The 57,671-nt window shown below is 70.4% G+C and carries 47 protein-coding genes (1 of these 47 running past the window's edge); 22 read left to right on the forward strand and 25 right to left on the reverse strand.

Annotated elements, in window-relative coordinates; translation table 11 throughout:
- Nucleotides 1–1,081, reverse strand: a 1,081-nt coding sequence (locus ACWEPL_RS08515) for an AAA family ATPase (protein ID WP_452435596.1), incomplete at its 3' end; no start/stop codon positions are given.
- A 194-nt stretch (nt 1,082–1,275) separates the two neighbouring features.
- Between ACWEPL_RS08515 and ACWEPL_RS08520 the strand changes: the two genes are divergently transcribed.
- On the forward strand, nt 1,276–1,839 hold the full coding sequence (locus tag ACWEPL_RS08520; protein WP_363968092.1) for a permease: 564 nt from the start codon (nt 1,276–1,278) through the stop codon (nt 1,837–1,839).
- Between the two features lie 12 nt (nt 1,840–1,851).
- Nucleotides 1,852–2,634, forward strand: coding sequence for an alpha/beta fold hydrolase (locus tag ACWEPL_RS08525; protein ID WP_452435597.1), 783 nt, complete (start codon nt 1,852–1,854; stop codon nt 2,632–2,634).
- 6 nt (nt 2,635–2,640) lie between these two features.
- Here ACWEPL_RS08525 and ACWEPL_RS08530 read toward each other — a convergent pair whose 3' ends face one another.
- From ACWEPL_RS08530 to ACWEPL_RS08555, 6 genes are all read right to left on the reverse strand, one after another.
- Nucleotides 2,641–2,988, reverse strand: coding sequence for a ribosomal maturation YjgA family protein (locus tag ACWEPL_RS08530; RefSeq protein ID WP_452435598.1), 348 nt, complete (start codon nt 2,986–2,988; stop codon nt 2,641–2,643).
- A gap of 9 nt (nt 2,989–2,997) precedes the next feature.
- Entirely contained in the window at nt 2,998–4,398 is a 1,401-nt protein-coding gene (locus ACWEPL_RS08535; protein WP_452435599.1) for a GH1 family beta-glucosidase, read from the reverse strand.
- 57 nt (nt 4,399–4,455) lie between these two features.
- Nucleotides 4,456–7,890 carry a CBM96 family carbohydrate-binding protein gene (locus ACWEPL_RS08540; RefSeq protein ID WP_452435600.1) on the reverse strand — a complete coding sequence of 1,145 codons (3,435 nt, stop codon included), beginning with the start codon at nt 7,888–7,890 and terminating at the stop codon, nt 4,456–4,458.
- Nucleotides 7,891–7,949: 59 nt separating this feature from the next.
- Entirely contained in the window at nt 7,950–9,590 is a 1,641-nt protein-coding gene (locus ACWEPL_RS08545) for an extracellular solute-binding protein (RefSeq protein ID WP_452435601.1), read from the reverse strand.
- An 83-nt stretch (nt 9,591–9,673) separates the two neighbouring features.
- On the reverse strand, nt 9,674–10,558 hold the full coding sequence (locus ACWEPL_RS08550; protein ID WP_449911081.1) for a carbohydrate ABC transporter permease: 885 nt from the start codon (nt 10,556–10,558) through the stop codon (nt 9,674–9,676).
- A complete protein-coding gene (locus ACWEPL_RS08555; RefSeq protein WP_350741167.1) occupies nt 10,555–11,529 on the reverse strand; it encodes an ABC transporter permease in 975 nt (324 codons plus the stop codon). The genes ACWEPL_RS08550 and ACWEPL_RS08555 overlap by 4 nt, the downstream gene beginning before the upstream one ends.
- Before the next feature lie 195 nt (nt 11,530–11,724).
- Between ACWEPL_RS08555 and ACWEPL_RS08560 the strand changes: the two genes are divergently transcribed.
- Together ACWEPL_RS08560 and ACWEPL_RS08565 are read left to right on the forward strand one after the other, a co-directional pair.
- Complete coding sequence (locus tag ACWEPL_RS08560; RefSeq protein WP_363968077.1) at nt 11,725–12,762, forward strand: LacI family DNA-binding transcriptional regulator; 1,038 nt, start codon at nt 11,725–11,727, stop codon at nt 12,760–12,762.
- A 37-nt stretch (nt 12,763–12,799) separates the two neighbouring features.
- On the forward strand, nt 12,800–13,783 hold the full coding sequence (locus ACWEPL_RS08565) for a hydroxyacid dehydrogenase (RefSeq protein ID WP_452435602.1): 984 nt from the start codon (nt 12,800–12,802) through the stop codon (nt 13,781–13,783).
- Between the two features lie 93 nt (nt 13,784–13,876).
- Here the strand turns inward: ACWEPL_RS08565 and ACWEPL_RS08570 are convergent, their stop codons facing one another.
- The 7 genes from ACWEPL_RS08570 to ACWEPL_RS08600 are packed head-to-tail and all read right to left on the reverse strand — an operon-like array spanning nt 13,877 to nt 21,495.
- Entirely contained in the window at nt 13,877–14,869 is a 993-nt protein-coding gene (locus ACWEPL_RS08570; protein ID WP_355197038.1) for an Lrp/AsnC family transcriptional regulator, read from the reverse strand.
- Nucleotides 14,870–14,888: 19 nt separating this feature from the next.
- A complete protein-coding gene (locus ACWEPL_RS08575) occupies nt 14,889–15,728 on the reverse strand; it encodes an alpha/beta fold hydrolase (protein ID WP_452435603.1) in 840 nt (279 codons plus the stop codon).
- Between the two features lie 11 nt (nt 15,729–15,739).
- Nucleotides 15,740–16,909 carry a M24 family metallopeptidase gene (locus ACWEPL_RS08580; RefSeq protein WP_452435604.1) on the reverse strand — a complete coding sequence of 390 codons (1,170 nt, stop codon included), beginning with the start codon at nt 16,907–16,909 and terminating at the stop codon, nt 15,740–15,742.
- Complete coding sequence (locus ACWEPL_RS08585) at nt 16,906–17,760, reverse strand: ABC transporter permease (RefSeq protein WP_363968068.1); 855 nt, start codon at nt 17,758–17,760, stop codon at nt 16,906–16,908. The genes ACWEPL_RS08580 and ACWEPL_RS08585 overlap by 4 nt, the downstream gene beginning before the upstream one ends.
- Nucleotides 17,757–18,710, reverse strand: a complete 954-nt coding sequence (locus ACWEPL_RS08590; protein ID WP_355197032.1) for an ABC transporter permease — start codon at nt 18,708–18,710, stop codon at nt 17,757–17,759. The genes ACWEPL_RS08585 and ACWEPL_RS08590 overlap by 4 nt, the downstream gene beginning before the upstream one ends.
- A 5-nt stretch (nt 18,711–18,715) precedes the next feature.
- Nucleotides 18,716–20,287 (reverse strand): ABC transporter substrate-binding protein, encoded by a 1,572-nt coding sequence (locus tag ACWEPL_RS08595; protein WP_452435605.1) that lies wholly within the window; start codon nt 20,285–20,287, stop codon nt 18,716–18,718.
- Entirely contained in the window at nt 20,287–21,495 is a 1,209-nt protein-coding gene (locus ACWEPL_RS08600; RefSeq protein WP_350741185.1) for a dipeptidase, read from the reverse strand. Before ACWEPL_RS08600 ends, ACWEPL_RS08595 begins: the two co-directional genes overlap by 1 nt.
- 129 nt (nt 21,496–21,624) lie before the next feature.
- Here ACWEPL_RS08600 and ACWEPL_RS08605 point away from each other — a divergent pair, with 129 nt between their 5' ends.
- Nucleotides 21,625–22,626: an ABC transporter ATP-binding protein gene (locus tag ACWEPL_RS08605; protein ID WP_355197027.1), complete on the forward strand. Its 1,002-nt coding sequence runs from the start codon at nt 21,625–21,627 to the stop codon at nt 22,624–22,626.
- The gene (locus ACWEPL_RS08610; protein WP_452435606.1) at nt 22,610–23,608 is read left to right on the forward strand and encodes an ABC transporter ATP-binding protein; all 999 of its coding nucleotides are present in this window, start codon (nt 22,610–22,612) and stop codon (nt 23,606–23,608) included. Before ACWEPL_RS08605 ends, ACWEPL_RS08610 begins: the two co-directional genes overlap by 17 nt.
- A gap of 42 nt (nt 23,609–23,650) precedes the next feature.
- On the opposite strand, the gene ACWEPL_RS08615 is transcribed toward ACWEPL_RS08610, so the two are convergent.
- The 4 genes from ACWEPL_RS08615 to ACWEPL_RS08630 all read right to left on the reverse strand — a co-directional run bounded on the left by ACWEPL_RS08615 (nt 23,651) and on the right by ACWEPL_RS08630 (nt 26,419).
- The gene (locus tag ACWEPL_RS08615; protein ID WP_449911064.1) at nt 23,651–24,616 is read right to left on the reverse strand and encodes a metallophosphoesterase; all 966 of its coding nucleotides are present in this window, start codon (nt 24,614–24,616) and stop codon (nt 23,651–23,653) included.
- A gap of 88 nt (nt 24,617–24,704) precedes the next feature.
- On the reverse strand, nt 24,705–24,932 hold the full coding sequence (locus ACWEPL_RS08620) for an aldehyde dehydrogenase family protein (protein WP_350741191.1): 228 nt from the start codon (nt 24,930–24,932) through the stop codon (nt 24,705–24,707).
- 57 nt (nt 24,933–24,989) lie between these two features.
- Nucleotides 24,990–25,184 carry a ferredoxin gene (locus tag ACWEPL_RS08625; protein WP_452435607.1) on the reverse strand — a complete coding sequence of 65 codons (195 nt, stop codon included), beginning with the start codon at nt 25,182–25,184 and terminating at the stop codon, nt 24,990–24,992.
- Nucleotides 25,185–25,198: 14 nt separating this feature from the next.
- On the reverse strand, nt 25,199–26,419 hold the full coding sequence (locus tag ACWEPL_RS08630; protein WP_452435608.1) for a cytochrome P450: 1,221 nt from the start codon (nt 26,417–26,419) through the stop codon (nt 25,199–25,201).
- A gap of 300 nt (nt 26,420–26,719) precedes the next feature.
- On the opposite strand from ACWEPL_RS08630, the gene ACWEPL_RS08635 reads away from it, so the two are divergent.
- From ACWEPL_RS08635 to ACWEPL_RS08650, 4 genes are all read left to right on the forward strand, one after another.
- Nucleotides 26,720–27,361: a TetR/AcrR family transcriptional regulator gene (locus ACWEPL_RS08635; RefSeq protein ID WP_363968049.1), complete on the forward strand. Its 642-nt coding sequence runs from the start codon at nt 26,720–26,722 to the stop codon at nt 27,359–27,361.
- Nucleotides 27,362–27,474: 113 nt separating this feature from the next.
- Complete coding sequence (locus tag ACWEPL_RS08640) at nt 27,475–28,230, forward strand: SDR family oxidoreductase (protein ID WP_452435609.1); 756 nt, start codon at nt 27,475–27,477, stop codon at nt 28,228–28,230.
- Between the two features lie 13 nt (nt 28,231–28,243).
- Complete coding sequence (locus tag ACWEPL_RS08645; protein ID WP_452435610.1) at nt 28,244–28,381, forward strand: hypothetical protein; 138 nt, start codon at nt 28,244–28,246, stop codon at nt 28,379–28,381.
- 85 nt (nt 28,382–28,466) lie between these two features.
- Nucleotides 28,467–28,889, forward strand: a complete 423-nt coding sequence (locus ACWEPL_RS08650; protein WP_452435611.1) for a nuclear transport factor 2 family protein — start codon at nt 28,467–28,469, stop codon at nt 28,887–28,889.
- 4 nt (nt 28,890–28,893) lie between these two features.
- On the opposite strand, the gene ACWEPL_RS08655 is transcribed toward ACWEPL_RS08650, so the two are convergent.
- From ACWEPL_RS08655 to ACWEPL_RS08675, 5 genes are all read right to left on the reverse strand, one after another.
- A complete protein-coding gene (locus ACWEPL_RS08655) occupies nt 28,894–29,895 on the reverse strand; it encodes a LacI family DNA-binding transcriptional regulator (RefSeq protein WP_355197013.1) in 1,002 nt (333 codons plus the stop codon).
- A 38-nt stretch (nt 29,896–29,933) separates the two neighbouring features.
- Nucleotides 29,934–31,013: a glycoside hydrolase family 172 protein gene (locus ACWEPL_RS08660; protein ID WP_452435612.1), complete on the reverse strand. Its 1,080-nt coding sequence runs from the start codon at nt 31,011–31,013 to the stop codon at nt 29,934–29,936.
- A gap of 11 nt (nt 31,014–31,024) precedes the next feature.
- Nucleotides 31,025–31,822 (reverse strand): carbohydrate ABC transporter permease, encoded by a 798-nt coding sequence (locus ACWEPL_RS08665; protein ID WP_192783722.1) that lies wholly within the window; start codon nt 31,820–31,822, stop codon nt 31,025–31,027.
- On the reverse strand, nt 31,812–32,759 hold the full coding sequence (locus ACWEPL_RS08670) for a carbohydrate ABC transporter permease (RefSeq protein WP_355197007.1): 948 nt from the start codon (nt 32,757–32,759) through the stop codon (nt 31,812–31,814). The genes ACWEPL_RS08665 and ACWEPL_RS08670 overlap by 11 nt, the downstream gene beginning before the upstream one ends.
- Before the next feature lie 198 nt (nt 32,760–32,957).
- Entirely contained in the window at nt 32,958–34,307 is a 1,350-nt protein-coding gene (locus tag ACWEPL_RS08675) for an ABC transporter substrate-binding protein (RefSeq protein ID WP_363968036.1), read from the reverse strand.
- A 928-nt stretch (nt 34,308–35,235) separates the two neighbouring features.
- Between ACWEPL_RS08675 and ACWEPL_RS08680 the strand changes: the two genes are divergently transcribed.
- The 6 genes from ACWEPL_RS08680 to ACWEPL_RS08705 are packed head-to-tail and all read left to right on the forward strand — an operon-like array spanning nt 35,236 to nt 44,055.
- Nucleotides 35,236–36,651: an L-fucose/L-arabinose isomerase family protein gene (locus tag ACWEPL_RS08680; RefSeq protein ID WP_350741214.1), complete on the forward strand. Its 1,416-nt coding sequence runs from the start codon at nt 35,236–35,238 to the stop codon at nt 36,649–36,651.
- Complete coding sequence (locus ACWEPL_RS08685; RefSeq protein ID WP_452435613.1) at nt 36,641–39,079, forward strand: glycoside hydrolase family 172 protein; 2,439 nt, start codon at nt 36,641–36,643, stop codon at nt 39,077–39,079. The genes ACWEPL_RS08680 and ACWEPL_RS08685 overlap by 11 nt, the downstream gene beginning before the upstream one ends.
- Nucleotides 39,076–40,581: a sugar ABC transporter ATP-binding protein gene (locus ACWEPL_RS08690; protein ID WP_452435614.1), complete on the forward strand. Its 1,506-nt coding sequence runs from the start codon at nt 39,076–39,078 to the stop codon at nt 40,579–40,581. The genes ACWEPL_RS08685 and ACWEPL_RS08690 overlap by 4 nt, the downstream gene beginning before the upstream one ends.
- Nucleotides 40,578–41,648, forward strand: coding sequence for an ABC transporter permease (locus tag ACWEPL_RS08695; RefSeq protein ID WP_452435615.1), 1,071 nt, complete (start codon nt 40,578–40,580; stop codon nt 41,646–41,648). The genes ACWEPL_RS08690 and ACWEPL_RS08695 overlap by 4 nt, the downstream gene beginning before the upstream one ends.
- Nucleotides 41,645–42,616 carry a substrate-binding domain-containing protein gene (locus tag ACWEPL_RS08700; RefSeq protein ID WP_350741222.1) on the forward strand — a complete coding sequence of 324 codons (972 nt, stop codon included), beginning with the start codon at nt 41,645–41,647 and terminating at the stop codon, nt 42,614–42,616. Before ACWEPL_RS08695 ends, ACWEPL_RS08700 begins: the two co-directional genes overlap by 4 nt.
- Nucleotides 42,616–44,055: an FGGY-family carbohydrate kinase gene (locus tag ACWEPL_RS08705; RefSeq protein WP_452435616.1), complete on the forward strand. Its 1,440-nt coding sequence runs from the start codon at nt 42,616–42,618 to the stop codon at nt 44,053–44,055. Before ACWEPL_RS08700 ends, ACWEPL_RS08705 begins: the two co-directional genes overlap by 1 nt.
- On the opposite strand, the gene ACWEPL_RS08710 is transcribed toward ACWEPL_RS08705, so the two are convergent.
- On the reverse strand, nt 44,052–45,029 hold the full coding sequence (locus tag ACWEPL_RS08710; protein ID WP_452435617.1) for a LacI family DNA-binding transcriptional regulator: 978 nt from the start codon (nt 45,027–45,029) through the stop codon (nt 44,052–44,054). The genes ACWEPL_RS08705 and ACWEPL_RS08710 overlap by 4 nt on opposite strands.
- 306 nt (nt 45,030–45,335) lie before the next feature.
- On the opposite strand from ACWEPL_RS08710, the gene ACWEPL_RS08715 reads away from it, so the two are divergent.
- The 5 genes from ACWEPL_RS08715 (at nt 45,336) to ACWEPL_RS08735 (ending at nt 56,291) form a co-directional block, all read left to right on the forward strand.
- A complete protein-coding gene (locus ACWEPL_RS08715) occupies nt 45,336–47,936 on the forward strand; it encodes an FG-GAP-like repeat-containing protein (protein ID WP_452435618.1) in 2,601 nt (866 codons plus the stop codon).
- A 76-nt stretch (nt 47,937–48,012) separates the two neighbouring features.
- The gene (locus ACWEPL_RS08720; protein ID WP_452435619.1) at nt 48,013–49,485 is read left to right on the forward strand and encodes an FG-GAP-like repeat-containing protein; all 1,473 of its coding nucleotides are present in this window, start codon (nt 48,013–48,015) and stop codon (nt 49,483–49,485) included.
- 13 nt (nt 49,486–49,498) lie between these two features.
- Nucleotides 49,499–50,971 carry an FG-GAP repeat domain-containing protein gene (locus tag ACWEPL_RS08725; RefSeq protein WP_452435620.1) on the forward strand — a complete coding sequence of 491 codons (1,473 nt, stop codon included), beginning with the start codon at nt 49,499–49,501 and terminating at the stop codon, nt 50,969–50,971.
- A 14-nt stretch (nt 50,972–50,985) separates the two neighbouring features.
- Nucleotides 50,986–53,019, forward strand: coding sequence for an N-acetylmuramoyl-L-alanine amidase (locus ACWEPL_RS08730; RefSeq protein ID WP_452435621.1), 2,034 nt, complete (start codon nt 50,986–50,988; stop codon nt 53,017–53,019).
- 11 nt (nt 53,020–53,030) lie between these two features.
- Nucleotides 53,031–56,291 carry a DUF2961 domain-containing protein gene (locus tag ACWEPL_RS08735; RefSeq protein WP_452435622.1) on the forward strand — a complete coding sequence of 1,087 codons (3,261 nt, stop codon included), beginning with the start codon at nt 53,031–53,033 and terminating at the stop codon, nt 56,289–56,291.
- A 6-nt stretch (nt 56,292–56,297) separates the two neighbouring features.
- On the opposite strand, the gene ACWEPL_RS08740 is transcribed toward ACWEPL_RS08735, so the two are convergent.
- Nucleotides 56,298–57,155, reverse strand: a complete 858-nt coding sequence (locus ACWEPL_RS08740) for a helix-turn-helix transcriptional regulator (RefSeq protein WP_452435623.1) — start codon at nt 57,153–57,155, stop codon at nt 56,298–56,300.
- An 84-nt stretch (nt 57,156–57,239) separates the two neighbouring features.
- Between ACWEPL_RS08740 and ACWEPL_RS08745 the strand changes: the two genes are divergently transcribed.
- Nucleotides 57,240–57,671: the 5' portion of an NAD(P)H-binding protein gene (locus tag ACWEPL_RS08745; RefSeq protein ID WP_452435624.1), read on the forward strand. 411 nt of this gene lie beyond the right edge of the window; only the first 432 of its 843 coding nucleotides appear in the window; it begins with the start codon at nt 57,240–57,242; its stop codon lies off the right edge, out of view.

Genomic DNA, 57,671 nt, shown 5'->3' on the forward strand with positions numbered 1-57,671 from the left:
GTTCGAGCGCGGCGGCGATCGGCTCGTCGCGGCCGGTCACGGCGGCGGCCAGGTGCCAGGCGCGGCGGTCGGCGTCCTGCTCGTCGTCGAGCACGCCGGCGAGGGCGCGGTGCGCGGCCAGGCGCTCGTCGTAGGCCGCCCGCCGAGCCGCCGCCGTACGCATCAGCGGGTGGCCGAAGGACAGCCGCTCGCCGGTGATGGACAGGAAACCGGCGCGCTCGGCCGGGCCCAGGGCGGCGGCGTCGACCCCCAGCCTCCCGGCCGCGCGCACGACCACGTCGAGATCCCCGGCGTCGTCAAGGGCGGCGACCATCAGCATCGTCTGGCTGTCCGGCGGCAGGACGGCGATCCGCGCCTCGTACGCCTCCTGGATCCGGCGCGGCAGCGGCAGCGACTCCGGCGCGTGGTGCGGCGAATCGGGCATCCGGGGCAACTCGATCAGGGCGAGCGGGTTGCCGCCGCTCTCGGCGAGGATCCTCTCCCGTACGTGGGGGCCCAGACCGGGCGTGTGCTCGCGCAGCAGATCGCCGGCGGCCTGCCGGTCGAGGCCTTCGAGCCGTAACTCGGGCACTCCGGGCGCGTGGAAGGCGTCCCTGGCCGCGAACAGCAGGGCGATCCCCTCCGAGTGCAGCCGCCGGGCCGCGAACAGCAGCGCCTCGGCCGACGACCGGTCCATCCACTGCGCGTCGTCGACCAGGCAGAGCAGCGGGCCGTCCTCGGCCAGTTCGGTGAGCAGCGACAGGGCGGCCAGGCCGATGAGGAAGCGGTCCTCCGGCGCGGTGGCGAGGCCGAACGCGCCTTCCAGCGCCCTGGCCTGCGGCGCCGGAAGCCTGCCGATCCGGTCGAGCGCCGGGCGGAGCAGCAGGTGGAGCGCCGCGAAGGGCAGCTCGGCCTCGGTCTCGATGCCGGTGCCGCGCAGCGGACGCATGCCCTCCGCCGACCGGGCGGCGTGGTCGAGGAGCGCGGACTTGCCGATCCCGGGCTCGCCCCGCAGGATCAGGCTCCCGCTCCGGCCGCCCCTGGCCTGCGCGATCAGAACGTCGATCTGCGCCTGCTCCCTCTCCCGTCCCCACAGCACCATCAGAATGTAGCGCCCCCCGACACCAGACAATCGTCCGATACCGGGCAGACGCTCTCCCTCCCTAACGTCGTACACGCCACGTAAGGAGAGACATGGATTTCTTACTTTTCTTGCTGCTGTTCGTCGCGCTGTGCGGGTGGCTCGACCACTGGGCCACCCGAACTCCCGAGCCGGTCTCCAAGGAGGGACGCTGAATGTTCGTCGGACACTTCGGTCTGGCCGCCGCCGTCAAAGCCGGCCAGCCCCGCGTCCCGCTGTGGTCGCTCATGCTCGCCACGCAGTTCCTCGACGTCATCTTCGTGATCCTGTTCCTGGCGGGCGGGATCGAGTCCTTCCAGGCCGTCGCCCCGGGCACCTACGGCGAGGCGCTGATCGACGCGCAGTACACCCACTCACTGCTGGGCGCGTTGCTGCTGTCGGCGCTGTACGGCGGCTTCGGAGCCTGGCGGTGGGGCCGCACGGCCGGGTGGGTGCTGGGCGCGGTGACGTTCAGCCACTGGCTGCTCGACCTGCTCGTCCACCGGGCCGACCTGCCGTTGCTGCCCGGCAACGCCGGCGACCTGCCGCTGCTCGGCTTCGGACTGTGGCAGATCCCCTGGCTCACGGGCGTCGCCGAGGGGGTTCTCGTGGTGGTCGGCGCGGTCCTGTACTTCCGCTCGGTACGGGAGCGCGCCACGGTCACCTGGCGGGCGATGGTCTCCGGCGGTGCGATGGCCCTGCTGCTCGCGCTGGGGCTGATCGTGGACATCGTCAGTTAGGAAGGTGGCGACATGTTCGTTGACGTTCCGGGCGGTCGCCTGGCCTACGACAGTGTCGGCGAAGGGCCGCTCGTCGTGTGCGTACCCGGTCTGGGGGACACCCGCGAGGCCTACCGGTTCCTGCGCCCGCAGCTGGTGGAGGCGGGGTACCGGGTGGTGACGGCGGACCTGCGCGGCCACGGGGAGTCCTCGGCGGGCTGGGACGACTACTCCCAGTCCGCGGTGGGCGGCGACATCGTGGCCCTGCTGGAGGAGCTGGACGCGCCCGGCGCCGTCCTGCTCGGCAACTCCTACGCGGCGGGCGGCGTCGTCCGCGCCGCCGCGGAGGCGCCCGAGCGGGTGGCCGGGATCGTCGCGATCGACGGCTTCATCAGAGCCGTCCCCCTCAACGTCGCCGTCCGCGCGCTGGTCCGGCTGATCGCCGCCTCCCCGCGGCTGTGGAGCCTCTACTACGCCATGGCGCACCGTACGGCCAGGCCCGCCGACCTGGCCGGACACCGCGCCGAACTGGTGGCCATGCTGCGCGACCCGAAACGGCGCGAGGCGATGCGCGCCATGCTCCTCGACCGCGAACCGGACGCCGAGCGGGCCATCGCCCAGGTCCGCTGCCCGGCCCTGGTCCTCATGGGCGCCAAGGACCCCGACTTCCCCGACCCGGCGGCCGAGGCGCGGACCCAGGCGTCGCTGCTGCGCGGGCAGGCTGTCGTGATCGATGGCGCGGGCCACTACCCGATGTCGGAGTATCCCGAGCGTACGGCCGAGGCGCTGCTGCCCTTCCTGAAGAACGCGTTCTGACGGTGCTCATCCCGGCCTCCGCAGCCAGAGCGTGTGCGCGGCCCAGGCCGCCGCCGCGCCCACCGCGTACCAGAAGAGGTCAGGCGGGTTGAACGTGCTGCCCAGCAGCGGCCGCAGCACGGCCGGGATCTCCCCGAGCTGGGCGAACTCGATCGCCCAGCTCGCCCCGGCCGCCATCACCGCCGGCACCCAGGGGCGCACCCGGGGGAGGACCAGCACCACGAGCGTGTAGATCAACACGGTGTAGAGGGCGTCGCCCGCGTACTTCGACACCGGGCCGTCGAAGAACGCGCGCACCCCCAATCCGGCCGCGACGGTCAGGACGGCTGCGCAGAGAGCGACTAGGCGGGGCACCGGATCACGTTATCGATACTGCGACATCGGTGCGGTCGCTCGCGGCAGCGCGTTGCGGCGGATCACTTCGGCGTACCAGTGGCCGCTGTTCTTGATCGTGCGGTGCTGGGTGGTGTAGTCGACGTGGACGAGGCCGAAGCGACGGGAGTATCCCCACCCCCATTCGAAGTTGTCCATGAGGGACCACGCGAAGTAGCCCTGGAGCGGCACGCCGGCGCGGATCGCCTCCAGGCAGGCGTGCAGGTGCTGCGCGTAGTAGTCGATACGGTCCTGGTCGCGCACTCCGCCGTCGGCGTCGACCGTGTCGGAGTAGGCGGCGCCGTTCTCGGTGACGTAGAGCGGAATCGGTCCGTAGTCCTCGGTGACGCGGCGCAGCAGCGCGGTGAGTCCGGCCGGGTCGACCTCCCAGTCCATGTGGGTGACCGGGAAGCCGCGGCGGATGAAGCTGACGTCCTCACAACCCGGCCAGGCCGCGCCGGCGCTGGGCCGACCGTCGGCGGACGCCGCGACCACGAGAGGGTTGTAGTAGTTGAGGCCGAGGAAGTCGATCGGCGCGGCGATGGTCGCCAGGTCGCCCGGGTGGATGAAGGACAAGTCGGTCAGGTGGGCGACGTCGCCGGAGACGTCGGCCGGGTATTCGGCACGCAGCAGCGGATCGAGGAAGATCCGGTTGCCGATGCCGTCGACGCGGCGCAGCGCCTCACGGTCGGCCGGGCTGTCCGAGTACGCGATGAGCGACTGCACGTTGAGCGTGGTGCCGATGACGGCGGCCGAGTCGGCGGTCCGGATCGCCCGGGTGGCCAGACCGTGACCGAGCAGCAGGTGATGAGATGCGGCCAGCGCGGCGGCGCCGTCGCTGCGGCCGGGCGCGTGCCGGCCGTCGGCATAGCCGAGGAAAGCGGCGCACCACGGTTCGTTGAGCGTGATCCAGTGGCGGACGCGGTCGCCCAGCGCTCCGTGGACGAGTGCGGCGTATTCGGCGAAGCGAGCGGCGGTGTCCCGGGCGGGCCACCCTCCGGCGTCCTCGAGTTCCTGCGGCAGGTCCCAGTGGTAGAGCGTGACCCACGGCTCGATCCCCCGGTCCAGCAGCTCGTCGGCGAGCCGCCGGTAGAAGTCGAGCCCGCGCTGGTTGGCCCGGCCCCGGCCGCCGGGCTGCACCCGGGGCCAGGAGACGGAGAACCGGTACGCGTTCAGGCCCAGCCGGGCCATGAGGGCGACGTCGCCGGCGTACCGGTGGTAGTGGTCGCAAGCGACGTCGCCGGTGTCCCCGTCGAGCACGCGTCCCGGGGTGTGGCTGAAGGTGTCCCAGATCGAGGCGGTGCGGCCGTCCTCGGCGACGGCGCCTTCGACCTGGTACGCCGCCGTCGCGGCACCCCAGAGAAAGCCCTGGGGGAAGGGAAGTGCGGACACGGAGGGCCTCTCGGGTGAGGACGGCGCCGGCCGGGTGACCGGCGCCGTCGCGCGGGGTCAGGACAGCGTCAGTTCCAGGTAGGGGTGGTTGTCGGTCGCTTCCTTGCTGGAGAAGGAGGTGAACGGCCCGTACGCCGTGGCGGTGGACGTGATCGCGAGGCTGGCCTCCTGCCCGGCGGCGAGCTGGGCCTGGACGAACGCGGTGACGTCGACGGCGTGCCAGGACGCGGTGGTGTCGAGCGTGAACGTGCCGAGACCGGCGCCCAGCGGCGGCCGGGTGTCCCAGGTCAGCGTGGCTTCGCTCCAGCTCGCGTCGGTGACCGCGTGGACGGCGTCGGTCGCGCCCGCGGCGTCGCTGGTCGAGCCGTAGACGTGCAGGGTGGCCGAGACGACCGTGCCGTGCGCCGCGGTCAGCGGGAAGGTCAGGTACGCGATCCGGTCGAACCCGCTGCCGAGGCTGGGATTGTTGCGTACTTCGAGGACGGAGCCCGTGCCGAAGGCGGTGGCCGCGTAGGTGCCGTCGCGGACGAACCCGTCGGCCACGGGTTCGATGTGCGACGGGTCGACCACCGACACCGGCACACGGACGACCTTCAGTATCGGTGCGTGAATGATCAGCGCGCCGACTTTCGCGCTGCCACCGCCGGCGGCGGTGACCAGGCCGGAGCCGTCCACCGTGGCCACGGCCGGATGGCTGCTGGTCCAGGTGATGGTCGCCGTGGACAGATCGGCCGGGCTGCCGTCGGTCTGCTTGCCGGTCAGGCTCAGCCGCAGGGTGTCGCCGATCGACAGGGCCGGCGGGCCGGCCGGGGACGCGGTCACGGTCCCGAGAACGACCGGCCGGGGCGCCGCGTCCGCCTGGGCGTCGGACTTTCCGGCGTAGACCCGGACCTCCGTGACGCTGTTGTAGCTGCTGACGGAGTTTCCGTGGCCGACCAGCCGGACGTGGCGGGCCGGCCGCGCCGCGAAGGAGAAAACTTCGGCGTCGTCGGACGTGCCGGCGGAGACGGCTCGCGTGAGCGCCGCGTTCCAGGTGGTGCCGTCGGTGGAGGTGAGGACGTCGAAGGTGGACGTTCGCGCGTGCCCGTTGAAGAACGCGACGGCGACGGCGCCGACGGTGCGCTTGGCGCCGAGGTCGAGCGTGAGTGTCTGCCCGTCGCCCGCCGCGGCCCAGCGGCTGCCCATGTTGCCGTCGACGGCGTCGGCCGCGGGGCTGCCCTCGTTCGCGCTGGCGATGACCGACGCGACGGGCAGTGCGGTGGCGGTCTTTCCCGCCTGCCGGAAGTGCACCTGGTAGGCAGGGCCGTAGACCTTCTGGCGGTTGGCGTCGAGCTTGAAGGTCGTCACGGTGGCCGTGCCCGGGATCGCGGTCGCCCGGGTGACGGTCGCGTAGGTGCCGCTCGGCGTCAGGGGGACGACCTTGGGCGCGGTGGCGGTGTTCGCGGGCAGGGTGATGTCGTAGCGGTAGCGCCGCGGATCGAATCCGGCCAGGTGGTCGGCGCCGACCATGATGTCGGTCAGGGCCGTCGGGCCGGTCGCGCCCGGCGTCCAGGAGGCCAGGGGGGTTACCGCCGGGGTGTCGGTGGGCGGCTTCTGTCCCGCGGCGAGGGGAACCATCCGCATCGCCACCGTGGTGGTCCCGGCCGCGGTCAGCTGGATCGCGAGGGTTCGTGAGCCGGGCTGTCGGCTCTGGCCGGTGGGGTCGGGGCTGTCCGGCAAGGGCCGGGAGTCCCCGATGAGCAGCTGTCCATCGGTGGTGAGCAGTTGGACCCAGAGCCGCTGTCCGCCTCGGTAGAGGGTGGCCGACCGTCTGTCGGCGGCCACCACGACGTCGGCGCGGGTGTGCAGGAACGACCAGTAGCCGATCGGTTCGCTCGTCTTCACCTCGTCCTGGAGCAGCACCTGCCGCCGGTCGTCGAACAGTTGCAGGCCGCGCTGGGCGCGTTGCACCCGGCCGCCGTAGAGGCCGGTGAGGTCGGTGATCTCGTACCACTTCTGGGGCGTCGAGCTGACGGTGGTGATCGGAGCGCCGACGGTCAGCGCGGTGGAGGGGGTGGGCCCGGTGCCGAGCCGCATCGTGTTCTGGCCCTCGGGACGGGTCACGTAGTAGTCCCATCGGCCGCCGGTGTCCTTGGTCCAGTCGAAGTACCCCGGGAGGCTGTAGCTGTCGAGGCCGAGGTCGTCGAACCAGCGCACCCCCGCGGCGTCGAGGACGAAGTCTCCGGCGTCGAGGTTCTCGTGGGCGGCGATCTGGTCGTACCCGGCGCGCATGCCCTTGGTGGCGACGGAGACCGCGTAGGGGTCGTCCCAGGCGCTGCGGGCGGTGGCGATCTCGACGCCGTCGAAGAAGGCGTCGGTCGCCGCCGGATGGCCGGCGCCGCCGCCGTCGGCCGGGTCGTACCAGAGGATGTCCATCGGGCTGGCCGAGCGGTCGGCGAGCCGCGCCTGCCAGGCCATGTAGTACGGCTTGCCGTAGCGGGTGGCGAGCCACATCATGAACGGCGCCTGCCAGGTCGGGGTGACCGCGCCGAGCACGTCGGTTCCGCCGTCGCCGTAGTTGAAGGTCAGGCCGGTCGCGCCGGTCGCGTGGACGCCGTAGTCGCCGGTGCCGGCGAGGCCGGGCAGGTCGGACAGGCCGAAGTCGGTGCCGGTCGCGGTCTTCATGGCGGCGAGGTAGAGGACGAGGTACTCGGTGGCGTACTGCCAGTACTGCGGGCTCTCGCCGCCGGCGCCGTCCGGGCCGTAGCCGCTGATCCCGTTCTGGATCGACGTGATGCTCGCTTTGAGCACCTGGTCGACGACGCCGCGCTCGTCGGCGGTCAGGCCCGGGTCGTCGCCGATGGCCAGCGCCCCGAGCGCGACCGCGTTGCAGACGAGGTTCCAGTTGTGGTTCTGGGTGTAGAAGCTGGTGGCGTACCCGTAGCGGACGAGGGCCGGCCGCAGGGCCTTGGTGACGATGGCGGATCGGATCGTGGCCTTGTCACTCGCCGACAGATAGTCGTAGAGCCAGTCGTAGCCGATCGCGACGCTGTTGGACAGCTCTCCGACCTCCAGGAACTGGTCCTTGTCCCAGGCCGGGGCGGAGGAGAGGGCGACGAGTTCGCGCGCCGCGCGTTCGGCGTACCGGGTCTCGCCGGTGATCCGGTAGACGAGAGCGAGGGCGTAGACGCGGCGTTTCGCCTCGTCGATGACGGAGGTCGACAGGGCGGTCGGCGGCGAGGTGGCGAGGACGCCGTCCGCGCCGGCCTTGACCTGGGCATACCAGGCCTTGAGCCGGGTGTCGGTGCCGATGCGCCGGGCGGCGGCGGAGAACGTCTGCGCGGTCGCCAGGAGCCGCGGGTGCTCCGGCGCCAGCAGCGCGACGACGCTGGCCGGAGGCTGGACGGGATCGGCGTGCGCGGGCGTGTCCACCGCCGCCAGGGTCGTCAACGTGGCGAGGGTCAGGACGAGGGCGGCGGCGCCCGCGCGGAGCCGGGCGGCGGTTGTGCTCAAGGACGGCATGGCACAGCCTTCTCTCTTCGATGGAGTTGCCCCCATGCGTCTGCGGTGGGTCAGTGGTTGGCCGCGTGCTGCTCGGCGAGTTCCTTGGCGATGGCGTCGCCACCCTGGGACTTCCACTGCGAGACGGCCCCGCTCCAGTCCGACACCGGGCGCTTGCCCGTGATGATCGCGTTGGTCACGTCGGTGATCTGCTGGTTGAGCTTCGTGCCCTGCGCGGCCTGGGTCGGCGAGACCAGGCCGTAGGACGGGTCGCCGACGCCGATGGGGACGATCTCCTGCTGGGCCTGGTAGCTGCGGCGGGTGGCGTCGGCGCTGCCGGGCAGGTAGAGCACATACGGAGCGGCCGCGATGTACTGCAGGGGCAGGTTCGTCTTGTTCTCGCCGCCGGTGGTGGCCAGCGCGGTGGGCAACGGGTCGCCGTCGGCACCGGTGGTGAAGTGCACCCCGGCGACACCGTAGTTGATCAGCTCGTACTCCTTGCTGCCGAACGGCGCGGCCAGGAAGTTCAGCACTCGCAGCAGCATCTTGATGCGCTCCGGCGACGCCTTCTTCAGGGCGGTGAAGCCGCCGCGGCCGCTGTTGGAGAACACCCCGTTGCCCAGCCACGGAGTCGGGTTGTCGCCGTACGGGCGGACGAAGTCGACCGTGAAGGCGTCGCCGACCCCGGAGACCATTCCCGGGTAGCCGCCGATGCCGCCGCCCAGGGTCAGCGTCGTGCCGTTCATGAAGAACGTGTTCGCCTGGGTGGCCTGGGTGCTCAGCAGGTCCGGGTAGAAGTAGCCCTTGGCGTACCAGTCGCGCAGCCGCTGCAGCACCTCCGGGTAGACCGGGTTCTCGTAACGGCTGGTGAACGCGCCGTCGGCGAGCACCCAGTTGCTGGGGACACCGGCCGCGCCGAGGTGGATGTTCTCGCTGAAGTTGTTGCCGCCCAGCGGGAACTGCTTGGCGGTGGCGAGCTTGGCCAAGCCCTCGGCGAACTGGGCCGTGGACACGCCGAGCCCCATCTTGATGCCGGCGGTCTCGAGCTTCTGCCTGTTGCCGAACATCACGCCGGCGAGCTGGGGCCGGGGCACCGGGACGCCGTACAGGCGGCCGCCGATTCGGCCGACGTTCTGCCATGAGATCGTCGGCAGGTTGGCCAGGTTCGGGTAGTCCTTGATCGCGTCACCGGAGATGTACTCGGTCAGATCGGCACACTTGGCCTGGGTGAACTGCAGTGCGTTGGACATCGCCAGGTCGATGGTGGCGATGATGTCGGGCAGGTCGCCGCCGGCCATCATGGTGGCGTACTTGGCGTTGAGATCGGCCGCCGGGACGAGGGTGAGGCGCAGGTCCACCCCGAGCGCCTCGTTGATCGCGGTCCACAGCTTGTTGCTCGCGGCCGGGGACGGCGCGGTGCCGTAGGTGATGACCATGCAGGTGACGACCGAGCCGTCGCCCGGCTTGCCGTCGACGGTCTGGGCCAGCTTCTGCGGATAGGTCAGGAAGGCGTCCTGGACACCTTGGGCGGTGCCGGGCAGGTCTGGCTTCACCAGGTTGATCGGGGTGTAGGTGGGGAGCGGGGCGAGACCCTTGCCCGCGTTGCCCACCGATGTGGCCGAGCCGTCGCCGCAGGCGGCGAGGCCGGGTACGGCGGAGGCGAGCGCGACGCCGCCGGTCAGTCTGAGCAGCGATCTCCGGGTGATGTCCATGGCAAGCGCTTTCCCTTCCGGGTGGGTTGTGCGGTCCGCGCTGGGCGCGGAAGGTGTGCAGGGGGGTGGGCCGTCGGGCGAGGTCAGCCCTTGATCGCGCCGGTGAGCACGCCTTTGGTGAAGAAGCGCTGCACGAGCGGATAGACCGCGAGAATCGGCAGCACCGCGACCACGACGGTGGCCATGGTCGTGGTCTGGGGGGCCACGCTGGCCCCGGCTCCGGCCGCGATCGACGTGTCGGGGTTGGCCCCGAGCATGACGATCTGCCGCAGCATGGGTTGCAGTGGCCAGGTGGACTGGTCGTCGAGGTAGAGCATGGCGTTGAAGAAGCTGTTCCAGTAGCCGACCGCGTAGTAGAAGCCGACCACCGCGATGATCGCCTTGGACAGCGGAAGCACGACGTGCCACAGCACGCGGCCGTCGCCGGCGCCGTCGATGCGGGCGCTCTCCGACAGTTGCGCCGGCAGGCCCTGGAAGTAGCCCCGCATGATGACCAGGTTGAAGGAGCTGATGAGCACCGGGGCGATCAGCGCCGCGTAGTGGTTGCGCAGGTCCAGGTTGCTGACGACCAGGAAGCTGGGGATGATCGCCGGCGGGAACAGGAAGGTGAGCAGGACGCCCAGCATGATCGGCTTGCCGCCGAAGACGTTCGGCCGGGCCAGCGCGTACGCCATCAGCACGGTGGCGGTGAGGCTCACCGCGGTGCCCACGATCGTGACCACGGCGGAGACGAGCACCGCGTGAGAGATCACCCCGGAACCGAACAGCCGCCGGTACGCGTCCAGCGTCACCTGCTCGGGCCAGATCGACCAGCCGCCGTTGCGGATCACCTGCAGGTCGGGCGACAGGCTGGTGGCGACGACCACCCAGAACGGGATGATCACCAGCGCCACCGTGATCATCACCGCGACGGCCTTCGCCGCCTTGGTGCTCGGCCGGGGCGGCTCCATCCAGACCGGACGTGTCATCGGTAGACTCCTTCCTCGCCAAGCCGGTGCGCGACCTTGTTGGCCACGACGATCAGGACCAGGCCGACGAGGCCCTTGAAGATGCCGGCCAGGGCGGCCGGTCCCCAGCTGCCGTTGACCACCCCGTGGTAGTAGGTGTAGGTGTCCAGGACCTCCGCGACCCCGGGGGAGAACCCGTCGCGCTGCAGCAGGACCTGATCGAAGCCGACGCTCAGGATGTCGCCCAGCCGCAGGATCAGCAGCAGGACGAGGACGGGTCGCAGGGACGGCAGGGTCACGTGCCACAGCCGCCTGCCCCACCCCGCGCCGTCGATCGCGGATGCCTCGTAGAGTTGGTCGTCGACGTTGTGCAGGGCGGCCAGCACGATGATCGTGCCCCAGCCGCAGTCCTTCCAGATCAGCTCGGCGATCATCAGCGGCTTGAACAACGACGGCTCGCTGAAGACGTTGACCAGGTGGTAGCCGTTGTCGGCGAACAGCCCGTTGAGCACGCCCGCCGCACCGAGCAGTTGCTGGAACAGCGCGACGACGATCACCCATGAGATGAAATGGGGCAGGTAGACGATGCTCTGGACCGCCTTGCGCACCCACCCTCGGGTCAGGCTGTGCAGCAGCAGCGCCAGGGCCACCGGCACCGGGAAATAGAAGATCAGCTGCAGCGTGGCGAGGCTGATGGTGTTGACCGCCGCCTGCCAGAAGTCGGGGTCGGCGAACAGCGCCCGGAAGTTGTCCAGGCCTACCCAGGGGCTGTTCGCGATGCCCGCGAACGGCAGGTAGTCCTGGAAGACGATGACGTTGCCCAGCAGGGCGACGTAGTGGAACACCAGGAAGTACAGCACTCCCGGTGCCATCATGAGCAGCAATAAGCGGCTGCGGCGCAGCCGCTGCCGCCGGCCGCCGCGCCGGCGCGCGGACTCGGCCGCGCTGGTGGGCGGATCGTCCGTCCGCCGGTCAGCGAGGGTGACGGCCACGTTGCCTCCTGGAAACAGCTACGTAATGGCGCTTGGTCCTCGGCACGTTAAAAGGGTTTCACTCGTACGTCAAGACCCACACTTCGCAAACAGGCAGATAGAGTCTCTCTCCTGGACCGGCCGCGAGGGCACGGGCTAGGCTCTGGAGTAAACCCTTTTAACAAAGCGGAACCGCGCACGGAGGTAGAGAACGGCATGGAGAACAGGCGGGCGAGCATCCGCGACGTGGCGGCCCGGGCGGGCGTCTCGGTGTCCACCGTGTCACGCATCCTCAACGGCAGTTATCCGCCGGCGCCGGAAACCCGCGACAAGGTCATGCGCGCGGTCCGCGACCTCGCCTACGTCGCCAATCCGCACGCCCGCGCACTGATCCACCAGGAGACCGGCACGATCGCCATCGTGGTCCGGATGCTCGACGACGGCTTTCTCATGAGCCTGGTCCAGAGCATCGCCAACACCCTCGCCGACGCCGGGCGGTTCTGCCTGATCGGCACCACCGGCGGCGACCCCGATCGCGAGCTGCAGGTGCTGCGGCAGATGAGCGCCCAGCACGCGCAGGCCATCGTCCTCATCGGCGCCGTCAGCGAAAGCCCGGAATACGTGCGCGAGACCAGCGCCTTCGCCGGCTCCCTCGCGCAGACCGGCTCACGTCTGGTGCTGTGCGCCCGCCCCCCGCTCGGCCCGGACGTACCCGCCCTCGTGGTCGAGTACGACAACGAGGGCGGTGCGTACGCCGCGACCAGTCACCTGCTGTCGCGCGGCCACCGCCGCATCCTGCTCCTGAGCGGCCAGCAGGACCACAGCACCACGGTGCGGCGGCGGGACGGATACCGCCGTGCCCTGGCCGACCTCGGCGGCGACCTCGACCCCCGGCTGGAGGCGGGCCCCGCGTGGAGCCGCGAGACCGGCTACGCCCGCATGCGCGACATTCTGCGGGCCGGGCCGCCGGACTTCACCGCCGTGTTCGCCCACACCGACCACGTCGCGAGCGGCGTCCTGCAAGCCCTGCGGGAGGCAGGGCTGCGCACGCCCGAGGACATCTCGGTCGTGGGGTTCGACGACGCCACCTTCGCCGCCGATCTCGGACTGACCACCGTGCACATTCCCGCCCGGGAGCTGGGCCGGCTCGCCGCCACGATGGCGATGGCGCCGGACACCGTCGACCCGCGGGTCGTGCTCGGCACTCACGTCGTCGTACGGGACAGCGTCGCGATCGCGGCCACCACCGAATAGGAGCATGATGACCCGCCGGCCCGTGACAGCACTGGTCATGTCCGAACCCACCATCCGCCAGCTTTTCGACGACGCACGATTCGAGCGACTACACAACCTCGCCCGGCTCGACCGCCCCGAAGCGCTGACCGAGCTCGGCTCACCGTCTAGCCGCGCCCGGCTCCGCGACATCGAAGTCATGATCACAGGTTGGGGGTGTCCGCTCCTGACCGGCGAGGTCCTCGATGCCGCTCCCCGGCTGCGCGCCGTGCTGCACGCGGCCGGCACCGTGAAGACGCATCTGACCGACGCCTCCTGCTGGGAACGCGGGATCCTCGTCACCTCCGCGGCCAACGCCAACGCGGTGCCCGTCGCGGAGTACACCCTCGCCGCGATCCTGCACAGCGGCAAACGCGTGAGCGCCTTCGCCGAGGCGTACCGGCGGCGGGGCGCCGACTCCGCGTGGCGGGAACGGGTGGCCGCCGGGTCGAACTACGGCGGCGTCGTCGGCATCGTCGGCCTGTCGCACACCGGCCGGCGGGTGGCACGCCTGCTGCAGGCCTTCGACCGCACCGTGCTCGTGAGCGACCCCTACGCCACCGAGGCGGACGCCGAGGACCTCGGCACGACCCTCGTGCCCCTGCCCGACCTGCTGCGCCGCAGCGACATCGTGACCCTGCACGCGCCGTCACTGCCCGAGACCCGCAACCTGCTGGACGCCGATCGCCTCGCTCTGCTTCCCGACCACGCCACGGTCATCAACACCGCCCGAGGCAGCCTGATCGACACCGACGCGCTCACCGCCGAATGCGTGAGCGGGCGGCTCAGCGCGATCCTCGACGTCACCGACCCCGAACCGCTGCCGGTCGACTCACCGCTGTTCGGGCTGCCCAACGTGCAGCTCACGCCGCACATCGCCGGAGCCATGGGCACGGAGGTCCATCGCCTCGCCGAGGCTGCCCTCGACGAACTCGAGCGGTACGCGAAGGGGCTGCCTCCGGCGTACCCGATCCACATGCGCGACCTCGCCCGCATCGCCTAGAAACCCCGGTACGGACATGCTCGCGTGAGAGCGCCCTTCCGCGCCGGCCGGCCGGTGTCCGTACCGGAACCGGGCTCTCTTCCCGCGGCCCGGTCAGCCGGCCAGCGCCGCGGCGATCCGGTCCTCCGCCCAGGGCACCATGAGGAAGCCGCGTTTGACCGTCAGCACCTGCACGCCCGCCGTCCACGACTGGATGCCGGGCACGGAGGCCAGCGTGCGCGAGGTGAAGTGGTGGATGTCGGCCGTGGTCGGCACGATCACCTCGCAGATCAGCGACGTCTGGCCCAGCAGGGAGGCGATCATCCGCACGCCGCGCTCGTTCGCGAGCCGCTCGGCGACGGCGTCCTGCATGCTGGGCTCGACCGACAGCCAGAAGAGCAGCTCCGCCTCGTAGCCGAGTGCGGCGGCCGGGATGAACGTGGCCGTGATGGCGCAGCCGCGCTCGACCATGGCCTCGAAGCGCCGCCTGGCCGTGCTCTCGCTGATGCCCAGCCGGTTGCCGACCGACTGGAAGCTGGCCCGCCCGTCCTCGCGCATCGCCGCCAGCACGGCGCGGTCGACGTCGTCGAGGTGCCCGCGCTCGCAGGTGTGCAGGGGCGGCTCCAGCGCGAACGGCGCCGCCTGCTCCCCGACCACGGGGACGCTCCAGTCGTAGCTGCGCTTGTAGGTGTGCAGCACGAGGTCGGCGACGCTCTGCTGGGTGCCGGGAATGGCGTGCACGACGTCGACCAGCATCGAGTACAGGTCGCGGTCCTTGGGCGCGACGAGCTCGAAGACGATGTCGTAGCCGCCGGTGACGATGGAGACGTACCGGATGTCGGGATTCTTGGCCAGCAGCCCGGCGACCCTGAGCTGGCTGCCGGGCGCGCACGACAGCCGGACGATGAACACGTGCACGGGCCCGTCGTGCTCCAGGTGCGGCAGCACCGCCACGCGGGCCAGGCCCGCGGCGAACAGGTGCTGGGCCCGGCGCGCCACCGTGCTGGTGGAGATGCCCAGCAACTGGGCGATGTCGGTCCAGCTCGCCCTGCCGTTCACGTGGAGCGCGGCGAGGATCTTCCGGTCGAGGTCGTCGAGATCTTCCATCGGGGGCATCATCGCGTGTTCAGCGCCGCCCGCGCACCTTGTCGAGGAAGTCGCGGACGGTCGCCTCCCACAGCTCGGCCTCCTCGACCTGCGGCGAGTGGCCGGACTTCTCGAATACCCGCAGCTCAGCCTGGGGGATGAGGCGGGCGATGGTCTCGCTGCACTCGACCGGCGTGATCCAGTCGTGCCTGCCGACGGTCACCAGGACCGGGGCCGTGATGCCGGGCAGCAGGTGCTTGATGTCGTAGTTCGGCTGGTTGACGGCGAAGGCGTGGTTGTGGGTGAGGTAGTGGTACGGAGTCGCGGCCACGCGCTGCTCGACCTTGGCCGGGTCGTAGTCGTGGTCATAGAGCGGCAGGATCTCCCGCCAGCAGTCCTTCAGGTCCGCGTCGTCGCGGACGGTGCCGGACATGATCCGATCCAGCTTGGCCGGGTCGATCCGCACCCGGGACGAGGCGGCGGCGTTGCGGGTGGCGAGCTCCTGGTTGGCGTTGTCGGCCGAGGTGTCGCGCAGCACGACGGCGCTGACGCGGTCGGGGTGGCGGGCGGCGTACTCCATGGCGATGAAGCCGCCGTACGAGCCGCCGGCGATCACGATGCGCTCGGCGCCGAGCCATTCGCGCAGGCCCTCGACGTCGGCGACCCACTGCTCGTGCGTGAACGGCCCGTTCTGTCCGCTCCTGCCTGATCCTCTGGCGTCGAAGACGACCACCCGGTAGGCGTCGGCGAGCCGCCCGAAGCTGGCCTTCGGCTCGGCGAGCGAGCCGAGCCCCGGGGCGCCGTGGTGGGCGATGATCGTCTCCTCGCCGTCGCCGAGGACCTCGACGTTCAGAGGGTTGCCGTTGATGTCGACGAACACGTGTCTGCCTTTCAGATGATGACGTCGGTGAGCTCGCGCGGGTACGCCGTGAGCCGGCGCGGCCCCGACTCGGTGACCAGGACGGTGTCGGAGATGCGGTACCCGGCGTGCCCCGGCACGTACACGCCGGGCTCGCTGGACAGGATCATGCCGGGGGCCAGCTCGGTGGTGTCGCCGTCGGACAGCCACGGCGGCTCGTGGAAGCCGAGCCCGATGCCGTGCCCCTGCCGGTGGCGGATGTACTCGCCCAGCCCGGCCTCCTCGATCACCGCCAGGCAGCGGCGGTTGGCCTCCTCGCAGGTCAGGCCCTCGATCAGGGCCTCGGTGCCGGTCTCCTGGGCCTCGCGGACGGTCTCGTAGTAGCGGGCCTGCCGCGTGGTGGGCTCGCCGATCACGAACGTGCGCTCGCTCTCGACGAACCGGCCGCCTACCGCGCAGCCGAGCGAGAGCATGAACGTCTCTCCCGCCCGCAGCCGGTCGCCGCCCGGCAGCCGGTGCGGCTGGGCCGAGTTGGAGCCGCCGTAGACGAGGCCGCCGGTGAGCATGGGGACCACGACGACGTCCTGGTGCCTGGCGTACATGAGGCGGGCGCCGTGGCTGATGACGTGGGAGGCCAGCTCCGTCTCGGCGGGCAGCTCGCCGCCGGCTTCGAGGGCCGCCCTGACCAGCTCGACGCCGGCCTCCAGCATGGCGTCGGCGATGCGCGCGGCCTCCTCGTGCAGGGTGATCTCCTCGGGCGTCTTGCGTAGCCGGACGCGGCCGACGGCCTCGCAGGTGCTCCAGCGGGTGCCGGGGAACGCCTCGGCCAGGGCCTGGCCGCGGGCGACGCTGGTGGAGGGTGCGTACGCGGCGGTCGCGGGCCGGCGTACGTGGCCGGCGAGCACCGCGAACGGCGGGCGGCGGCCGGGGAACTCGGGATAGGCCACGATCTCGGCGCGGGCCCGCTGGTCCTGGGCGTACTCGCGTTCGAGGTCCGGCACGAGCAGGACCGGGTCGCCGTCGAGCGGCAGCCAGCAGGCGACCGGGCGCTCGTTCGGGAAGTGGTGGAAGCCGGTGAGGTAGGCGACGTCGAGCGGGTCGTCGAGCAGCAGCGCCGACACGTCCTCCGCGGCCATCTCCGCGCGGACGCGGGCGAGCGCGCCGGCGTAGAAGGCGTCGGGGAGCCGCTGGCTGAAGGTCATGAGTCGCTCCTGTGGTTGCGGGCGTCGTTGTAGGCCACGGACAGCAGCGTCGTGGACAGGACGAGCAGCAAGATGGCCAGCGACGGGAAGAGCGTGGTCCACCAGGCGGAGGCGAGCGAGCCGGACTGCTGCGCCTTGTGCAGGATCGTCCCCCACGACCAGCTGTTGGGGTCGCCGAGGCCGAGGAAGGAGAGCCCGGCCTCGGCGAGCACGGCGCGGGAGGTGGTCAGCACGACCGACACGCCGACGACGGGGATGACGCCGGGCAGCAGGTGCTTGCGGACGATCCACAGCGACGAGCCGCCGACGACCTTGGCCGCCGACACGAACGGCATGGGCACGATCGCCAGCGCCTGCGAGCGGACCACGCGGGCCACCTCGGGCCAGCTGAACAGCGCGATGACCACGGCCAGCGTGCGCACGCTCGGCCCGGCCAGCGCCGCCACCAGGATCATCAGCGGCAGCACGGGCAGCGACAGCGACAGGTCCACCAGCACGCCGAGCGGTGTGTCGAGGCGGCGGAAGTAGGCGGCGCTGACGCCGATGAGCAGGCCGATCACGATGGCCAGCACGGAGGCGCTGACGCCGACCGCCATGCTGACCCGGGTGCCCCACACGACCTGGGCGAACACGTCCTGCCCGATGTCGTCGGTCCCGAACCAGTGGGCGGCCGACGGCGGCTGGGAGGTGTCGGCGCCGTACCCCTCGGGGAAGGGCGCGATCAGCGGCGCGAGGACCGCGACCAGTGCCAGCAGCACCAGCACGACGCCGCTGGCCAGGCCGAGCGGGTTGCGGCGGAACGCGCTCCAGGTCCGCTGCCTGGGCGTGAGCTCGATGGCAGCCACAGTCATGAGGTGCGCACCCTGGGGTCGAGGATTCCGTAGGCCACGTCGGTGATCAGGTTGGCGGCCACGACGGCCGCCGCGAGCAGCACGAACGCGCCCTGCAGGACGGGGAAGTCGAGCTGGCCGACCGCCTCGTAGATGGCGCGGCCGATGCCCGGGTAGGCGTAGATCGTCTCGGTCAGCACCGCGCCGCCGACCAGGGTGCCGAGCTGGAGCCCGGCGATGGTGGTGGTCGGCAGCAGCGCGTTGCGCAGGGCGTGCTTCCACACGACCTTCCCCGGGCGGACGCCCTTGGCCTTGGCCAGTGCGACGTAGTCCTCGCCGAGCGCGTCGATGAGCGTGGTGCGCATGGTGAGCACGTAGCCGCCCAGCTGGATGAGGACCAGCGACAGGCACGGCAGCACCAGGTGGTGCAGCATGCTGAGCGTGGCGCCGAAGCCGGTGGCATCGAGGTCGACCGCGCCGCCGATGGGGAACCAGCCGAGCCAGACCCCCAGGACGTACATGAGGAAGATCCCGACGCTCGGCACGAACAGGGACTGCGCGGTGACGCCGGTGACCTGGATCAGGCGGTCCAGCCACCCCTTGGCCTTGGTGGCGGCGAGCACGCCGAGCGGGATGCCCAGCGCGATCGTCACCACCATGGCCGAGATTGTCAGGATCAGCGTCCACGGCAGCCGCTCCATCAGCACGGTCGTGACGGGCACCGACTGACGGAACGACATGCCGAGGTTGCCGTGCAGGAGCTGGCCGAGGTAGTCGACGTACTGCGCGCCGAGTGACTTGTCCAGGCCGAAGTCGGCCAGGAGCTTCTGGCGCAGCTCCTCGGTCATGTTCGGGTCGGCCACGGCCAGCACCGGGTCGCCCGGCAGCAGGCGCACCAGGAAGAACGTGACCGTGACCGCGAACCACAGGGTGAGCAGGCCGCGGGCCAGCCGCAGGCCGATGAACCGCATGGCGATCAGCCCGCCGGCTTGGCCGCGGCGAGGGAGAGCGGGTTCAGGATGGACAGCAGCTCGCTGGGCATCGGCTTGAACCCGGTCCACTTCGTGGAGTGCGCGATGTTGAACGTCTCCACGTACAGGACGTTGTCGTAGACCTGGTCGTGGATGATCCGCGCGGCCTCCTGGATCGGCGCCTTGGCGTCGGCGGGGCTGAGCGCCCGCTGCGCCTGGTCGATCAGGTCGTCCAGCTTGGGGTCGCTGACCTGGGCGTAGTTGATGAACCCGCCGGTCTTGAAGGCCAGCCCGAGGTTCGCGGGCGGGTTGTCCATGACGGCCCACGAGCCGGCGTAGATGTCGAAGTCGCGCTTGAGCGTCTTGTCCAGGTACGTGTTGCGCTCCAGGCCCTGCAGCTTGATCGTGATCCCGGCCTTCTTCGCCGAGTCGCGGACCATGGGGGCCCAGCGGGCGATGTTCGGGTCGGCCTGGTCGTAGACCATGCTCAGGCTGAGGTCGGTCACCCCGGCCTCGGCCAGCAGCTTCTTGGACTGCTCCGGGTCGAAGACGTACTCCTTCGAGGACGGGTCCACGTAGTCGGGCAGCGACGGGGTGAGCACGCTGGAATTGGAGGACTTGGCGAAGCCCTTGAGCGCGATGTTCCTGATGGCCTCGTAGTCGACGGCCTGCGCGAGCGCCTGCCGGACGCGGACGTCGTCGAGCGGCTTGCGCTTGGTGTTGTACTGCAGGTGCGCCCAGCCCAGCGACGGGATCTGCTGCAACGTGACCTTCGGGTCGTTCTTCAGCTCGGTCGCGGTGGCGGGCGGCAGCACGTTGCCGATCAGGTCGATCTCGCCGTTGCGCAGCGCGAGGACCTCGGTGTTCACGTCGGGGAAGACCCGGAAGACGATCTCCTTGACGGCAGGCGTGCCGGGGCCGAAGTCGTCCACGCGCTGCATGATGTAGCGCTGGCCGCGCTCGACCTTGGTGAGCTTGAACGGCCCCGCGCTCACCCAGTCGGCGTCGTTGGCGAACTTCTGCACGCTGGGCGCCTTCTCGAAGACGTGCTTGGGCACGACCGGCAGCCAGAAGCCGACGTTGTCGAGGAAGGTGCCGTCAGGGCGTTTGAGGGAGAATCGCACCTCGGTCGGCGAGACGGCCTCGGCCTTGTCCAGCGCGGTGATGAGCCCGGCGACCACGCCGAACTTCTCCTTCTGCACCGTCGTCACCGAGAACACCACGTCGTCGGCGGTGACCGGCTTGCCGTCGGACCACTTCATGTCGTCGCGCAGCTTCACCGTGGCGGTCTTGCCGTCGTCGGAGTAGGACCACTCGGTGGCCAGGTACGGGACGCGCTTGCCCGACTCGTCCATCTGGGTCAGGTGCGGGTACATGAGGTTGGTGACCCACGAGTCGGTACGGCTGTTGCCGACCAGGGGGTTGTAGTTGACCACGTCGGCGGTCGTGCCGATGGTCAGCCGGTCGGCGTTGGCCGGCGGCGCGCTCTGGGACGACGACGACTGTCCCGGCACGCTAGGGGCGCAGGCCGCCGTCGCGATCGCCAGCGCGGCGAAGACGAGGATGGAGCGTCTCATCAGAACCAGACCTCTTCCAGCACACGCATGACGTTGCCGCCGATGACCTTGGTGATCTCGTCGTCGGAGTAGTCGTGGGCGACGAGCCAGGAGATGATGTTCCAGAAGCACTCGGCCGGGTTCTCCAGGCCGTCCACGTAGGCGACCTTCTCGTACGGGGTTCCCGCGTGCGCCTCGTTGAGCGACAGGTGCTCGGCGAAGGTGTCGTGCAGCCCCACGTGGTCGCCGAACAGCGTGTCGGGGCCGAAGGCGACGTGATCGATGCCGACGAGGTCCACGCAGTAGGTGAAGTGGTCCATGACCGACTCCAGGCTGTGGCGGGGGTGGTCGGGCGAGAGCGTGGTGTGCGGGGCCGCCTCCAGGCCGATCACGCCGCCGCGCTCGGCCGCCGCCTTGATGACGGAGTCCGGCTTCATCCGGTTCGTCGGCCAGACCGAACGGGCGCCCGCGTGGGTGATGAGGATCGGCTTGGTGGAGTGGCGGATCGTGTCGAGCGAGGTCTGGTCGCCCGAGTGGGAGACGTCGATGGCGATGCCGAGCTTGTTCATGCGGCGCACGGCCTTCTCGCCGAACAGGGTCAGGCCGCCGTCACCGCGCTCCTTCAGGCCGCTGCCCAGGGTGTTGGCCTCGCTGTAGGCGATGCCCATCTGGCGGACGCCGAAGCCGTACAGCATGTCGATCCTGTCGACCTCGTTCTCGATCATCGTGGCCGCCTCGAGAGCGAGCACGAGGCCCATGCGGCCGCCGGCGTGCGCCTCGCGCACGTCGGCCAGGCGCTCGACCTTGATGAGGAAGTCCTGGTGGGCCAGGTCCGACAGGCGCATGCCGATGTCGGCGATCACGTCGTTCCACTTCCAGCCCGCCTGGCTGGTGATGCAGCAGGTGCCGTCCATGAGGTTGTCGAAGACGACCGTCATGCCGGAGCGGGCCAGGCCGGCGTAGCCGGTGTGGTGGCGGGCGGTGCGGTTGTAGTCGACGGTCTGGCCGATGTCGTCGGGAAAGATCGACGGGTGGTCGTGCAGCGACACGACCAGGCTGTCGACGAGCAGGCGGCGGACGCGCTCGGTCTGCTCGGTGGTGAGCTCGGGCCCCTGGTACGCCGGAACCCTGCCGAACTCGGGCGCCAGGTCGAACTCCCGGTAGTCGACGCCTGCTTCCAGGTACTCGTAGGAACGGTAACCCTTATAGCTCTTCGCGGCTTCCAGCACTGGCAATCCCTTTCATCCGATTTCGAGGAAGCTTGCCAGGATCGGGCGTGAAAGGCAATATGAGAGTTGTTTTTCGGCAACTTCGGCTAAGTCGACGCCAAGTTTCGTCACATCTGAGAAAGGGGTGCAGTGAGCGAGGCACCCGTCCTGGAGATCCGCGACCTCCACGTCACCTTTACCGCCCACGGACGCGAGGTCCCGGCGGTGCGGGGCGTGGACCTGACCATCGAACGCGGCCAGACACTGGCGCTGCTGGGCGAGTCGGGGTCGGGCAAATCCGTCACCGCCAAGGCCGTCATGGGACTGCTCGACGGCCCGAACGTCCGGGTGCGCTCCGCGGCGACCCGGCTCGGCGGCCGGGACCTGACGGCGATGTCCGCCGAGGAGCGCCGTGCGCTGCGCGGCAGCGCGATGACGCTGGTCTTCCAGGACGCCCTGTCGGCGCTCAATCCGGTGCTCAGCGTCGGTGACCAGGTCGGGGAGCTGTTCCGGGTGCACCGTGGCGCCTCGCGCAAGCAGGCCAGGGCCCGCGCGGTCGAACTGCTCGACCTGGTGGGCATCCCGGCCGCCGCCACGCGCGTGGACGACTACCCGCACCAGTTCTCCGGCGGCATGCGCCAGCGCATCCTCGTGGCCATGGCCGTGGCGCTCGAACCCGACCTGATCATCGCCGACGAGCCGACGACCGCGCTGGACGTGACCGTCCAGGCGCAGATCCTGGAGCTCATCGACCGGCTGCGGCGCGAGCTGGGCACCGCCGTGCTGCTCATCACCCACGACCTGGGGGTGGCGGCCGAGGTCAGCGACCGGGTGGCGGTGATGTACGCCGGGCGCATCGTGGAGAGCGGCGAGGTCGGCGAGCTGTACGACCTGCCGGCCCATCCCTACACCGACGCGCTGCTGGCCGCCATCCCCGACCTGGACAGCCCGGCCGCGTCGCTGCGCGCCATCCCCGGGGCGCCGCCGAGCCCGGCGAGCGTACCGCCCGGGTGCTCGTTCGCGCCGCGCTGCGCGCGGGCGAGCGAGGTGTGCTCGACCACGCGCCCGGAACTGACGTTGCTGCCGACCGGAACCGGCCGGTACGCCGCCTGCCACCACTCGGAGGAGATGCTCGATGCCGCCCGCGTCTGACCAGCCCGCGTCTGACCAGCCCGTGTTGCAGGCCGTCGGGCTGCACAAGACCTACCGCGGCGGGATGCTGTCCAGGGGCGGGGCCGTGCGCGCGGTCGCGGGCGTGGACCTGGAGCTGCGTGCCGGCGAGACCCTGGGCATCGTCGGCGAGTCGGGCTGCGGCAAGTCCACGCTGGCCCGCATGCTCGTCGGCCTCGAACGCCCCGACCAGGGCGAGGTCACCTTCCGCGGCCGGCCGTTCTTCGCCCGCGGCGGCGTGCCGCGCGACATCAGGCGGCGCGTCCAGATGGTCTTCCAGGACCCGCTGACCTCCCTGAACCCCCGCATGACGGTGCATGACATCGTCGCCGAGCCGCTGCGGGTGCACCGGCTGTGCCCGGACGCGCGCGCCATGCGGGAGCGGGTCGGCGAGCTGCTGGAGCTGGTGGGCCTGTCCCCCGACCGGATGAACCGGTTCCCGCACGAGTTCTCCGGCGGGCAGCGGCAGCGGATCGGCATCGCCCGCGCGCTGGCCACCGAACCGGATGTGATCGTGTGCGACGAGCCGGTGTCGGCGCTGGACATGTCGGTGCAGGCGCAGGTGGTCAACCTCTTCGCCGAGCTGCAGCGCACGCTCGGCGTGGCGCTGGTGTTCATCGCCCACGACCTGGCCGTGGTGCGGCACGTGTCGCACCGGGTCGGCGTGATGTACCTGGGGCGGCTGGCCGAGGTCGGGCCCGCGGCCGGGGTGTACGGGGAGCCGGCGCATCCGTACACGATGGCGTTGCTCTCCGCGGCACCCGTGCCGAAGCCCCGGCTACGCGGCCGGAAGCGGATCATGCTGGCGGGCGACCCGCCGAGCCCTGTCGCGCCGCCACTCGGATGCCGCTTCCACACGCGCTGCTGGAAGGCGACCGAGCGGTGCGCCGAGGTCGAGCCCGTGCTGGAGGCGGTCGGCGACCACTACGCCGCCTGCCACCACGCCGAACGGGCGGGCGGCTGAGCCGGCGGCCCGGAGCGAGTGCTCCGGACCGGCGGCCTTCCTTCAGGAGGCGGGCACCGTCTGGGGCCGCCATGAGAACACCGCGCGCGAGCGGGGCTCGACCGTGACGCGCAGCCACTGGGTCGCGGTGACGCCGTAGGTCTCCAGCCTCGTCAGGTTGGGGACGCCCGCGTAGCCGGGCTCCACCTCGTACACGTGCTCGTCACCGTGCACGAGCAGGACGGGCTTGCCGTACGCCTTGGCACGGTCGGTGATCCGGGCGCGGATCTCGGAGAACCCGGGAGTGTCGGTCGGCTCGGCCTGCATCAGGAGCAGCACACCCGGCGCGTTCGTCTGCCGTGCGGTGTCGAAGGCGGTGTCGATCCAGTCGAGGGCCGCCGCCTTCCGCGCGGTGAACTCGGCCAGTCGCAGGTCAGGACGGTCGCCGCCGGGCAGTTGGGACCACGGCGCCAGGTCGTTCTCGCTGCCGACCACGTGCACGGTCGCGAACACGACGCCCTGCCGGCGGAACAGCACGTTCTCCCTGTAGGCGCTGTGCCGGCTGTCGGACGCCTGGGTCCGCACGCCGATCGAGTTGCGGCCGAGCGTGTGACCGGCCTTCGGGTAGAAGAACGTGCGGACCGCGTCGAGCCGCTCTGTGGGCACATAGCCCCCGGCGGCGGTGCGGTGGCAGTCGGTCCACTCGTTGTCGCCGGGGGTCAGCACGAACGGGTCGTCGAAGGTGCCGAACAGCTTGGCCAGGTCGGCGAAGCGCGCGTCGTCACAGGTGGACGCGCCATCCTTGACGTCACCGGCGTGCAGGACGAAGCGGACGTCCGGGTCGGCGTTCACCGCGTCGACCAGCGCGGGGAACGCCGCCCGCTGGTCGGCGCCGTACGGAGTGTCGCCGAGCAGGGCGAAGCTGAGAGACGGGCCGCCGGTCTCCTGGACATCGGCCGACGCGGGAGTGACGGTGCCGGCGACCAGGGCTGCCATCAGCGCGGCGACGGCAGCGGAAGATTTACGCATGGGACGATTCTCCGCACAGCCTGACAACCCGGACATTACGCCAAGTCGACGAGTCCCCGACGGCTCGCTGACATGGACGTGGCCGACCTCATCCCGGCCATCCTGAGGTCAGGCCGATCGGACGCCACGGGCCGTGGTCGAAAGCGGCGCGGGCGGCGGCCACGGCGCGGTCCATGTCCTCCACGGTCGCGACCGGTACCTCGCCGACGACCTCCTCGCTCGACGGGGAGACGACCTTCAGCACCTCGCCGCCCGCCGGTTTGACCCACTCACCTCCGACGTAGAACTCACGCCGGTACATCAGCCGATCGTCCATGACGCTTGCCTTCCTGCTGGGGGATGGTGGACCCGCATCGGCCCTGGCCGCCTTCGGTCACTCCTCGACGGTGATGGCCAGGGCGGGGCAGACCAGGGCGGCCTGCCGCACGTCCGCCATCCGCTCGGGCGACGGGTCGTCGTTCAGCAGGACCACGACCCCGTCCTCGTCCCGCTGGTCGAACACGTCGTCGGCGGCCATGACGCACTGACCGGACGCGACGCACCTGTCCTGCTCGATGATGATCTTCACGATGTCCTCCGCGGTCACCAGGTGACGGGCAGCTCGTAGGCCCCGTAGACGAACCCGTCGTGCTTGAACGGGATCTGCTCCAGCTCGGCGGCGAGCGCCAGGGTGGGGATCCGCCGCAGGAGGGCGGGGTAGGCGACCTGCAGCTCCATCCGCGCCAGCGGCTGTCCCAGGCACTGGTGCACCCCGTACCCGAAGGTCACGTGCAGCCGGGGGTTGCGCTGGAGGTCCAGCCGGTCCGGGTCGGGGAAGACGGACGGGTCGCGGTTGGCGGTCTCGTTGACCGTGATGATGCCCTCGCCGGCCCGGATGACCTGGCCGGCGATCTCGATGTCCTCCAGCGCCACCCGCCGCAGCCCGCCGTGGGTGATCGTGAGGTAGCGCAGCAGCTCCTCGACCGCCGAGGCGATCAGCTTCGGGTCGTCGCTCCCGCGGAGGAGGGCGAGCTGGCCGGGGTCCCGCAGCAGGGCCAGGGTGCCCAGCGTGATCATGTTCGCGGTGGTCTCGTGGCCGGCGAACAGCATCAGCACGCCCATGCGGGCGGCCTCCTGCCGGGACAGCTCACCGGCCTTGACCCGCTCGACCAGCCCGGACAGCAGGTCGTCGCCGGGCTTGGCGAGCTTCTCGCCGATCAGCCCGTCCAGGTACTCGGCCAGCCGGTGCTGGGCCTGTCCGCGTTCCTCCGCGGTCGAGTTGCGGTTGATGATGGTCCTGCTGTTGGCCTGGAAGAACTCGTGGTCGTCGTACGGGACGCCGAGCAGGTTGGAGATCACCAACGAGGGCAGCGGCAGCGCGAACGCCTCGACGAGGTCGGCGGGCTTCGGGCCGGCGAGCAGCCGGTCGATCAGCTCGTCCGCGATCTCCTGCGTGGCCGGGCGCATCGCCTCGACCCGCTTGACCGTGAACGCGGAGGTCGCCATCCGCCGCAGGCGGGCATGCTCGGGATCGTCCATCATGATGAAGCCGAGGCTCGCCGAGCCCGCCTTGGCCATGCTGTCCATCGTCGCGGCCTCCGCCGGGGAGAGCCGGGGGATGCCGCGCGCGGGCTCGACGCTGACCTTGGGGTGACCGAGCACAGCGCGGTGCTCGGCGTGGCCGGTCACCAGCCACGCGGTGCTGCCGTCCCACAGGCGGACCCGGGACAGCGGGCCCTCCTCCTGCCGCGCCCGCATCGCAGGTGCCGGGTCCAGCGGGCACTTCGCCGATCTGGCGATGTCGTACTCCGGGATTGTCGTCACTGTTTCCTCCTGGAATGCCTTTCAAGCGAGCTTCACGGGCCGTCTCGCGGGCCTGGCCGATCCCCGCACTCGCGTCGGCCGGATGATTTAAATCAACCGATTGATTTAAACTCTAGCGTGGGGCGGATGCCTGTCAAGCCGGAGCAGCCCTCGACGGGACGACCGTCGGTCCGTCGCTTGAATAGGCTGTCCTTCCGTCACGCCTCGCCGGCACGGCCGAGGACCTGCGGCGGCCTGTGGGACCGGGCCGTCGCGGGCTGCGCGAAAGTCCCGGTGCGGTGAATGACGATGATCAGCAAGATGACACGGGACGAGCAGGTCAGCGCGACCCGGGAGGCGCTCCTGGCCGCGGCCGAGCGGCTGTTCGCCGAACGCGGCGTGCACGCCGTCGGCAACCGCCAGATCAGCGAGGCCGCCGGGCAGGGCAACAACGCCGCGGTCAGCTACCACTTCGGCACCAAGGCCGACCTGATCCGCGCGATCGCGCGCAAGCACGCCGAGCAGATCGAGCGCATCCGCGCACGCATGATGGCCGACATCGACGGCTCCACCGACCTGCGCGACTGGGTCGGTTGCCTGGTCCGCCCGCTCACCGAACACCTGGAGACCCTGGGCAGCCCCACCTGGTACGCCCGCTTCGCCGCCCAGGTCATGGCCGACCCCGCGTTCAACGCGATCATGGTGGACGAGGCCCTGACCGCCGCCCCGGTGCTGCGGCTCTTCAGCGACGGCCTGGCCCGGTGCATGCCCGGCCGCCCCGCCGGCCTCCACCGCGAACGCACCACGATGGCCCGCCACCTCATCGTGCAGATGTGCGTCGAGCGGGAACGGGCCCTGGCCGAACACGCGCCCACCTTCCGGCCCACCTGGGACGACACGGCCGACGGCCTGATCGACGCGATCGTCGCGATGTGGCAGGCCCCCGTCCGGGGCACGCCGTAGCTCCTTCTCCCTGCGAAGCAATTTCGCCCGGGCTGTCACAAGCCCGGAGGCTGTCCGGTCTTAGCTGGCGACCGGGTGGCGACGAGGTGGCCCGGCGGAGCGAAAGGATCGCAATGAAGATCGTGGTAATCGGCGGGACGGGCCTGATCGGGTCGAAGCTGGTGGCGAAGCTGGGCGAGCACGGTCACGAGGCGGTGGCGGCGGCACCGAACACGGGCGTCAACACGCTGACCGGCGAAGGGCTGGCCGAGGTGCTGGCAGGTGCGCAGGTGGTGGTGGACGTGTCGAACTCGCCGTCGTTCGAGCGGGCCGCGGTGCTGGAGTTCTTCGAGACCTCCACGGGCAACCTGCTCGCGGCGGAGGCGGCGGCGGGCGTGGGTCACCACGTCGCGGTGTCGATCGTCGGTACGGAGCGGATGCCGGACAACGGCTACTTCGCGGCGAAGATCGCTCAGGAGCAGCTGATCGAGAAGTCGGGCATCCCGTTCTCCCTCGTGCACTCGACCCAGTTCTTCGAGTTCGCCCGCGGCATCGCCGACGAGGCCACGACGGATGGCAAGGTGCACATCGCACCCGTGCTGTTCCAGCCGATCGCGGGTGACGACGTGGCCCAGGCGGTCGGCCGGACCGCGGTCGGAGCGCCGTTGAACGGCAGGGTCGAGATCGCCGGGCCCGAGGAGTACCGCATGGACGAGTTCTTCCGCCAGGCGCTGACCGCCTGGGGCGACCCGCGCGAGGTGGTCACCGACCCGCACGCGCGCTACTTCGGCAGCGAGCTGAGCGAGCGGTCGCTGGTTCCGGAGGACGGCGCCGTCCTCGGCACGATCAGCTACCGCGACTGGCTCGGCCGGAACGCGACCGGCAAATAGCCGGAGGAGGCATGTGAGCCACCCGTTGCACGCAAAGGTCGCCCAGGTCATCGGAGCCCTGGTCGCCGGAGCGTCGTCGGGCATCGGCGAGGCCACCGCGCCGGCCCTCTCGGCGGAGGGGGCCCGTGCCGCGGTCGGGGCCCGGCGCTGACGGTCGGACGACCTGGCGGGTGACCGCCGTGCCCATTATCTCGGAGGTAATCGACGTCCCGTGCCTTTGCCGAGAGGGTTGCGGCATGAGTACTGACACCCGTGACGTCGTGGAGGAGCTGCTGCGCAGGATGGCCAAGGGCGATCATCCTCGCACCGCGGAGTTGTTCGCCGAGCCGGTCGACTGGCAGCTCGACTGGCCCGCCGAGGGGCATCCCGCGGTGCCGTGGATCCGGCCCCGGTCCAGCCGGGCCGACGTGGCGGACCATTTCCGCTCGCTGGAGGCCCACCACGTGCCCGAGCTGAACGGCACGTCGGTGGCGCGGATCCTGGTCGACGGGACGCACGCCGTCGTGCTCGGTGAGATCGCGCAGACGGTACGTGTCAGCGGGGTCGCGTACACCTCGCCGTTCGCGCTGCACCTCACCGTCGAGGACGGGCTCATCACCCGCTACCACATCTACGAGGACAGCCTCACGGTCGCGCGAGCCCTCGGCGGCCGCCGGTGAGCTCTCAGTCGTGCCGGGGGCGGGAGCTTTCGCGGGGGTGCAGTTCCGTCTGCAGCACCATCCGGGCCGCCGGCCGGGCCGGGTTGTCGATCCGGCTGGCCAGCAGTTGCGCCGCCGCCCGCCCCAGTTCGTACGTCGGCTGCCGGACCGTGCTCAGCCCGGGCCGGAACAGCCGGGCCCACGGGATGTCGTCGAACCCGATCACCCCCACCCGCTCGGGGATCGGCACCCCCCGTTCGGTCAGGCACTCCACCGCCCCCACCGTCATGAGGTTGTTGGCCGCGAACACGGCGTCCATCTCCACCCCCTCGTCCAGCAGCGCGGCCATGGCCGAGTAGCCGCCCTCCTCCCGGAAGTCCGCGTGCCGCACCAGGGCACGATCCACCGGCACGCCGGCCGCGCGCAGCGCCCGGTGGTAGCCGCGCAGCCGCCGCATGGCGGTGGACATCCGCCGCGGGCCCGTGATGCACGCGATCCGCCGGTAGCCGGACGACAGCAGGTGCGCGGTCGCCATCTCCGCGCCCTTCTCGTTGTCCACCATCACCGCGTCGACCTCGGTCTCGGCCAGTTCGCGGTCGATGGTGACGACGGCGGTGCCCGCGGCGACCAGGGCGGAGATGTCCGTCGAGTCGTCAGCCGGAGAGATGATCACGCCGGCCATGTTGTCGGCCAGCGCCACCGCGATGTACTCGGCCTCCCGGGCCCGGTTCTCGTCGGTGTTGCACAGGACCACCGAGTACCCGAACTGCCGGCCCCCGTCCTCCACCCCCCGTACCAGGGAGGTGAAGAACGGGTTGCCGACGTCGGAGACCAGCACCGCCCACAACGTCGTCTGCCTGCGCCTGAGATTGCGCGCCACCCCGTTGGGCCGGTAGCCGAGCTCCCGCACGGCCGCGAGCACCCGCCCCGCCAGTTCCGGGTTGACCGTGGAACGGCCGTTGAGCACGCGGGAGACCGTCGCGGCGGAGACCCCGGCGTGCCGCGCGACATCTTGGATCTTGATCAACCTCGTCCGATCTCGGAGACGCGGGCAGGAGAAATCGATTACGCAGGCGGGAACGGCAACCGCTCCGCCACCGGCGCGAGCCCGAACGGCTTGTGCGGCAGCGTCTGGTACCAGTACGCGACCGAGGAGAAGTCGTCCGAGCGCTTGTTGGCGTGGCCGTGCTCGATCGTCACCCTGATGGACTCGGTGAACGTGATCGGGTCCTCGACGTGGAAGCGGTAGAGGGAGATATCGCCGCTCCAGTTGTCCCCGCCGGGCAGGGTGATGCCGTGGTACGGCGCGTGGTAGGTCTGCGTCGGGCACCAGGCGGTGTTGAAGTAGTCCTCGGTGCCGGTGCCGTGCAGCGAGGGCGGGAACGGCTCCCCGTCGATGAAGATCATGTCATCGCCCTCGCCGTACCAGTTCCAGTCGCTGGTCTCGCGCAGGTTGCGGATGTTGAGCACGCAGCCCACGTAGTGGCCGCGCCCCTCGGCGTCGAGGATGACGTAGTTGCCCTCGCCCGTGTCGTTGATGCCCTCGACCTGGTACTCGCGGTTGCTCTGCGTGCCCTGCGGGACCCCGTCGGTGGGCCGCTCGCGCCGCCACTGCGCGTGGAAGTAACCGAGGTCCTCGGCCGCCGAGTCGAACAGCTCGTAGTCGACGTAGTAGTAGAAGAAGACCGGCTCGGCCGACAGCTCGCTGATCAGCTCCACCTTCGCGCGGCTCGCGAACGGCATGTGGAACCACGAGTTGAAGCTCTTGCCGTCCTGCGGGCTCATCTGCAGCGGCGCGGAGACGAAGTTCGCGGTCTTGGCGTGGCCCATGCCGAAGAAGTCGCCGAGCGGCACCAGCACACTGGGGTGCTCCTGGTCGTCCCAGGTGATCTTCAGCACGAGCCTGCGCAGGTAGTCGACGTCCACCGCGTCCGGCACGTCCTTCAGCGGGAGCGCCACCGTGCACCAGATGTGGTTGATCGAGCCGGGGCCCTCGATGTCGGCCAGGGTCACGGTGGTGCCGGCCTCGACGGTCAGCCGGTCCTCGTTGCCGCCCGTGCGGTCGTAGCTGGAGACCCGCTTGCGCCTGGACGACCGCAGGCGGGGCAGGTCACGCAGGCTGCTGCCGTGGTTTCCGTAGCTCATATGATCCTCATTCACTTCAATCCGGAGGTCTTGATCGCCTCGACCAGGCGGCGCTGGCCGAGCACGAACGCGATCAAGGTGGGCACGGCCGCGATCACCGTCGCGGCCAGGACGTAGTTCCAGGCCGAGCCGTACTGGCCCTGGAGGGTGGCGATGCCGACCTGCACCATGCGCAGCTCGGGGTCGCGGGTGGCGGTCAAGGGCCAGAGGAACGCGTTCCAGTTGGCCAGGAAGAACAGCACGGCGAGCGAGGCGAGCACGGGCCGGCTGAGCGGCACGACCACCTGCCACCAGCGCCGGAAATATCCGCATCCGTCGAGATCTGCCGCCTCTTCGAGCTCGCGCGGGATCGTCAGGTAGTACTGCCGTAGCAGGAAGATCCCGAACGCGTGGAAGATCGCCGGCAGGATCAGCCCCGCGTACGTGTCGAGCAGCCCGAGCTGCCTGGCCACCAGGAACAGCGGGACGAGGATCACCGGCAGCGACACCAGCAGCGTGGAGACGATCATCGAGAAGATCACCTGCCGCCCGGGGAAGCGCAGCCGGGCCAGCGCGTAGGCGGCCATCGAGTGCAGCACGAGCGCGACCACCGTGACGGCCACGGAGACGACGAGGCTGTTGAGCATGTACCTGCCGATGGGCACCTCGGTCAGCACGTAGAGCAGGTTGTCCAGGGTGAAGCGGCTGGGCAGCGCCACCTCGAACAGCTCGTCCGCCGGCTTCAGCACCGTCACCAGCAGCCAGACCAGCGGCGCCACCGTGACGGCCGCCAGCACGTACCCGACGAGGGCGCGCAGCCTAACCGACATCGAACCTGCCTCCCTTCGTGAGCCCGAACATCAGCCCCGTGGCCACGACCAGGAACCCGACCACGACCGTGGTCAGCGCCGCCGCGTAGCCGTAGTTGTTGAAGGTGAAGGCCTGCTGGTAGATGTAGAAGACCACGCTGGACGTGCTGTTGGCCGGACCGCCCTTGGTCAGCACGTAGACGAGGTCGAAGGCCTGCAGGCCGGTCACCGCGCCGACGGTCGAGTTGACCAGCACGAAGAAGCTGGTCGGCCGGAGCAGCGGCCAGATGACGTGGCGGAAGCGCTGCCACGAGGTGGCCCCGTCGACGCGCGCCGCCTCCTCGTACTCCTTGGGGATGTCCTTGAGCCCGCCCAGCAGGATCAGCATCTGATACCCCATGAGGAACCAGATGCTGATCACCACCAGCGACCCGAGCGCCAGCGCGGGGTTGCCCAGGAACGACACGTCGCCCAGGCCCACCGGCCGCAGCAGCGCGGGCACCGCGCCCTGCTTGTCGGCCAGCAGGAACTGCCACACCACGCCGACCACGACGAGGCTGATGACGTGCGGCAGGAAGAACATCGTGCGCACCAGGCCGACGCCGGGGAAGTGGTCGCGGACCAGCAGCGCGAGCCCGAGACTGACGACGAACCCGATGGGGACGAAGGTCACCATGTACGTCAGCGTGACCTTGACGCTCTGCCAGAGCTGCGCGTCCTCGGCCATCTGGCGGAAGTTGTCCAGGCCGACGTACGTGTAGCCGCCGAACCCGTCCACGCTGAACAGCGACACGCCGACGGCCAGCACCATGGGGAGGCCGACGAAGACGAGCAGGCCGAGCAGGTCGGGCGCGACGAACGCGTACGCGGCCAGGGCCTCTCTTCTGCGCCGGGTCCACCACACGCGGGGCACGGCCTCGCCGGCGACCGCCGTACCCGGGTCGACCAATGTGGCCACGACTACCGCCTTTCGCTCAGAGGGCCGGTCGCCGGGTGCCGCCGGCGCGGTTTCACTGGGGACACGCGGGCACCTGCCCCCAACCGGACCGTTGCGACGCGACCCTCCGGCCGCGTCGCCGAGGCCCGGCTGGAACATGACCGCGCGCCCATCGCCCGGCCGGACGGCAGCGGCCGTGGGGTTGCGCCCGCGAGGGCGTCAGAGCATGGCCGCACCCTTGTAGCCCTTCAGGAAGGTGTCGATCTTGGCGGCGGCGTCCGCCGCAGCCTTGGCCGGGTCCACCCCACCGAGCTGGGTGGCCTGGATGGCGTCCGAGACGGCCTTGTACACCTCGGGCGTGTAGCGGGGCTCGCCCCGGCCGCCCGGCACCACCTGCTCCAGGAACACCTTGAGCGCCGGCTTGTCGAATGCCCCCGCCGCCTTGGCCGCCTCCTGGACGGACTTGCGGGCCGGCAGGTTCGTCTTGACGACCGTGTTCCACTGCCGGCCGCGCTCGACGCCGGCCGCGTCGGTGGCGCCCAGCGCCCAGGCGATGAACTTGGCCGCCGCCTCCGGGTTCGCCCCCTTGGCGTTGGCGACGAACGCCCACCCGCCGATGTCGGTGGTGTAAGTCCCGCCTTCAGGAACGGGAAGCCGGAACACTCCGTATTTGAAGTCCTTCTTCTCCTGCTCCAGCTGCGACACCGACCAGATGCCGCTCTGCTGCATGGCGACGGACCCGCTTGCGAGGTTCGCCGGGGCGTTGCCCGCGCCGTCGCCCTGCGGCTTGCGCGGCGCGACCTTGTTGTTGACCGCGTCCTGCCAGAGCTTCAGCGCCTGGTGTACGCCGGGCGCGTTGAACCCGGCCCCGCCGTTCCCCGGCACGGCCGAGCCGCCGGCCATCCACATGAACGGGTACCAGGTGAAGTTCTGGTAGTAGCCGGGGATGGTCTCGAAGAGGATGCCGAACTGGTCCTTGGTGGTCAGCTTGGCGGCCACGTCCAGCAACTGGTCCCAGGTCTGGGGGAGGTCGCCCTCGGCCAGCTTCGCCTTCTCGAAGGCGTCGATGCTGTAGTACATGGCCAGCGGCTCTTGTTCCATCGGCAGGCCGTAGATCTTGCCGTCCACCTTGCGCGTGTCCAGCACGCCGCCGTCGAAGTCGGCGATCTGGTCGGGCTTGAGGTGCGGCGTGAGATCGGCCAGTACGCCGCCGTTGTGGTAGCGGAGGAAGTCGCCGGGGCTGAGCAGGAAGATGTCCGGCCCCTGACCGGCGGAGAACGCGGTCTGCAGCGCCGTGCCGGCGAGGTACTCGGAGACGGGCAGGTAGTGGAGCTTGACCTTGACCTCGTTGTTGGCGTTCCACGCCGCCACCAGGTCGGTGAACCACTTGCTCTGCGCGTCGGCCTGCGGGTTGGGGCCGTAGAAGTTCCAGAACGTCAGCTCTTTGGCGTTGCCGGTCTTCCCGCCGCCCCCGCACGCGGACAGCAGCGGTGCCGCCATCGCCGACCCTAAGACGACGGCGCCGCCACGCAGCAGAGATCGGCGGGTCACCCTCTCGAAAGCCGACATGTCGCATCCTCCTGATCTTGCAGAAAGCTCGGGGGGTGAGCAATCGATTTCCCAGAAAGGTAGGCGTCGGGGCGGCCAGCGTCAAGAAGTTCCTGCTACAGCTTGCCGAATCCGGGAATCGATATCTCCCCGAGACCTGCGCCCCCGCTCCGGGCGGCAACCGCCGCCACTATGACGCGTATCCACGCTGAGCAGCCGACCGCCGCGACCGAGCTCCGCCGTTTCGCCGGCACCGGCTCCCAGCGAACCGACCGAGCCGGCGCCGGTCGCCAGCGGGTTGCCGTGGAGGGCGGCGGTCGCGGTGCTGAGCCGACGGGGGGTCACGCGCATGTCCGGTGAGGCGAGGGGCCGAGCTCCGCCGACTCGCCGCCCCGGCTCCTCGGCGGGGTGCCGGGGCAGCGCGGACGCGGTGAGGCGCGGCAAGCGCGGGAGGCGCAGGCTGCCGTTGGGGATGGCCGGCGTGTGGGAGGTGCCCGACGTGCGGGAGGCCGAGGCCGCCGCTGGGGGGTGGCCGGCGGGAGGCCCGGGGCCGCCGCTGGGGGGTGACCGGCGTGTGGGAGGTGCGGACCGGCGTCGGGAGGTGGCCCGTGTTGGGGGGAGGCGCGGGACGGCGTTGGGGGCGACCGGCGTGCTGATGGCCGAGCTCGGTGGTGGACGGGCGTGGGTGAACCGGCGTGGGTGAACCGGCGTGGGTGGACCGGCGTGGTGGTGGTCGGGCGTGGGTGGACGGGGCCTGGGGTGAGATGTGGCGGCTGCTGGTCGTCCGCGACGGGGTGCCGGTGTGGGCCTCGGCGGCAGGGTTCGAGAAATCGGTTCACCGTTGTGATTCTGTGATGTGAAGCGGGATTGACGGGTCAAAAGGTCGGATCTAGGTTGAGGGAAATCGATTTCTGAGCAATCGATTTCTCGTATGCATGGAGGACAACCCGTGGCACGTATCGGAGTGCTGAGCATCTCGGACGGGCGGGACTTCGTCGCCCGCGATCTCGTTGAGCACATCACCCACGCCACCACCGCCCTCGCGGAGGCGTTGCGCAAGGAGGGCCACGAGGTCATCGTGGCGCCGGAGATCGTGTGGACCAACGAGCTGGCCACGTCGCAGGCGCGATGGCTGGCCGATCGCCGGCCCGATCTGACCATCTTCAACTACGCGGTCTGGGCCTTCCCGCATTTCACCATGCTGGCCGCCGAGTCCACCCCAGGGCCGCTGCTGCTCATGGCGAACATCGACCCCGCGCAGCCCGGCATGGTCGGCATGCTCGCCGGCGGCGGTGGCCTGGACCAGATCGGCCGGGTGCACGCCCGCGCCTGGGGAGACATCGACGACCCCGCCGTCAGGGAGCGCGTGCTGACCGAGGTGCGGGCCGCCCAGGCGGTCCGGGGCCTGCGCGGCTCGACGTTCGGCCGGATCGGCGGCCGGCCGATGGGCATGTACACCGCCGTCGCCAACACCGACCAGTGGATGCGTACGTTCGGCGTCGACGTCGAGGAGATCGACCAGTGGGAGATCGTCCGGCGGAGTGAGAACGCCTCCCAGGCGCGGGTCACCCAGGCCCGCCAGTGGCTCGAGGCCAAGGGGAACGTGCACTACGACGGCAAGCAGCTCACGCCGGACCTGCTCGAACGCCAGATCCGCACGTACTACGCGATGCGCGAGCTCATCGACGAGTGGAACCTGGACTTCTCCGGCATCAAGGGCCAGCCCGAGCTGACCACCCACTTCTGCACGATGGACCTCGCCGAGGCCTTCCTCAACGACCCGTACGACTGGGAGGGCCCGAAGGACACCCACGTCTGCGCCACCGAGGCCGACATGGACGGCGCGCTGACGATGCAGATCCTGAAGCTGCTGAGCGGCGACCCGGTGCTCTTCGCCGACGTCCGCCACTACCACGCGGACAAGGACGTCTGGGACCTGTGCAACTCCGGCCAGCACGCCACCTGGTACGCGGCCAGGTCCGACGACCCCGAGGAGAACCTCGCCAGGACGCACTTCTACCCCGAGGTGTTCTTCTTCCCGGCGGGCGGCGCGAGCGTGCACCACCTCGCCGCGCCCGGCGCCGCCACGTTCGCCCGCCTCACCCGCAGGGACGGCCAGTACCGCATGCACGTGATGCGCGGCGATTTCGAGCTGTACGACGACGCCACCAACGAGGCGATGGCCCGGCAGTCCACGTTCGAGTGGCCGCACGCGTTCACCAGGCTGCACGTGCCGGCCACCGAGTTCCTCGGGCGGTTCGGCTCCAACCACATCCACGCGGTCCCCGGCGACTACATCGCCGAGCTGGAAGCGGTCTGCAAGCAGCTGGGCGTCGAGTTCGAGGGGTTCGGCGATGCGGCTTAGTCCTCTCCTCCTCGCGGCCGCGCTCGTCCTGGGCGGGTTGAGCGCACCGGCGCAGGCGAGCGCCAAGGGCCCCAGCGCACCGGCGCAGGCGCAGGCGAGCGCCAAGGGACCCGTCGGGTGGGACGTCTACCGCAGGCTCGACCGGCTGCCCGAGCTGCCCGTCGGCGTGCAGACCAAGCAGTTCTCCAGCTTCGACCGCACCGGCGACAACAACGACGGGTTCGAGGGCACGTACTCGTGCCTGAGCAGCACCGACGACGGGGGCTGCGTGATCGCCGAGCACACCGGCGCCGGCGAGGTGCAGGCCATCTGGTTCACCAGGGACGGCGGCGACGTCAGCAGGACCGGCAGGATCACGGTCGAGCTCGACGGCAGGAAGGTGGTGGACGCGAGCCTCCAGGACCTGGTGGACGGCAAGCTCGGCGCCCCCTTCGCCTACCCCCTCGTGGGCAACGCCGATCAGAGCTCCGGCGGCGTCTACGTCGAGGTGCCGATGCCGTTCACCCGCTCGATGCGCATCACCACCGAGCACAACCCGCTCTTCCACCACGTCAGCTACCGCACGTTCGCCGACGCCGAGGGCGTGAGCACGTTCGACCCGGCCGACAAGGCGCAGGACGTCATCGACCGGCTCAAGGCGGGCGGCGACCCCAAGCCCGCCGTCCCGGGCGCGCGCTCCCAGGACGCCGCGATCCGCCTCGCTCCCGGCCAGTCGGTACGGGTCGCGCGCACCCAGGGCGCCGGCCTGCTGTCGTCGATCAAGCTGAAGCTGCCCCAGGCCGAGCAGGTGCTGCCTGAGACCGAGGCCGACGAGGGCCGGGCGTTCGGCCGGAACGGCTCCAGCGAGTTCACGGTGAAGATCGACCCCGCCAACGACGGCGTGCGGCTGACCAGGCGCATCGACCCCGCCATCGGCAGGCAGGTCGCCAAGGTCCTGGTGGACGGCCAGCAGGTGGCCCAGTGGCCGCCGAGCAGGCTGGGCGCCGCCGGGATGTGGGCCGAGGAGGTCGTGGACCTGCCGGCCAGTGCCACCAAGGGCAAGTCGCAGATCACGATCAAGAACGTGTTCGCCTCGTCGGACCTCGACTACAACGAGTTCACGTACTGGGTGGACAGCGCCGGCAAGCGTACCGACACCGTGGACGTGGGCGACGCGGCCGACGAGGCCGCGCACCACTACACGATCGTCGCGCAGACCTGGCAGGGCGAGCGGACCTTCGCCTTCCCGATGGACCAGCCCCAGCTGGCGAAGATCAGGACGGCGCAGGAGATCCTGCAGGGGCTGCGGCTGCGGATCACGTTCGACGGCCGCCGCACGGTGGACTCGCCGGCCGGCGAGTTCTTCGGCAGCGGGCACGCGATGCTGCCCGTCAAGTCGCTCATGTACGCGGTCGACGCCGCGACCAGCACGCTCAGCGCGTGGTGGCCGATGCCGTACCGGACGGGCGCGACGGTCGAGCTGTTCAACGACTCCGGCCGCACGATCGAGGGCCAGGCGACGGTCACGTCAACCAACCGCCCCGTATCAGGAAATGTCGGTTATTTCAGGACGCAGTCCCGCACAGGCGGCACCACCCCCGGCACGAGCTGGCCCTTCCTTCGGGTCTCCGGCGCGCAGGGCAAGTTCGTCGGGATCAGCCACACCATGCGCGGCCCGACCAACCGCAACTACCTGGAAGGCGACGAGCGCGTCTACGTGGACGGCTCGCGCACCCCGCAGATCCACGGCACCGGCACCGAGGACTTCTACCAGGCGGGCTGGTACTTCAACCGCGAGACCTTCAGCACCCCGTTCCACGGCAACACCGCCCACCTGGCCCCGGCGGCCGGCTTCCCGGCGGAGAACGACTGCACCGGCGCGTACCGGCTGATGATCGGCGACGCCGTGCCGTTCGCGGGCTCGCTGACGTTCGACATCGAGCACGGCTGGACGAACGACGTCGAAGGCGTCTACTCCTCCACCGCCTACTGGTACGGCTCCGACCGCAGAGCCACGGCGCAGACGGACTCGCTGACGGTCGGCGACCCGGCGAGCGAGCGGCTGCACGGCTACACCGGCCAGGGCGAGGTCACCACGCTGGAGTCCGCGTTCGAGGGCGACTTCAGGAACCCCGTCACGCTCAAGGCCACCCAGCGGGTCACGCAGGCCCCGGTCACGTTCAGGCTCACGATCGACCGGAACAACCAGGGCGTCGAGCTGCGCCGTACGAGTGACCAGAGCGTCGCCGGGCAGCACGCCGAGGTCACCGTCAACGGGCGGCGGCTGGCCGACTGGGTGCAGCCGCTGGGCAACCGGACCCGCAGGTGGCTGGAGGACGTCTACCAGATCCCGGCGGGCGCCACCCGCGGGCAGCGGGAGATCACCGTCCAGCTGGCCCCGAAGACCCCCTGGTCGGCGGCCTCCTACACGGCGTGGAGCCTCCGGTGACCACCGTCCTGGCGATGCGGGCCATCGGCAAGTCCTTCCCCGGCGTGCGGGCCCTCGACGGGGTGTCGCTCACCGTGGCGGAGGGCGAGGTGGTGGCCCTGCTCGGGGAGAACGGCGCCGGCAAGTCCACGCTGATGAACATCCTGGCCGGGGTGTTCAAGGACTACGAGGGCGAGATCGAGATCGGCGGCGAGGTGGCGCACATCCACTCGCCCAAGGACGCGCGGCGGCACGGGATCGCCATGATCCACCAGGAGCTCAACCTGGTGCCCGAGCTGTCCGTCGCGGACAACATCTTCCTCGGCCAGGAACGCGCGCTCCTCGACCGCAGGGCCACCGAGGCGCGCACCGCCGAGCTGCTGCGCGGCCTCGGGCTCGACCTGTCGCCGCGCACGCTCGTCAAACAGTGCAAGATCGCCGAACGCCAGCTCATCGAGGTGGCCAAGGCCCTGTCGCAGAACGTCCGCGTCCTGGTCATGGACGAGCCCACCTCGGCCCTGGCCGACGCGGAGGTGCAGCGGCTGTACGAGGTCATCCGCGACCTGACCGGGCGCGGTGTGGCCGTCATCTACATCTCGCACCGGCTGGAGGAGCTGGAGGAGATCGCCGACCGGGTCGTCGTGCTGCGCGACGGCCAGTACATCGGCGAGCGCACCGGCATCAACCGGGACGAGCTCATCCAGATGATGGTCGGCCGCCCCCTGGGCGAGATGTTCCCGCGCGCCGACGGCGCCACCGAAGGTGACGAGTTGCTGCGGGTCGAGGGGCTCCGCGTGCCGGGGGATCGGGACACCGGGCGTACGGCGCTGCGGGACATCTCGCTGACCGTGCGCACCGGGGAGATCGTCGGCGTGGCCGGGCTCATGGGCGCCGGGCGCAGCGAGCTGCTCGAATCGATCTTCGGCGTGCACCGGCCGTCGGAGGGATCGATCAGCCTGCACGGCGCGACGTACCGTCCCAGGAGCCCCAAGCAGGCGATCGAGCGCGGTGTCGCGCTGGTCGCCGAGGACCGCAAGGCGCAGAGCCTCGTGCTGGGCAACAGCGTGGCCTTCAACGCGAGCCTGTCATCGCTCAGGCGCTACCTGCGGTTCTGGACCGTGGACCGGCGGCGCGAGGGCGCGGCCGTCGAGCAGCAGGTGCGCGCGCTGCGGGTCAAGACGCCCGGACTGCGCTTCACCGTCGGCAACCTCTCCGGCGGCAACCAGCAGAAGGTCGTGCTGGCCAAGTGGCTGCTCACGGCGCCCTCGCTGATCCTCATGGACGAGCCCACGCGCGGCATCGACGTGGGCGCCAAGGCGGAGATCCACGCGCTCATGTCGTCGCTGGCCGCCGAGGGCAAGGGCGTGCTCGTGGCCTCCTCCGAGCTGCCCGAGCTGCTCGCCATGTGCGACCGGATCCTCGTGCTCTGCGAGGGCCGCATCACCGCCGAGTTCCCGAGAGGCCAGGCGACGCAGGAGGCGATCCTCGAGGCCGCCATGGCAAGACAGCAGGTGACCATATGACAACCGTGAAGACCGCGCCACCCGATCCAGTGCCGCCCGTGAAGGCGCCGGGGGAGAGCCGGATGCGGCGCACGCTCTCCGCCCTCGGGGCCGCGCAGGCGTACATCGGCCTGGTGCTGATCCTCGCCGTGGGGATCGCCACCAAGGGCGAGATGTTCCTGAACGAGACCAACCTCACCAACGCCATCGGAGCCTTCGCCTCCCGCGGCATCCTGGCGGTCGGCGTCACGCTGGTGATCCTGACCGGCGGCATCGACCTGTCCGTGGGCTCGCTGCTGGGCATCGCGTCGATGACGGCCGCGATGATGCTCGCCAAGTTCTCGCTGGAGCCGTGGCAGATCGTGCCGATCTGCATGGCGGTGGGAGCCCTCTTCGGGTTCCTGAACGGCGCCGGCACGGCCTGGCTGCGCATCCAGTCGTTCGTCATGACCCTGGCCATGCTCTCGGTCGTACGCGGGCTCGACCGGCAGGTCAGCGACAACGTCAGCGTCGGCACCCAGATCGCCGGGGCCGACGGGAAGCTGACGCCGCAGGCTGAGGCGTTCCAGCTGTTCGGCACCCCCGGGCACAACCTCTTCGATCGCGTCTACTATCCGGTGCTGGCCTTCATCGTGGTCTGCGTCGTCTTCCACCTGATCCTGACGAAGACCCGGTTCGGCCGGCACGTGTACGCCGTCGGCGGCAACCCCACCGCGGCCCGGCTGTCCGGCGTCAACGTCACGGCGGTCACGATCGCGGTCTTCACCCTGTCCGGCATGCTCGCCGGCTTCGCCGGGCCGATCGACGCCGCCTACAGCGCCTCGGCCGACCCCCAGGCCGGGCAGTCGTTCGAGCTGGACGCCATCGCCGCCGCCGTCATCGGCGGGGCGTCGCTGGCGGGCGGCAAGGGCACCATCGCCGGCACGTTCGTGGGGGCGCTCATCCTGACGCTCCTGGACAACGTGCTCGGCCTCAACGCGGTCAGCGACAACTGGCAGCTCGTCATCAAGGGACTGATCGTCGTCGTGGCGGTCGTCCTGCAGCGTCCCGATCTCTTCAAGATCTTCCGAGGAGGGTCTCGATCATGAAGAAGACCATCACCATCGCGCTCTGCGCGCTCCTGGCCGCCGCGTGCGCGTCCAAGGCGCCCGCGCCGTCGGCGTCGTCAGGTGAGAAGAAGAAGTTCGTCGTCGGCTATTCGCAGTCGAACAACGCCGAGCCGTACCGGGCCCAGCTCAACCTGCAGTTGCAGCACTTTTTGAAGAAATATCCGGACATCGAGTTGCTGCCGATCGCCGACGCCAAGCAGTCGAGCGCCACGCAGGTCTCCCAGGTCCAGAACTTCATCACCCAGAAGGTCGACGCGCTCATCGTCTCGCCCACCGAGCCCGCGCCGCTGACGGCGGCCGTGCAGCAGGCGTGCGACGCCAAGATCCCCGTGATCGTCCTCGACCGCACCGTGAACACCGACTGCTACACCGCCTTCATCGGCGGCGACAACGTGCTCATCGGCAGGAAGGCGGGGGAGGAGGCGGTCAGGCTGCTGCCGGACGGCGGCAACATCGTCGAGCTGCGCGGCATCATGTCCAACCAGCCGCAGATCGACCGCGACAAGGGCTTCCGCGAGGCCGTCGCGGCCAACCCCAAGATCAAGATCATCGCCGACCGCGAGGGCAAGTGGGTGAAGGAACAGGCCACCCCGATCATGCAGCAGTGGCTCGCCCAGCACGAGCAGATCGACCTCGTGTACGGGCACAACGACCCGATGGCGCTGGGCGCGTACCTGGCGGCCCAGGCGGCGGGCAAGGCCGACAAGATCAAGTTCATCGGCATCGACGGCCTGGCCATCCCCGACGGCGGCATCCGCGCGGTCCAGCTCGGCCAGCTCTCGGCCACGTTCATCTACCCGACGGGCGCGCAGGAGGCGGCCGACACCGTCAACAAGATCCTGCACGGCCGGCAGGTCGAGAAGAAGCAGGTGCTCGGCACGACGCAGGTCACCAAGGACAACGCGGCCGAGCTCTACAAGCAGTTCGACCTGTCGGGGCAGAACTGATGTTCCTCGGAGTCGACATCGGCACCTCCAGCTCCAAGGGGGTGCTCGTGGCGGCCGACGGCACGGTCGTGGCGACGGCGATCCGCGAGCACCGCACCGCCTCGCCACGGCCGGGCTGGTTCGAGCACTCGGCGCAGGACGTCTGGTGGGCGGACTTCACCTCGATCGTGGCGGAGCTGGCCCGCCCGGACGTCGCCGCCGTCGGGCTGAGCGGGATCGGCCCGTGCGTGCTGCCCTGCGCGCAGGACGGCACGCCGCTGCGGCCCGCGATCCTGTACGGGGTGGACACCCGGGCCACCGCCGAGATCGCGGCGCAGACCTCCCGGTACGGCGCCTCCGCGATCCTGGAGCGGTGCGGGTCGCCGCTGACCTCGCAGGCAGTGGGGCCGAAGCTGGAGTGGCTGCGCACCCACGAGCCCGAGGTGTGGGCGCGGACGCGGCGGATCTTCATGGCGCACTCGTGGCTGGCGTACCGGCTGACCGGCGCGTACGTGCTCGACCATCACGCGGCCAGCCAGTGCACGCCCCTGTACGACACCCGTGCCCACGAGTGGATCGACGACTGGGAGCTCTTCCCCGAGCTGGAGCTGCCCGCGCTGGCGTGGAGCGGCGACGTCGTCGGCACGGTCACGGAGGCGGCCGCCGCCACCACCGGGCTCCCGGAGGGGATCCCGGTGGTGGCCGGGACCATCGACGCGTGGGCCGAGGCGCTGAGCGTGGGGGCGACCTCGCCGGGCGACGTCATGCTCATGTACGGGACGACGATGTTCCTGGTCGAGGTGCTGGCCTCGCGGGCCGTCTCACCGCAGTTGTGGGGGACCGTGGGGGTCTCGCCGGGGACGTACAACCTGGCGGCGGGGATGGCCACGTCGGGCGCCGTCACCGGATGGCTGCGCGACCTGACCGGCGCCTCGTTCGAGTCGCTCACGGCCGAGGCCGCGGCGGTGGGGCGCGGGGCGGAGGGGCTGCTGATGCTGCCGTACTTCGCGGGAGAACGCACGCCTCTCTTCGACCCGGACGCGCGCGGCACCCTCATCGGGCTGACGCTGCGGCACGGGCGCGGCCACCTGTACCGGGCCGCGCTGGAGGCGACCGCCTTCGGCGTGCTGCACAACCTCGAGGCCATGCGGGCCGCGGGCGGGTCGGCCAAGCGGCTGGTCGCGGTGGGCGGCGGCACCAAGGGCGGGCTGTGGACGCGGATCGTGTCCGACGTGCTCCAGCAGGAGCAGGTCCTGTCCACCCACACGGTGGGCGCCGCCTTCGGCGACGCCATGCTGGCGGCCCAGGCTTGCGGCGTCTCGTACGCGGGCTGGAACCCGGTGGCGTCCGTCGTGGAGCCCGACCCGGCCGCCGCCGAGGACTACGCGCGGTTGTACGGGCTCTACCGGGACCTGTACGACTCCACCTCCCACATCGCCCACGAGCTCGCGACCCGTTAACGGGGGGTGGAGCTCTCGCGGGGATGGAGCTCGGCGGGCAGGACGATCGTGGCGGGCTTGGCGGCGGGGGTGGCGATGCGGTCGACCAGCAGGCGGGCGGCCATGCGGCCCAGCTCGTACGTCGGCTGCGTCACCGTCGACGGCGACGGGTGCACCAGGTCCGCCCACGGGATCTCGTCGAAGCCGACCAGGCCGACCTGCCCGGGCACGTCCACCCCGCGCTCGGTCAGGCAGCGCAGCGCGCCCACCGTCATGAGGTTGTTGGCCACGAAGACCGCGTCGGGAGGCTCGGGAGAGGACAGCAGTGCGGCCATGGCGTCGTAACCCCCCTGCTCGCGGAAGTCCGCGCGGACGATCACAGGGTCACCCGGCAGCGCCGTCGTGTAGCCGCGCAGGCGCAGGTCGGCGGTGCTCACACCCTCGGGCCCCGCGATGCACGCGATCCGCCGGTATCCGGCCGCGAGCAGGTGCTCGGTGGCCGTGCGCGCACCTCCCTCGTTGTCGACCACCACCGTGTCCACGGCACCTCTGGGCAGCTCGCGGTCGACGGCGACGACGGGCACGGGCGAGTCGATGAGCGTCTTGGCCGCCTTGACGCTGCCCGAGGAGGAGATGATGACGCCGGCCATCTGCTCGCTCAGCGCCGCCGCGACGTAGGTCTCCTCCTTGGCCGGGTCCTCGTCGCTGTTGCACAGCACGACCGAGTAGCCCTCCTGCTGTGCGACGTCCTCGATGCCGCGCACCATGGAGGTGAAGAACGGGTTGCCGATGTCGGAGATGATCACGGCCCAGAGGGACGTACGGCTGCGCCGCAGGTTGCGCGCGACCGCGTTGGGGCGGTAGCCGAGCTCGCGGACCGCCGTGAGCACCCGGGCGACCATGGCGGGGTCGACGGTCTGGGCGCCGTTGAGCACGCGGGAAACGGTGGCGGCGGACACGCCTGCCTCCCGTGCGACATCGTAGATAGTGGGCATCGCACCAAGTTTCTACCATCGCGGAGCCCCGCGCCCCTCCTCGCCGCAGGTTGGGGTCGAGGTCCTGGTCCAGGAATCGCTTTCCGGTCATGATCATACTTCCACATTTCCTGAAATATTGAAATGTGGCGGTTTACCTGGGCAAATGCTCGACTGAAATCCTGACAAATCAGGGCTTGACGGCTGTCAGGCCGCGATTGTACGTTCATCCAGAAATCGATTGCTCAGATCTCTTCTCCCTTCACCCCCACCTCACGGCCTCCTGACTGCCATGCGCTCAGGAGTCCCGCACCGCCAGGAGAAGTCATGTTCTCGATCGTTCGACGATGTTTGGGCGCGGGCCTGGCCACGCTGCTCACGATGACCATCACCGCCGTCCCGGCGGCGACGGCCGCCGCCTCGCCGCCGCCCAGCCCGTTCTTCTCGACCGTGCAGATCGACTCCGGCGCGACGGTCGGCGCGCCCGCCGCGGGCGACAACCGCAACCACGGCGACCTGTGGCCGAACTGCTGGTCCGACGACGACAACGTCTACACCGCCTACGGTGACGGCATCGGGTTCGCGGGCACGTACAGCGACATCGGCGTGGCCCGCATCTCGGGCATGCCCGGCAACCTGACCGGCGCGCAGCTGCCGATCGGCGACAACGTCGGCCAGGTGTGGACGGCGAACCACACGCGCAAGCCCACCGGCATGGCCTGCGTGGGCGGCACGCTCTACCTGGCCGTGCAGGACCTGGCGTTCGACTTCGACGACGCCCCGGCGGCGACGATCGCGAAGTCGACCGACCACGGCAGGACGTGGACGTGGGACAGGTCGGGGCCGATGTTCGGCAACGGCGTGTTCACCACGATCATGTTCCTGGACTACGGCAAGGCGTACGGCAACGCCCCCGACGGCTACGTCTACGCCTACGGCCTCGACCACAACTGGCGCGACTCCTTCGCGAACCGGGTGCCCGACCCGGTGGACCTGTGGCTGGCCCGGGTGCCCAAGGACCAGGTGCAGAACCGGTCGGCCTGGGAGTTCGTCAGCGGCTTCGCCGCCTCCGGCGCGCCCACCTGGTCCGCGGACATCGCCCGGCGGGTCGCGGTCATGCACGACGACCGGCGCATCTACCAGGACGTCTACACCGCCAACCGGGCCAAGAACCTGACCGTGCTCAGCCAGGGCGGCGTGGTGTACAACAAGCCGCTCAACCGCTACCTCTACACGTCCTGGACGGAGTACACCTTCGAGTTCTACGAGTCGCCGACGCCGTGGGGCCCGTGGAAGCACTTCTCCGGCAAGGACTTCGGCGGCTACCCGTGGACCACGACCAAGCACGGCGGTTACGCCACCACGATCCCGTCCAAGTACATCAGCGCCGACGGCAAGTCGATGTGGCTGCAGTCGAACGTCTGCCCGTGCGGCGGCGGCTTCCCCGACGGGCAGCACTGGGCGTACACGTTCTCGCTGCGCAGGATGCGCCTGGAGCCGCACGTGGACACCACCCCGGCCAACACGCCCGACGGCGCCAGGAACCTGGCCCGCGAGCCGGGCACGACCGGCGTCGAGCGGGTGGCGCATTTCGGGAACGTCGGCTTCTACAACGACGGCAACAAGGCGCAGAGCGAGGACGACTGGAACGACGAGCGCAAGGGCGCGAGCTGGTGGGGCTACACCTGGCCGCGCGAATACCTGATGAACAAGGTCGCCTTCACCAGCGGGCAGCTCTTCGGCGACGGCGGCTGGTTCGCGGGCGATCTGCGGGTGCAGGTCCGCAGGAACCACGAATGGGTGAACGTCACGGGGCTGCGCATCACGCCTGACTACCCGTACGACAACACGGCGGGCCCGAACCGCACGTACGAGCTGGGCTTCAACCCGGTGGACGGCGACGGCGTGCGCGTCATCGGCGCCCCGGGCGGCACCCGCACCTTCACCTCCGTCGCCGAACTGGAGGTGTACTACACGGGCACCAGCGGGACCATGTTCGGCGGCTCGCCGGCGGATTTCACCGGAGACGGCAAGGACGACATCGTGGCCTTCACCCACGGGGCGAGCGCGGACGTGTGGGCCGCCGCCTCGACCGGCACGGGCTTCGGGGCGTCCGCGAAGTGGCACGACTTCTTCGCCCCGAGCGGTGAGCTCCCCTACACCGGCGATTTCACCGGCGACGGGAAAGCCGACATCATCACCTTCACCCAAGGGACCACCGGCGACGTGTACGTGGCGCCGTCCACCGGCAACGGCTTCGGACCGGGCGTGAAATGGCACGACTTCTTCGCCCCGAGCGGTGAGGTCCCGGCGGTGGGCGATTTCGACGGCGACGGCAAGGACGACATCGCCACGTTCACCCGCGGCGCCGCCGCGGACGTCTACGTGGCCCTGTCCAGCGGGAACGGGTTCGGCGCCGGCCAGAAATGGCACGACTACTTCGGCCTGAACGGCGAGTTCCCGGCCGTCGGTGACGTCAACGGGGACGGCAAGGACGACCTGATCGTCTTCACCCAGGGCTCCACGGCGGACGTGTACGTGGCCATGTCCACCGGCCACGGCTTCGGCCCAGCGACCAAGGTGGCCGACAGCTTCGCGCCCGGCGCGGACCAGCCCCGCGTGGGCGACTTCGACGGCGACGGGAAGGACGACATCGTCTCCTTCACCAACAACCCCGCCGCCGACGTCTCGGTGGCCCTGTCGGACGGCGCCGGATTCAGGGCCGCCACGAAATGGCACGACGACTTCGCCCCGGCGGGCGAGTTCCCGTACGTCGGCGACTACGACGGCGACGGGAAGGACGACATCGTCTCCTTCACCCACACGCCGTCCGCCGACGTGCGCGTGAGCCTGTCGACCGGCACCTCCTTCGCCGGCGGCGGCAAGTGGCACGACTTCTTCGGCCTGCCCGGCGAGACCACTCTCTGACCCGGTAATCCTTCGCGCGGCACGGCAACCCTCGCGCCGCGCGGCCGCGTCACGCCTCCAGACAGGAGAGAACCCCGTGAGAAGCAGGATCCTGTTATCGGTGACGGCCTTGTCGGCCGGCGTCTTCCTCGTCCCGCCCGCCCCGGCCGCCGCGGCCGGGCTCCGCCCCGACTTCCGCGCCCCGTGGCCGTGCGGACAGGTGCGGGACTACTACCACCACTCCACCGAGGTCGCCAACGCCATCGACTTCAACATCGCCGGCTCCGGCGACCTCGGCACCCCCGCTCTGGCCTCGGCGCCCGGCACGGTGATCGAGACGGTCACCGGCCACCCCGGCTACGGCAACTACGTCCGCGTGGACCACGGCGGCGGCTGGACGAGCCTCGTCGCGCACCTGGACCGGATCACGGCCGCCAGGGGCCAGTGGGTCGACTACGGCGCCGAACTCGGCAAGGTCGGCAGCACCGGCAACTCCACCGGCCCGCACCTGCACTACGAGCAGGAGGCCGACGGCGGCAACCAGCCGATCGTCATCGACGGCGTGGCTCTCCGCTACAGCGAAGCCGCCGCCAAGCACACCAGTGGCAACTGCGGTGGCGGCGGCCCGCTCCTGGGCGGCTCTCCGGCGGACTTCGACGGTGACGGCAAGGACGACATCGTCACCTTCACGCACGGCGCGAACGCCGACGTCTACGTGGCGAAGTCGACCGGCAACGCCTTCGACGGCACGTCGGTGAAATGGCACGACTACTTCGCGTTGAGCGGCGAGGTCCCGCTGACCGGCGACTTCACCGGCGACGGCAAGGACGACGTCGTCACGTTCACCCAGGGATCCAACGCCGACGTCTACGTGGCGCCGTCCTCCGGTACGGGCTTCGGTACTGCCGCGAAGTGGCACGACTTTTTCGCGCCGAGCGGGGAGATTCCCGCGGTCGGCGACTTCGACGGTGACGGCAAGGACGACATCGTCACCTTCACCCGTGGCACGGCCAACGACGTGTACGTGGCGCTGTCGACCGGGACCGGCTTCGGCGCAGGCGTGAAATGGCACGACTGGTTCGCGCTCAACGGCGAGTTCCCGGCCGTCGGCGATGTCAACGGCGACGGCAAGGACGACCTGATCGTCTTCACCCAGGGTTCGACGAATGACGTGTACGTGGCGACGTCCACCGGGACGGGTTTCAACGCCGCGGTGAAGGCGCACGACAATTTCGCGCTCGCCGGTGAGCAGCCCCGGATCGCGGACGTCAATGGCGACGGCAAGGACGACATCGTCACGTTCACCAACAACGGCCTCGGTGATGTGTGGGTCGCGATTTCGGATGGTCAGGGCTTCGGTCCGGGCGTGAAGTGGAACGACTGGTTCGCTCCGAACGGCGAATTCCCCTACACCGGTGATTTCGACGGCGATGGCAAGGACGACATCGTCACCTTCACCAAGGGCGCCACGAACGACGTGTTCGTGGGGTTGTCGAACGGCACTTCCGCCTTCGGCACCGGCATCAAATGGCATGACTTCTTCGGCCTCGACGGCGAAACCACCCTCTGATCCAGGAGACATCATGCGCAAGTCCCGAATCGGCCGCGCGTTATCCGTCACCGCGGGCGCGCTGGCGATCGCCGCCGCCTCGGCCATGCCCGCCCAGGCGGCCCCCGACCCCGGCAAGCACCGCTCCAACGCCGAACTCCTCCTCGCCTGCCCGTCCGTCCCCGCCACCCACGACCAGTGGGTGACGACCGCCGTCTACCGGGTCGGCCGCAGCCTCAACGCCAACGACAAGGTGATGCTCGCGGCGTTCGAGACCGGCTGGGTCGAGTCCCACATGAACAACCTCAACTGCGGCGACAAGGACTCCCTCGGCGTCTTCCAGCAGCGCCCGAGCCAGGGCTGGGGGACTCCTGAGCAGATCCTCGACGTCAGCTTCGCCGCCAACTCGTTCTTCACCCGGGCCATCAGGAACGACGCGGCCAACCCCGGCTACACCCCGGGGCAGCTCGCCCAGAGCGTCCAGCGCTCCGCCTTCCCCGACCGCTACGACCAGTCCGAGGCCAAGGCCCGCTCGCTCCTGAACGAGGCCGCCTGGATGCACGGCATGCAGGCGGGCTCGCCGGCCGACTTCGACGGCGACGGCAAGGACGACATCATCACCTTCGCCAAGAACGCCTCGGCCGACGTGTACGTCTCCACCTCGAGCGGCACCGCTTTCAACGGCACGTCGGTGAAGTGGCACGACTTCTTCGGGCTGGGCGGCGAGACCACCTACACCGGCGACTTCACCGGTGACGGCAAGGACGACGTCGTCACGTTCACGCACGGCTCCAGCGGCGACGTGTACGTGGCGCCGTCCACCGGCACGGGCTTCGGTCCCGCCGCGAAATGGCATGACTTCTTCGCGCCCGGCGGCGAGATCGCGGCGGTCGGCGACTTCGACGGCGACGGGAAGGACGACATCGCGACCTTCGCCCGCGGGACGACCCAGGACGTCTTCGTGGCCCTGTCCAACGGGAACGGGTTCGGCGCGGGCCAGAAATGGCATGACTTCTTCGGCCTGAACGGCGAGTTCCCGGCGGTGGGTGATGTCAACGGTGACGGCAAGGACGACATCATCGTCTTCACTCAGGGTTCGACGAATGACGTGTACGTGGCGACGTCCACCGGGACGGGGTTCAACGCCGCGGTGAAGATGCACGACAATTTCGCGCTCGCCGGTGAGCAGCCCCGGATCGCGGACGTCAATGGTGACGGCAAGGACGACATCGTCACGTTCACGAACAACAACCTCGGTGATGTGTGGGTCGCGATTTCGGATGGGCAGGGTTTCGGTCCGGGCGTGAAGTGGAACGACTGGTTCGCGCCGAACGGCGAATTCCCTTACACCGGTGATTTCGACGGCGATGGCAAGGACGACATCGTCACCTTCACCAAGGGCGCCACGAACGACGTCTTCGTCGGCCTGTCGAACGGCACGTCGGCCTTCGGCGCCGGGGTCAAGTGGCACGACTTCTTCGGCCTGAACGGCGAAACCACCCTCTAGAAGGAGCCGGAACAATGCAGTGGAAGCATGTGCGTAAGGCCGCCTTATGCGCGGCCGTCGGCGGGCTGCTGCTCACCGCCAGGCCCGCCGTCGCCGCCCAGCCGGACGGGCTGGACAAGGCGTTCGCCGACGCGACAGCGGAATACCAGGTCCCCAAGGACCTGCTCGTGGCGGTCGGTTACGGTGAGACGCATCTCGACGGCCACAACGGCGCGCCCAGCAGCGACAACGGCTACGGCGTCATGCACCTGGTGAGCAATCCGCAGCACAAGACCCTCGAACAGGCCGCCAAGCTCACCGGCGAGCCCGAGGCCGACCTGAAGAGCGACACTGCGGCCAACATCCGCGGCGGCGCGGCGGTCCTGCGTGCCCTCGCCGACCAGGCGGGGCTCGACGCGTCGAAGCGCAAGGACGTCAACGCCTGGTACCCGGTCGTCGCACGCTACGGCGGCGCCGCCGATGACCAGGTGGCCCGCCTGTACGCCGACACCGTCTACGGCCTGCTCGCCCAGGGCATCAAGGCCGAGGTCGTCGTCCAGCCGCGCAAGGTGAGGCCGGAGCGCGGCACGTACGAGAAGGTCAAGCCCCTGGCGGCCACCACCGGTGAACCCCAGGCCGGCATCCTGAGCACCGACTACCCGCCGGCGCACTGGGTCCCCGCCAACGGCAACAACTACTCGCCCGGCCGCTCCAGCCCCATCCGCAAGATCGTCATCCACGTCACCCAGGGCTCGTACGCCGGCACGATCAGCTGGTTCCAGAACCCGTCCGCGCAGGTCAGCGCCCACTACGTGATCCGCTCGTCCGACGGCGACGTCACGCAGATGGTCCGCGACACCGACACCGCCTACCACGCACGGTCCTCGAACGCCGAGGCCCTGGGCATCGAGCACGAGGGCTTCGTGGACAACCCGTCGTGGTTCACCGACGCCATGTACCGCTCCTCGGCCGCCCTGACCCGCTACCTGGCCGACAAGTGGGGCATCCCGCGCACCCGCGCGAACATCGTCGGCCACAATGAGCTCCCCGGCAACGACCACACCGACCCCGGCCCGCACTGGAACTGGGACTACTACATGTCCCTCGTGAACGGTGGCGGCGGCTCGCTCCTGGGCGGCTCTCCGGCGGACTTCGACGGTGACGGCAAGGACGACATCGTCACCTTCACGCACGGCGCGAACGCCGACGTCTACGTGGCGAAGTCGACCGGCAACGCCTTCGACGGCACGTCGGTCAAGTGGCACGACTACTTCGCGTTGAGCGGCGAGGTCCCGCTGACCGGCGACTTCACCGGCGACGGCAAGGACGACATCGTCACCTTCACCCAGGGGGCGAACGCCGACGTTTACGTGGCGCCGTCCACCGGGAACAGCTTCGGGGCGGCGACCAAGTGGCACGACTTCTTCGCGCCGAGCGGTGAAGTGCCGGCGGTCGGCGATTTCGACGGTGACGGCAAGGACGACATCGTCACGTTCACCCGTGGCACGGCCAACGACGTGTACGTGGCCTTGTCCAACGACCATGGATTCGGCGCCGGCGTCAAATGGCATGACTGGTTCGCCTTGAACGGCGAGTTCCCGGCGGTGGGTGATGTCAACGGTGACGGCAAGGACGACATCCTCGTCTTCACTCAGGGTTCGACGGATGACGTGTACGTGGCGACGTCCACCGGGACGGGTTTCAACGCCGCGGTGAAGATGCACGACAATTTCGCGCTCGCCGGTGAGCAGCCCCGGATTGCGGATGTGAACGGTGACGGCAAGGACGACATCGTCACGTTCACGAACAACAATCTCGGTGATGTGTGGGTGGCGATTTCGGATGGTCAGGGTTTCGGTCCGGGCGTGAAGTGGAACGACTGGTTCGCTCCGAACGGCGAGTTCCCGTACACCGGTGATTTCGACGGCGATGGCAAGGACGACATCGTCACCTTCACCAAGGGCGCCACGAACGACGTGTTCGTGGGGTTGTCGAACGGCACGTCGGCCTTCGGCGCCGGGGTCAAGTGGCACGACTTCTTCGGCCTCAACGGCGAGACCACCCTGTGAAAGGCACGCGGATGATGCGAAAGCTGCTCGCCGCGCTGGCGACGAGCCTGCTTCTCGTGGCCGCCCCCGTCGCCGTGACAGCGCAGCCCGCTGTCGCGGCGGCGGGGGCCGACAAAGGGCCGATCGGCTGGGACGTCTTCCGGCGCCTCGACCGGCTCCCGTACCTGAGCCCCGGCACCCAGACCCGGCAGTTCTCCAGCTTCGACCGGGCCGGCGCCAACTTCCAGGACGGGTTCGGCGGCGTGTACTCCTGCCTGCGCACCTCGGGAAGCCAGTGCGTGATCGCCGAGGACACGGGCGCCGGCGAGATCTCCTCGATCTGGTTCACCAGGGACGGCGGCGACGTGTCGGCCACCGGCACGATCACCATCGAGCTCGACGGCGCCGTGGTCGTCAGCGCGCCGCTGCAGAGCCTGGTCAACGGGCAGGTCGGCGGGCCGTTCGTCTTCCCGCTGGTGGCCAACGCCGACCAGAGCTCGGGCGGCGTCTACATCAAGGTGCCGATGCCGTACCGCCAGTCCATGCGGGTGTACACGCAGCACAACCCACTCTTCTACCACGTCACCTACCGCCACTTCCCAGACGCGGAAGGGGTGCGGCGGTTCGACCCCGCAGAGAACGCCTCCGACGTCGTCAACCTGCTGAAGGCGTCCGGCACCCGCGACCCCAAGCCGGCCCGGCCCGGCGCGCAGACCGTCACCCAGAAGGCGAGCCTGACGGCGGGGCAGCAGCGCGAGTTCGCCCGGGTGACCGGCTCCGGCGCGATCTCCGCGCTGCGGGTGCGGGTCCCGGACGCGTCGGCCACCGACGACACCCTGGCCGGGCTGCGGCTGCGGCTCGACTTCGACGGCCGGACCACCGCCGACTCTCCGGTCGGCGAGTTCTTCGGCGCCGGTCTGGGCGAGTACCCGGTCAAGTCGCTGCTGTTCGCCGTGGACACCGCGGGCGGCGGCTGGTACACGACGTGGTGGCCGATGCCGTACCGGTCCGAGGCCAGGGTGAGCCTGGTCAACGGTACCGGGCGCACGCTGGACGACCTGGAGGTGCAGGTCACCTCCGCGGCCGACGCCTCCTGGGCGGACGCGCTCGCGCCCGGCGGCCAGGCCGGCTACTTCACCACCGAGTCGCGGCGCGGCCCGGCCGTCCGTGACTCCGACTGGCTGTTCTCCGACCGCACGGGACGGGGCAAGTTCGTCGGCGTCTCGCACACCATGAACGGGCTCATCTCCGAAGGTCTCACGCGGGAGTACCTGGAGGGCGACGAGCGCGCATACGTGGACGGCGCGCTGACGCCGCAGCTCCACGGCTCCGGGACCGAGGACTTCTACGAGTCCGGCTGGTACTTCAACCGCGGCGAGTTCAACGATCCGCTGGCCGGCAACCCGGCGCACGAGAAGGCCGGCGGCGGCTGCCCGTACGAATGCGACACCGCGTACCGGCTCATGCTCTCCGACGGCGTGGAGTTCTCCTCCGCGCTCAGGTTCGGCATCGAGCACGGCCCGCAGAACGACAAGCCCGCCACGTACGGCTCCACCGCGTTCCTCTACGCGCAGCCCACCTTCGGCACGCACCGCATGAGCGTCCTCGACGTCGGCGACGCGGCCGGCAGGGCCGGGTACGACTACCGGGAGAGCGGCGCCGCCACCCAGGCCACGCTCGCCTCGGTGTACGAGGGGGACGAGGACCACCAGACCGTGCGCGGGGTGACGCGGTCCACGTCGAGCCCCGTGTCGTTCCAGCTCGGCGTGGACGCCGGCAACGCGGGCGTGCTGCTGCGGCGCACCTCCGACCAGGCTGCCGCCGGCCAGGCGGCCCGGGTCCTGGTGGACGGGGTGGACGTCGGCGAGTGGCGGCAGCCGCTCGGCAACGGCACCCAGCGCTGGCTGGCGGACACGTTCGCGCTGCCGGTGAGCGCCACCGCGGGCAAGTCCTCCATCAGGGTCGAGCTGCGGCCCACGGCCGGCGCGCCCCCGTGGACCGCGGCCCGGTACGCCGCCGACAGCCTCGTCCCCGCGCAGCACGCCGACGACCGGGCGCCCGCGGCGAGCGAGGGGCCGTCCCTGGTCGGCGGCGACAGGCACGCGCTGCACCTGACGTGGCGCGAGCCGGACGACGACCTCGGCATCCGCGAATACCGCGTGTACGGCTCCACCTCGCCGTCCGCGCAGAACACGCTGCTCGGCACCACCCGCGCGCCCGGCTTCACCCACGGCCCGCTGGCCGCCGGCGCGACCTGGTACTACCGGGTGGAGGCGGTGGACCTGTCAGGCCGCACGGCCTCCGCCGGGCCGGTCGTCTCCGGCCGCACCGGCACGCCCACCCGCACCGATCTCGACAAGGACGGGCGGGACGACGTGCTGACCTTCACCCGGGGGAGCACCGGCGACGTGTACGCCTCGCTCTCCGACGGGACGAGGTTCGTGCAGGACGGGTGGAAGTGGCACGACTCGTTCGCCGTCGGCCAGGAGATCGCCCTGACGGGTGACTTCGACGGCGACGGCCGCGACGACGCGGCGACGTTCACCCGGGGGAGCGCCGCCGACGTCTTCGTGTCGCTGTCGGACGGCACGAAACTCGTGCAGAACGGCTGGAAGTGGCACGACTACTTCGCCGCCGGCACGGAGATCCCCGCCGTGGGCGACTTCGACGGCGACGGCAGCGACGACATCGCGACCTTCACCCGGGGCGACTCGGGTGACGTCTGGGTGGCCCTGTCGACCGGGTCCGGGTTCGGGGCGTCGCGCAAGTGGCACGACCGCTTCGTGATCGGCGACGAACTCCCGGCCGTGGGCGACTTCGACGGCGACGGCCGGGACGACGTCGCGGCCTTCACCCGGGGCACGTCCGCCGACGTGTTCGTGGCGCTGTCCAGCGGCAGCGTCTTCCGGCACGACGGGTGGCGCTGGCACGGCAACTTCGCCGTCGGCTCCGAGACGCCCGCCGTCGGCGACTTCAACGGCGACGGGCGCGACGACATCGCGACCTTCACCGGCGGTGCGACGGCCGACGTCTTCGTGTCGCTGTCCGACGGCGGGAGGTTCGTGGAGAACGCCTGGAAGTGGCACGACAACTTCGCGGGCGGCGACCAGGTCCCGGGCGTCGGCGACGTCAACGGCGACGGCAGGGCCGACGTGATCGCCTTCACGCGGGGCGACGCCGCGGACGTGTTCGTGGCCACCTCGGAGACCGGCCGTTTCCAGCCGACGCCGATCAAGTGGCACGACCACTTCGCCGCCGGCACGGAGTGGCCGCAACCGAGCCAGATCCGCTGACCTGCCTCACGGCACCCGAGCCCGCTCCCGTCCCTCCGGGAGCAGGCTCATCGAGCTGCTTTCGGTGAGTGCTCGCAGGCGCTGGAGCCCGTGGTGTGATGGCGAGCCCGGGGCGGCGGTGTAGAGGACGATGCGATGTTCCCCGCCGGGCAGGGGCAGGACGTCGCAATCGAGCTCCATCACGCCCACCACCGGGTGCATGGCCCGCTTCGTCACGGTCCGCTGCACTTCGATGTCCTGCGCCGCCCACAGCTCGGCGAACAGCGGGCTGGCCGCCGTCAGCTCGTCCACGATCTCCCGTACGTCTGGATCGTCCGGGTAGCGGCCGCTGGCCCGCAGATCGGCGACGGCCTGGCGGGCATGGTCGGCGTGATCGCTCAGCAGGGCGGGAGCGCCGCCGAACAGCCAGCGCAGCGTGTTGCGCCGGCGGGGCGGTCTGGCCGCCGGGTCGCCGATGAGCGCGACCAGCATCCGGTTCCAGGCGAGCAGGTCCCAGCAGACGTTGACGATCACGGCGGGGAACTCCTCGAAGCGATCCAGCAGGCGCCGCGCGTACTCGGGAACCTCCGGCGCGGAGCCGGTCCGGACCGGGGCCTGGCCGCCCATCCGCAGCAGGTAGTCGTGCTCGTCGCCGGTCAGCCGCAGCGTGCGGCTCAGCGCGGCGAGCACCTGCGCGGACGGCTGCGGCCCGCGGCCCTGCTCCAGCCGGATGTAGTAGTCGACCGAGATCCCGGCCAGCAGCGCGACCTCCTCGCGGCGCAGGCCCGGCGTCTGGCGCCGGCGGCCGGGCGCCAGCCCCGCCTCTTCCGGCCTGACCCGCTCGCGCCTGCTCCGCAGAAAACTGCCCAGCTCGTCCTTGTTCATCGTCTTCCATCATGGCCTGGTATCACGAGTCCCAGGCCCACGGGGGCCTACCCGACGTCCCGGCCGCGCGGCCAACCTGGTGGCATGACGATTCTGGTGACCGGGGCGCGCGGGCACGTCGCGCGCGGCCTCGTACAGCGACTTCTCGCCGCGGGACAGCCCGTCCGCGCGGCCGGCCGGAACCCGGGCGCGGCCCGCCTGCCCGCCGGGGTGAAAACGGTGCTCTGCGACCTCGCCGACCCGGACACGTTCGACGCCGCGCTCGCCGGCGTCACCAAGGTCTTCCTGTACGCCGAGCGACGCGGCCTGGACGACTTCGTCACCCGCGCCGCGACCGCCGGGGTGGAGCACATCGTCCTGCTGTCCGCGCTGCTCGCCGACCCCGCCTCGACGGACGCGATCGGCCGCATGCACGGCGACGCCGAGCAGGCCGTGGCCCGCTCGGGAATCGCCTGGACGTTCCTGCGCCCGGGCGCCTTCGCCACCAACACGCTCCAGTGGGCGCCGTCGGTCCGG

The organism is Nonomuraea sp. NPDC004186, assembly GCF_053603495.1.

Excerpts from the sequence above, each read along its gene's own strand:
- ACWEPL_RS08710 (WP_452435617.1), bottom strand. The coding sequence starts at position 45,029 with ATGCCCACTATCTACGATGTCGCACGGGAGGCAGGCGTGTCCGCCGCC.
- ACWEPL_RS08725 (WP_452435620.1), top strand. The coding sequence starts at position 49,499 with ATGCGCAAGTCCCGAATCGGCCGCGCGTTATCCGTCACCGCGGGCGCG.
- ACWEPL_RS08660 (WP_452435612.1), bottom strand. The coding sequence starts at position 31,013 with ATGAGCTACGGAAACCACGGCAGCAGCCTGCGTGACCTGCCCCGCCTG.
- ACWEPL_RS08585 (WP_363968068.1), bottom strand. The coding sequence starts at position 17,760 with ATGACTGTGGCTGCCATCGAGCTCACGCCCAGGCAGCGGACCTGGAGC.
- ACWEPL_RS08735 (WP_452435622.1), top strand. The coding sequence starts at position 53,031 with ATGATGCGAAAGCTGCTCGCCGCGCTGGCGACGAGCCTGCTTCTCGTG.
- ACWEPL_RS08650 (WP_452435611.1), top strand. The coding sequence starts at position 28,467 with ATGAGTACTGACACCCGTGACGTCGTGGAGGAGCTGCTGCGCAGGATG.
- ACWEPL_RS08545 (WP_452435601.1), bottom strand. The coding sequence starts at position 9,590 with ATGGACATCACCCGGAGATCGCTGCTCAGACTGACCGGCGGCGTCGCG.
- ACWEPL_RS08665 (WP_192783722.1), bottom strand. The coding sequence starts at position 31,822 with ATGTCGGTTAGGCTGCGCGCCCTCGTCGGGTACGTGCTGGCGGCCGTC.
- ACWEPL_RS08730 (WP_452435621.1), top strand. The coding sequence starts at position 50,986 with ATGCAGTGGAAGCATGTGCGTAAGGCCGCCTTATGCGCGGCCGTCGGC.
- ACWEPL_RS08520 (WP_363968092.1), top strand. The coding sequence starts at position 1,276 with ATGTTCGTCGGACACTTCGGTCTGGCCGCCGCCGTCAAAGCCGGCCAG.
- ACWEPL_RS08695 (WP_452435615.1), top strand. The coding sequence starts at position 40,578 with ATGACAACCGTGAAGACCGCGCCACCCGATCCAGTGCCGCCCGTGAAG.
- ACWEPL_RS08525 (WP_452435597.1), top strand. The coding sequence starts at position 1,852 with ATGTTCGTTGACGTTCCGGGCGGTCGCCTGGCCTACGACAGTGTCGGC.
- ACWEPL_RS08595 (WP_452435605.1), bottom strand. The coding sequence starts at position 20,287 with ATGAGACGCTCCATCCTCGTCTTCGCCGCGCTGGCGATCGCGACGGCG.
- ACWEPL_RS08715 (WP_452435618.1), top strand. The coding sequence starts at position 45,336 with ATGTTCTCGATCGTTCGACGATGTTTGGGCGCGGGCCTGGCCACGCTG.
- ACWEPL_RS08570 (WP_355197038.1), bottom strand. The coding sequence starts at position 14,869 with ATGGAAGATCTCGACGACCTCGACCGGAAGATCCTCGCCGCGCTCCAC.
- ACWEPL_RS08740 (WP_452435623.1), bottom strand. The coding sequence starts at position 57,155 with ATGAACAAGGACGAGCTGGGCAGTTTTCTGCGGAGCAGGCGCGAGCGG.
- ACWEPL_RS08615 (WP_449911064.1), bottom strand. The coding sequence starts at position 24,616 with ATGCGTAAATCTTCCGCTGCCGTCGCCGCGCTGATGGCAGCCCTGGTC.
- ACWEPL_RS08565 (WP_452435602.1), top strand. The coding sequence starts at position 12,800 with ATGTCCGAACCCACCATCCGCCAGCTTTTCGACGACGCACGATTCGAG.
- ACWEPL_RS08620 (WP_350741191.1), bottom strand. The coding sequence starts at position 24,932 with ATGGACGATCGGCTGATGTACCGGCGTGAGTTCTACGTCGGAGGTGAG.
- ACWEPL_RS08640 (WP_452435609.1), top strand. The coding sequence starts at position 27,475 with ATGAAGATCGTGGTAATCGGCGGGACGGGCCTGATCGGGTCGAAGCTG.
- ACWEPL_RS08685 (WP_452435613.1), top strand. The coding sequence starts at position 36,641 with ATGCGGCTTAGTCCTCTCCTCCTCGCGGCCGCGCTCGTCCTGGGCGGG.
- ACWEPL_RS08610 (WP_452435606.1), top strand. The coding sequence starts at position 22,610 with ATGCCGCCCGCGTCTGACCAGCCCGCGTCTGACCAGCCCGTGTTGCAG.
- ACWEPL_RS08700 (WP_350741222.1), top strand. The coding sequence starts at position 41,645 with ATGAAGAAGACCATCACCATCGCGCTCTGCGCGCTCCTGGCCGCCGCG.
- ACWEPL_RS08705 (WP_452435616.1), top strand. The coding sequence starts at position 42,616 with ATGTTCCTCGGAGTCGACATCGGCACCTCCAGCTCCAAGGGGGTGCTC.
- ACWEPL_RS08635 (WP_363968049.1), top strand. The coding sequence starts at position 26,720 with ATGACACGGGACGAGCAGGTCAGCGCGACCCGGGAGGCGCTCCTGGCC.
- ACWEPL_RS08550 (WP_449911081.1), bottom strand. The coding sequence starts at position 10,558 with ATGACACGTCCGGTCTGGATGGAGCCGCCCCGGCCGAGCACCAAGGCG.
- ACWEPL_RS08590 (WP_355197032.1), bottom strand. The coding sequence starts at position 18,710 with ATGCGGTTCATCGGCCTGCGGCTGGCCCGCGGCCTGCTCACCCTGTGG.
- ACWEPL_RS08675 (WP_363968036.1), bottom strand. The coding sequence starts at position 34,307 with ATGTCGGCTTTCGAGAGGGTGACCCGCCGATCTCTGCTGCGTGGCGGC.
- ACWEPL_RS08580 (WP_452435604.1), bottom strand. The coding sequence starts at position 16,909 with ATGACCTTCAGCCAGCGGCTCCCCGACGCCTTCTACGCCGGCGCGCTC.
- ACWEPL_RS08560 (WP_363968077.1), top strand. The coding sequence starts at position 11,725 with ATGGAGAACAGGCGGGCGAGCATCCGCGACGTGGCGGCCCGGGCGGGC.